Below are 57,256 nucleotides of genomic sequence, written 5' to 3'. Positions count from 1 at the left end.
CTGGCCGCCATTTTCCTGCTGGCTGTTCAGGGCTGTCAGCAAGCGGCTTTCGAACAGCGTGCGATTTGGCAGGCCGGTCAGTGGGTCGTGGTGAGCCTGGTAGTCGAGCCGGGCCTGGGCGTGTTTGAGGCTTGAGATGTCGGCGAATACCGCGACGAAATGGGTGATCTGTTCGTCCCGATTGCGCACCGCGCTGATGGTCAGCCAACTGGGGTACAGCTCGCCGTTCTTGCGCCGATTGGAGATCTCTCCCTGCCAATGCCCCTCTGCTGTCAGTTGGTGCCACATCGCGGCGTAAAACGCGCTGTCGTGAAGACCGGAAGCCAGCAATCGAGGCGTATGGCCCAAAGCTTCGGTTTCGCTGTAGCCGGTGATTTCAGTGAAGGCACGGTTCACGGCACTGATGTGCTGCTGCGTATCGGTGATCAGCACACCTTCGGCGGTGCTTTCGAACACGGTGGCGGCCTGTTGCAGTTTTTCCTGCATCAGATGGCGTTCAGTGATGTCCCGGGCGATGGTCAGCATGCAGTCTTCGTTGCCGATGGGCAGCGGCCGGCTGGACACTTCACAGAGCCGTATCTGCCCGTCGTTACGGCGGATATGGCAGCTGAAATCCCGGACAAATCCATCCCGTTTCAGCAGATCGAGCATCTGTTTGCGCTCGTTGAGATTGACCCATATGCCCAAGTCCAGGGTCGAGCGGTCTACCGACAGGGCACTGTTGAAACCCGTAATGCGACTGAAACCTTCGTTGACCTCAATCAGCAGGCCGTCGCTTTGCCGGGACAGCAGCAAACCGTCGGGCGAGGCGTGGAAAGCCTTGGCGAACTTCTCTTCGGACGTCTGCAATTGCTGCTGGGTTTCCTTGAGCTGGCTGATGTCGCGCACCACCACGACCAGGGCTGGCGTTGTGTCGAGGTCGAAAGGTTCGGCGGAGATCAGCCCGGTGAACACTTGGCCGTTGCTGCGGCGGAAGGGCATTTCCAGATTGCGAATGCTGCCGGCCTGCAAACGCTGCAGCAGGCTCGGACCAACGCCCTGGATGCCCCAGATGTTCAGTTCGGTTGCGCTGTGACCCACCACATCTGCAGCGCTCAGGCCGATTTGCTCTTCGAAGGCCTTGTTGACCTCCAGCAGGCAGCCGTCCATCAGGCGCGCGATCACCAGGATGTCCGGGCATTGGCGGAACACCGAGGCAAACTTCTGCTCCGAGAGGCGCAATGCCTCTTCGGTGCGCTTGGCTTCGCTGATGTCGATCATCAGCCCGCGCATCACCGGTTCGTGGCCGTGCTCGATCAGGCTGACGATGTCGCGTACCCAGAGGCAACGGCCATCGGCGGTGATCACGCGGTAATCGATGCAGTGGTCGCGGCCCGCCAGCACTTCATGATCGCAATAGGTCTGGGCGCGGATCAGGTCGGCGGGGTGGATGATGTTTCGCCAGAAGCCTGGGATCAACCAGTGGGAGAGGGGATAGCCCAACAGATCTTCCGCATGGGGCGAGACATAGCTGTAGGTGAAATCGCTGACTCGTGCTTCCCAGGCAATCGCCGACAGACTCTCCACCAGCCCGCGGTAATGGTATTCACTGCTGCGCAGTTCCTGTTCCAGCTCGACCCTGCGGGCGATCTCTGAGCTGAGCCGGCGGTTGATGCGGATGACCACGGCGAGTATGCCGGTAAAGAGCAGCAGCGCAGGCAGCCCGTAAAGCAGCAGGTCGGACCAGAGCTGGCGGTAATCGTGCACGTTGCCAACCCACTTTTGCTGGATCTCGCCGATTTCGGCAGGGTTCATGTCCGCCAGCACCTTGTCCAGGATGCTCACCAATATCTTGTTGTCTCGAGGAACGGCCATTGCCAGTTGATAGCGATAGGGTGTTTCTCCACTGACATAAAGCCCTTCGAGCTTGAGTTGGCGCAGGTTCCAGACACTGGACGCCAGGTCGCCCACCACCGCATCCACTTCATCGGTTGCCAGCGCTTGCAAGGCCGAACTGACGTTGGGCAAGGCCACCAGGTTCAAGTCGGGATGATGGTTGCGCAGCAGTTCGTGGGGGGCATAGTTCTCCACCACGGCGATTTTCAGTCCGTACAACTCTGTGAGATTGTGAGGCTGGGCGCCGCCACGATGGGCCAGGATGACGATCGGGAAGTCGAGGTAAGGTCGGGTAAATGCCAGGTAATTCTGGCGTTCGGGAGTGGACATGATGCCTGGCAACAGGTCGATCTTGCCCTGTGCGACCTGTTCCAGCACGGCGGTCCAACTGGCTGGCTCGATGGGAGTAAGCCTGACGGCCAACCGCTCACGGATGATGTCGACGTAATCGGCGGCCAGGCCTTGATAGCGGCCTTGGTCGTCGCGAAATTCAAACGGCGGCCATGAAGCATCGACACCCAGGCGCAGGTCGGGGTGGTCCTTGAGCCAACGGAGCTCTTCGTCGGTAAGCGTCAACGCGCCAGCTGTTGCGGTCCAGGTGATCAAGGACAGCAAAAGCGCGGCCGTCAGTCTGGGCATCAGTGTCTCGTCATGGCTTGGAAAGGATGTTTCGAGTGTAGACGGGCAATAGGGTGGGGGACACAGCTGGGGGGATTTATCTGCACATAACAAAACCCCCGGCAGGGCCGGGGGTTTGAAGGTCACTCGTCGAGGAAGGAGCGCAGATGCTCGCTTCGCGTCGGGTGGCGCAGTTTGCGCAACGCCTTGGCTTCGATCTGACGAATCCGCTCACGGGTGACATCGAACTGCTTACCAACCTCCTCGAGGGTGTGGTCGGTATTCATGTCGATACCAAAGCGCATGCGCAATACCTTGGCTTCACGTGCTGTGAGGCCGGAGAGTACTTCGCGAGTCGCTTCCTTGAGGCTCTCAACGGTGGCGACATCGATCGGAGACTGCATGGTGGAGTCTTCGATGAAGTCACCCAGATGGGAGTCTTCGTCATCACCGATCGGGGTTTCCATGGAGATCGGCTCTTTGGCGATCTTCAGTACCTTGCGGATCTTGTCCTCAGGCATTTCCATGCGTTCGCCCAGCTCTTCCGGAGTCGGTTCGCGACCCATTTCCTGCAACATCTGCCGGGAAATACGGTTGAGCTTGTTGATCGTCTCGATCATGTGCACCGGAATACGGATGGTGCGGGCCTGGTCGGCGATCGAGCGAGTGATCGCCTGACGGATCCACCAGGTGGCATAAGTCGAGAACTTGTAGCCGCGACGGTATTCGAACTTGTCCACCGCTTTCATCAGGCCGATGTTGCCTTCCTGGATCAGATCGAGGAATTGCAGGCCGCGGTTGGTGTACTTCTTGGCGATGGAGATCACCAGACGCAAGTTCGCTTCGACCATCTCTTTCTTCGCGCGGCGGGCCTTGGCCTCGCCGATCGACATGCGACGGTTGATGTCCTTGATCTCGGCGATGGTCAGGCCGGTTTCGGCCTCCAGCGCGCTCAGTTTCTGCTGGCAACGAATGATGTCCGGTTGCAGGCGACCAATGGCTTCAGCGTATTTGCTTTTGCCTTTGGCCAATGCGTCGGTCCAGCTTTCGTCGATTTCGTGGCCAGGGAACTGACGCAGGAAGTCGGCACGCGGCATGCGGGCATCACGCACGCAAAGTTGCATGATCGCGCGCTCTTGCTGACGCAGGCGATCCAGGGCACTGCGTACACGCTCCACCAGGCCTTCGAACTGCTTAGGCACCAGTTTGATCGGCATGAACAGCTCAGCCAGCGCCAACAGCTCGGCAATCGCCTGCTTGTTGTTGCGACCGTGCTTTTTCAGCGCCTTGCGGGTGATTTCCATCTGGTCGGCCACAGCGCCGAAACGCTGTGCAGCGATGACCGGATCCGGACCGCTTTCGGCCTCTTCCTCGTCGTCGCTGGCTTCGGCGTCGTCGTCATCGGTTTCGTCGTCGGCCTTGACGGCTTTCGCATCGATGGGCGGCGGCACTTCGGCGGCAGGCGGCGCAATGCCGTCGTCCGGGTCGATGTAACCACTCAGAACGTCGGACAGGCGGCCACCTTCGGTGGTGACGCGGGTGTACTCGGAGAGAATATGGTCAACCGTGCCAGGGAAGTGCGCGATTGCGCCCATCACTTCACGGATGCCTTCTTCAATACGCTTGGCGATTTCGATTTCGCCTTCACGTGTGAGGAGCTCTACCGTACCCATTTCACGCATGTACATGCGCACGGGGTCGGTGGTGCGACCAATGTCGGTCTCGACCGCTGCCAACGCTGCAGCCGCTTCTTCAGCGGCCGCCTCGTCGGTATCGGCGTCGGCCAGCATAAGGGCATCCTTATCTGGAGCAACCTCGAATACGTTGATCCCCATGTCGTTGATCATGCGGATGATGTCTTCCACCTGTTCCGGATCTGAAATATCCTCCGGCAGGTGGTCGTTGACCTCCGCGTAAGTCAGGTAGCCCTGCTCACGACCCAATAGGATCAACTCTTTGATACGAGACTGCTGTTGCGCTTTTCCGGACATAACACCCTATCCACTGAAGGTCTTGGCGGGCAAAAAACAAGCCGAGGATTATACCTGAGCTGTGACCTCACGCGCCAGTTGAGGTCGGGTTTGATGCGCAAACATTGCGGCTGAGTAAGTCGCGCAATTGGTTTTTCTCTTCGCTGGTCAACTCGCTCTGGCGAGCTTTTCGCAGAAGTTGTTCCAGATTTCGCTCGCGTTGGCGGGCGGACAAGCTAGTAATGGTGTCGAAAAACTGTTGTTCAAGGTTGTCTCCTTTAATCAGCCATTCCTTCTCGGCCAGGGCCTTTAACAGGCGTCCCTGCTCAGTGCCGTGCCACCGTGCAATCAACTGGAAAGAGTTTAGCTTGGGGTTCTTCTGCACGGCTTCAAGGAGTGCGATCAGCAATTGCGTATTGCTGTGGTCCTCGGCGGCGAAGTGTCCTGCGTCCTCGACTTTCTGAGCCAGTTGCGGGTGATGCAGCAAGGTGCGCAGAGCGGCCAGTGTCGGTGGTTCGACGGCGGCCGGCACGCGCGGGGCACGTGGCGCGTCGCGATCGCCGCGCTTGCCATTCTTGTCCCAGGGTTTTTTATCCCATTTCTTGCCACCGCTACCGGGTTTTTTCGGCGTCCATTCCTGCTGGGGGGCGTAATCCTGCTGGGGTTGATGATAGTCGGCGAAATCCGGCATCGCGTCGTAATCGATACCCGGGTCATACGCCGGCGGCGCTTCCTGGGGGGCGCTGTGCACCAGTTGATTGACCGCTTCGCTGTTGAGGCCGGTGATTTCGGTCAGGCGCTGGCGCATCAGTGTGCGCAGATTGGCGCCGGGCACCTTGTCGATCAGCGGTGCCGCGAGGGTGGCCATGTGGGCCTTGCCTTCGAGGGATCGCGGGTCGGATTCTTCGGTCAATTGCTGGAAAAAATAATCGGCCAAGGGTTGCGCATGCTGGTTGATCCGCGCCTTGAACGCGTCGGTGCCTTCGGAGCGCACCAGGGTATCCGGGTCTTCGCCCTCGGGCAGAAATAGAAAGCGTGCCCGGCGGCCGTCCTGCAGGCACGGCAAGGTGGCTTCCAGTGCGCGCCAGGCGGCGTTGCGACCGGCCTGGTCGCCGTCGAAGCAAAACAATACGTTGGGCACGACGCGAAACAGGCGCTTCATGTGCTCTTCGCTGGTGGCCGTGCCCAGGGTCGCGACAGCGTTGCGCAAGCCTTGCTGGGCCAGGGCGATCACGTCCATGTAGCCTTCGACGACAATGATCTCGTCGAGGTTGCGGTTGTTCTTGCGCGCTTCGTACAGGCCATAGAGCTCCTGGCCCTTATGGAATACCGGGGTTTCCGGGGAGTTCAGGTATTTGGGCTTGTCGTCGCCCAGTACCCGGCCACCGAACGCAATGATTCGCCCGCGCGAGTCACGGATCGGGAACATCACCCGGTCGCGGAAGCGGTCGTAGCGCTTGCCGGTTTCGGCATTCTCGATCAGCAGGCCGGCATCGATCATGGCGCGTTGCTGCAGCGTGTCGCTGCTCAGGTGCTTATAGAGATTGTCCCAGCCGGGCGGAGCGAAGCCGAGCCCGAAATCCCGGGCGATTTCGCCGGTCAGGCCGCGGCCCTTGAGATAATCGACCGCCGCCTTGCGTGACGGATGGCTTTTGAGGGCCTGGCGATAAAAGTCGGCGGCCGCGGCTAGCAGCGGATAGAGCGGCGAGTCGGTCGGTTGACGTGGTTTGTGCTGTCGACCGCTCTCCTCGCGGGGAATTTCCATGCCGGCGGCTTTGGCCAGTTCTTCGACGGCCTGGGGGAAGTCCAGGTTGTCGTGGTCCATGATGAAGCCGAGGGCGTTACCGCCAGCGCCGCAGCCGAAGCAGTAGTAGAACTGCTTGTCGGGGCTGACGCTGAAAGAGGGGGTTTTTTCTTTGTGGAACGGACAGCAGGCCGTGTAGTTCTTGCCCGCTTTCTTCATTTGCAGGCGAGAGCTGACCACGTCGACGATGTCGGTGCGGTTCAGGAGGTCGTCAATAAAGCTCTGGGGAATCAGCCCGGCCATGGCGTTCTCATCATCACTGCGCGAAATATGGACCCGAAATCAGCAGGCGTAACCGACGCTTGGTCTTGAGGCACGGTAATCGGTGGCTCGACCGGGTCGTCTGCATCATCGCTGTCGGGAAGTGTATCTGCCGATAATCCACTGACGTTAATAACTATCAGTATTCGACTGTTTGAATGTGTTGCGCTGAGTCCGGTAACGGCCGGTCAGGCCTCGGATAGCTCAATGAAGCGGGCACGCAAGCAGGTGCCTTGGGCTGATCGTCGTTAGAGGAATCAGGGGTGTGCTCGTCAGTAGCCTTGGTAGGCTCGTCAGAAGAGACGTGCACCGCTGGCAAAAAAGCCAGGTCTGACGTGGGTGAAGCAGGTTGTCGTGGTCGCGTCTGCGACTTTGACGGTGAAGCATCAAGCGTTATTCCGCAAATGCCATAAGCCCGGCTTGAGGGCCGGGCTTGGCAGAAGCTTGCTACGGACGTCTGTGTATTAGTACAGACGTACGGCGCGGCGCTGTTCGCGCTGAACTTTCTTGGCGTGACGCTTAACAGCGGCTGCTGCTTTACGCTTACGCTCAGAAGTCGGCTTCTCGTAGAATTCGCGGCTACGAACTTCAGCCAGAACACCGGCTTTTTCGCAGGAGCGCTTGAAACGACGCAGAGCTACGTCGAAGGGTTCGTTCTCTTTTACTTTGACGGCTGGCATCCAGAGCTACCTTCATTCATTACCGGGGTCAACATCCTCGCGGCAAAAGAGCACTTGAAGACGTCGGTTTTTAAGGGTTGCGGATGTTAACCCCTCATCGCTCGGAATGCAAAGCCTCTGATCGAAAACCGCTGGTCGGGGCACAACGCGGCGACTATTATGCGCGCCTTCGAATTCAGCCTCTACAAGGCGCAAACCCATGCTAGTACTGGGATTAGAAACCTCCTGCGACGAAACCGGCGTTGCACTCTACGACAGTGAGCGCGGCCTGCTGGCCGATGCGCTGTTCAGCCAGATCGACCTGCACCGCGCCTACGGTGGCGTGGTGCCCGAGCTCGCGTCCCGCGATCACGTCAAGCGCATGCTGCCCTTGATCCGCCAGGTACTGGCCGAGGCCGGCAGTGTGCCGACCGAGATCGATGCCATCGCCTACACCGCCGGGCCGGGCCTGGTGGGCGCGCTGCTGGTAGGTGCGTCTTGTGCCCAGGCGCTGGCGTTTGCCTGGGGCATCCCGGCCCTTGGCGTGCATCACATGGAAGGCCATCTGCTGGCACCGATGTTGGAGCCGCAGCCACCGCAATTTCCGTTCGTCGCTTTGTTGGTGTCGGGCGGTCATACGCAATTGGTTCGAGTCGATGGAATCGGCCAATACGCGCTATTGGGCGAAACCCTTGACGACGCCGCCGGCGAAGCTTTCGACAAAACCGCGAAAATGATGGGCCTCAATTACCCTGGCGGGCCGGAAATCGCGCGGCTTGCAGCTCAAGGCCTTGATGGACGTTTCGTGTTTCCGCGTCCGATGTGCGACCGGCCAGGCCTGGATTTCAGTTTCAGCGGCCTGAAAACCTTTGCCCTGAACACCTGGCAGCAATGCGTCAGGGCTGGGGACGACAGTGAGCAAGTCCGTTGCGACATCTCGCTGGCGTTCCAGCAGGCCGTGGTAGAGACTTTGACCATCAAGTGCAAGCGTGCCCTGAAGCAGGCCGGACTCAAGCGCCTGGTGATCGCCGGCGGCGTGAGTGCGAACAAGGCGTTGCGAGTATCGCTGGAGAAAATGCTCGGCGACATGAAGGGCGACGTTTACTACGCCAGGCCGGAGTTCTGCACCGATAACGGCGCGATGATTGCCTTTGCTGGCTGTCAGCGCCTGCAGGCCGGCCAGCATGAAAGCCTGGCAATCAGTGTCCAGGCTCGTTGGCCGATGGAGCAGTTGCCGCCGCTGTGAAGCGTCATTTAAAAATGCCGTTCGCGCCCGGCGAACAGGTCGCGTAGATTGCCCCGGTGGCGCCAGACGATCAGTGCAACGAGTGCGCTCATTGGCAACAACGCCGCCGGTTCCTGCCAGGCCAGTAGCGGCAGGGTCAGCGGTGTGGCGATCAGCGCGGCCAGTGAGCTGGTGCGGGTCAGGTAGAACGTCAGCAGCCAGGCGCAGATCGCCAGCAGGGCGGCGGGCGGATACAGGCCCAGCAGCATGCCGGCAGCGGTGGCGACACCCTTGCCGCCGCGAAAGCGAAAGTAAACTGGAAACAGATGACCGATGACTGCGCAGACGCCGATCCAGGCCTGTTGCTGCAACGAGAGCCCTGCAAGGCTGGCGATCAATACCGGGAAAAGGCCTTTGCAGAGGTCACCAAGCAGGGTCAGGACGGCGAGTTTGCGTCCGGCCAGGCGCAGCATGTTGGTGGCGCCGGCATTGCCTGAGCCACTCATTCGCGGATCCGGGCGACCGGTCAGGCGGCTGAGCAAAATGGCAAAGGACAGCGAGCCGAGCAGGTAGGCGAGAATCGCCAGTAACCAAAACATGCTAACTATTCCGGGCGAGGACGCCCTGATTCTAACGGCGCATTGCGCCCTTGTCGTGCTGCGGAGAAGAGTGCTTGGACAGAGTGTTTATCGAGGGCCTGGAAGTCGACACGGTAATCGGTGCCTACGACTGGGAACGAGGCATCCGACAGTGTCTGCGGCTTGATCTGAGTTTCGCTTGGGACAACCGTCCGGCCGCCGCAGGCGATGACCTGACCCTGGCGCTTGACTACGCCAGCGTATCGTCGCGCATCCAGTCGTTTGCCGAGCAGGCGCAGTTCCAGTTGGTCGAAACCTTCGCCGAGCGACTCGCCCAAGAGTTGATGGACGAGTTCGAGATCACCTGGCTGCGTCTGAAAGTGACCAAGCCCGGTGCTGTGCCGGCGGCCAGCGGTGTTGGCGTGGAGATCGAGCGCGGATGTCGCTGACTCAGGTTTTTCTCGGGCTCGGCAGCAATATCGAGCGCGAAACCCATTTGTGCGCCGGTCTTGAAGCCCTGGCTGGCTTCCTGGTGGACATGCGCTGTTCGGCCGTGTTCGAGAGCCAGCCAGTGGGGATCAAGAGCGGGCCGTTCTTCAACTTCGTCGTGTCGGCCTTCACGGATCTGCCGCTGATGGAGCTGGATCGTCGCCTCAAGTTCATCGAGGCGGACAATGGTCGTTATGCACCGGATCGCAAGGGGCTGCCGCTGGATATCGACGTGCTGTTGTATGGCGAGCGGGTCGGTAACTTCGACGGACTGATCCTGCCGCGCGCCGAGATCCTCAAGAACGCCTTTGTTCTGTGGCCTTTGTCGTTGATCGCGCCGGATCGGATTCATCCTGGCGTAGGCAAGAGCTTCGCTACCTTGTGGGATGAGTCGCAGATTGACCAGGTGCTGGCGCCGGTGGCGTTTGAGTGGCGAGGCCAGCCGCTCACGCCGTCCAGCCTGTTGTGAGGCGCCTGCCGTCATCGCGAGCAAGCTCGCTCCCACAGTGGACTTCAGTCGAACACAAGACGTGTGTCCACTGGGAATCAATGTGGGAGCGAGCTTGCTCGCGATGACGACGGCACATCCACTGCAAATGCCAAGCTGACGCGAAGCCCCCGTCAGCTCGCCGCTTCCTTGTAGGCCTTTAATGCCTTGAGCCGCTCGCGCTTGATCGCCTCGCCCAGTTCCGGACCTTTGAAGCCTTTTTCCAGTAAGGGCTGTACTGCCACCCCCCGAGCCGCTGCTGCCGCGCCGCGCAGATACTCGGCCTGTGGATAACTTCTGTCTTCAAGCCCCTTGCGGCCCCGCGCGTCCATCTCACAGGCTGCGATGAATTCCTCGAAGCGCTGAGGTCGGCGGTACACATCAAAACTCTGCAACAGCTCAAGCAAGGTAGAAGCCTTCAGCTCAAGCGCGCGATGACCATGGGTGTGGTATTGGCCGACCAGTAGTGCCAACTCCTGACAGTCGCGGGGCGCCTTGAAGCGCTCGTTGACCGCTTTGATCAGCTTCAAACCCGTGTGCTCATGGGCGATGTGTCGCGGCCATTTGTGTTCGGGTGTGAGGCCTTTCCCCAAGTCGTGTAACAGGCACGCCCAGCGAACTGTCAGGGGCTGCCGGTGCAGTGCTGCCTGTTCCAGCACGCTCAGGGTGTGCAGGCCAGTGTCGATTTCCGGGTGATGGGCTTCAGGCTGCGGCACGCCAAACAGTGCGTCGACCTCGGGCATCAAGACCTTGAGGGCGGCGCAGTCGCGCAGGACCTGAATAAAGACTTGCGGCTGGTTTTCCATGAGGGCGCGGGAAATTTCCTTCCAGCTGCGCTCGGCGGTCAACGCTTCCAGTTCGCCGGAATCACTGAGCTGACGCATCAGCTCAAGGGTTTCGTCAGCCACCTTGAAGCCCAGGGGAGCATAGCGTGCGGCGAAACGGGCAACCCGCAGGACTCGGAGGGGATCTTCGGCAAATGCGGGGGAAACATGGCGAAGAATACGGGCTTCGAGGTCGCACTGGCCGTGGTACGGATCAGTGAGATGGCCGTTGTCGTCTTCAGCCATGGCGTTGATCGTAAGGTCTCTGCGGATCAGGTCTTGTTCGAGGGTCACTTCAGGGTTGGCGTGGAAAACGAAGCCGCCATAGCCTCGGCCGCTTTTGCGTTCGGTGCGGGCGAGGGCGTATTCCTCACCGGTCTTGGGGTCGAGGAACACGGGGAAGTCAGCCCCCACGGGGCGAAATCCCTTGGCAAGCATTTCCTCGGCGGTGGCACCCACCACAACCCGATCAACGTCAGTGACGGGGATGCCCAGCAGGCGATCGCGAACGGCGCCGCCGACTTTATAGATCTGCATAAAAAACCTCCGTTGGTCCGACAGGATAACCTTTGCGCCGGACGTTCGGAGGTGAAAACGGGATCAAAGATGAATGACGGCCAGGTCCAGGCGGCCATAGTCTCCTTCGGTTTGCTCGGTTCGGGGCGGTACGTGATGAGTCTTCATCACTTGGTCGCCCTGCAGGGTCTCCAGATGGATGTCGAACCCCCAGAGACGGTGCAAGTGCTTGAGCACTTCATCGGTGGAGTCACCCAGCGGTTTGCGGTCGTGCGCCTGATGGCGCAGGGTCAGCGAGCGATCTCCCCGGCGATCGATACTGTAGATTTGCACGTTGGGTTCGCGATTGCCCAGGTTGTATTGCGCTGCCAGGGTTTCGCGGATGATGCGATAACCGCCTTCGTCATGGATGGCCGGTACCAACAGGTCATCTTTCTGGTCGTCATCCAGGATGCTGAACAGTTTCAGGTCGCGGATCACCTTGGGTGAGAGGTACTGCAGGATAAAGCTCTCGTCCTTGAAGCTGCTCATGGCGAATTTGATGGCGGAGAGCCAGTCCGAGCCCGCGATATCCGGGAACCAGCGGCGATCCTCTTCGGTGGGGTGTTCGCACATGCGGCGGATGTCGCGGTACATGGCAAAGCCCAGCGCGTAAGGGTTGATCCCGCTGTAGTACGGGCTGTCGAAGCCGGGCTGGAACACCACGCTGGTATGGGACGTCAGGAACTCCATCATGAAGCCGTCGGTGACCAGGCCCTCGTCGTACAGGTCGTTCATCAGCGTGTAATGCCAGAACGTGGCCCACCCCTCGTTCATGACCTGGGTCTGGCGCTGTGGATAGAAATACTGGGCGATCTTGCGCACGATGCGCACGATTTCCCGCTGCCATGGCTCCAGCAACGGCGCATGTTTTTCAATGAAATAGAGGATGTTTTCCTGCGGTTCGGCAGGGAAGCGCGCGTTGTCTTTTTCGCTGTACTTGTCAGCGCCTTTGGGAATGGTGCGCCACAAGTCGTTGATTTGCTTTTGCAGGTGTTCTTCACGATCTTTTTGGCGACGGCGCTCTTCTTCGGCTGAAATCGGATACGGTCGTTTGTAACGGTCCACGCCGTAGTTCATCAAGGCGTGGCAGGAATCCAGCAGATCCTCCACCGCGTCGATGCCATGGCGCTCCTCGCATTGCATGATGTACTGCTTGGCGAACACCAGGTAATCAATGATCGAGCTGGCATCGGTCCAGGTGCGGAACAGGTAGTTGCCCTTGAAGAAGCTGTTGTGGCCGTAGCAGGCATGCGCCACCACCAAGGCCTGCATGCAGATGGTGTTTTCTTCCATCAGGTAGGCAATGCACGGGTCGGAGTTGATCACGATCTCGTAGGCCAGCCCCATCTGGCCGCGGCTGTAGGATTTCTCAGTGCTGAGGAAGTGTTTGCCGTAGGACCAGTGGTGATAACCCAGCGGCATGCCGACCGACGCGTAGGCGTCCATCATTTGCTCGGCGGTGATCACCTCGATCTGGTTCGGGTACGTGTCCAGGGCATAACGGTCCGCGATACGGCTGATTTCGCGGTCGTAGGCCTGGATCAGCTCGAACGTCCATTCGGAGCCGGTGGAAATGGGCTGGCGCTTCTGCTCTTTTTTGGCGGTCATGTCACTAACCTGCGCTGGAAGAGTTCACGGAAGACCGGGTAGATATCCCCGGCCGAGACCAGTTGCTGCTGAGCAAATGTGTCGGAAAAAGCTTCGGCAATGCGTTCATATTCGTACCACAACGCCTGATGTTCCCGTGGAGTAATTTCCACGTAGGTGTAGTACTGGACGAACGGCATGATCTGGTTGATCAGGATGTCACGGCAAATCGGCGAGTCGTCGTTCCAGTTGTCACCGTCGGACGCCTGGGCTGCGTAGATGTTCCATTCATTGGCCGGATAGCGCTCGGCCATGATTTCCTGCATTAGTTTCAGGGCGCTGGAAACGATGGTGCCGCCGGTTTCCCTGGAGTAGAAAAACTCTTCCTCGTCCACCTCCCGGGCGCTGGTGTGGTGGCGGATGAACACCACGTCGATCTTGTCGTAGTTCCGCTTGAGGAACAGGTACAGCAGGATGAAAAAGCGCTTGGCGATGTCCTTGGTTGCCTGGGTCATGGAGCCGGACACGTCCATCAGGCAGAACATCACGGCCTTGGAGCTAGGATTGGGCTGCTTCACCAGCAAGTTGTACTTGAGGTCGAAAGTATCGAGGAACGGTACGCGATGGATGCGTGCGCTGAGTTTCTCGATTTCCGCTTCCAGGTCTTGAATATCGCCGAAATTGTCGGGTTCTTCGCGTTTTAGGCGAGCCAACTCTTCCTTGGCTTCCCGCAGCTTGGCCCGGCTGCTGCCGGACAGGGCAATACGCCGGGCATGGGCCGAGCGAAGTGTACGAATGATATTGATGCGTGAAGGGTTGCCTTCGTTGCTGATACCGGCGCGCACGGTCTTGAAGGTGTCGGTGCCGGTCAGGTTGCGCTTGACCAGGTTCGGCAGCTCCAGGTCCTCGAACATGAACTCCAGGAATTCCTCCTGGGTGATCTGGAACACGAACTCGTCCATGCCCTCGCCGGAGTTACCGGCCTTCCCGGGCCCCTTGCCGCCGCCACCACCCTGCGGACGAGGGATGTGCTCGCCGCTGGTGAATTCCTTGTTGCCGGGATGCACCACGGTCTGCTTGCCACCGCGGCCATGGTGAAGCACCGGCTCGTCGATGTCGCGGCCGGGAATGCTGATTTGTTCGCCATGTTCCATGTCGGTAATGGAACGCCGGCTGACCGCCTCTTCGACGGCCTTCTTGATATGGTCACGGTAACGCCGCAGAAAGCGCTGGCGGTTCACCGTGCTCTTGTTCTTGCCATTAAGGCGTCGGTCGATCACATAGCTCATAGGCCCCTCCGGGGGAGCTTCAAGTCGTAAGCCTCAGGCGGCAAGGGAATAGCGCCGAGCCATGGGCTCAACGCTGTTCCCTCGCAGCTTGTTGCTAGAAGCTTGCCGCTGCTTATTGCGATTTGCGGACCCGCAGGTACCACTCGGAGAGCAGCCGTACCTGTTTGTCGGTGTAGCCACGTTCGACCATGCGTGTGACGAAGTCGTTGTGTTTTTGCTGGTCCTCCTTGCTGGCCTTGGCGTTGAAGCTGATGACGGGCAGCAGGTCTTCGGTGTTGGAGAACATTTTCTTCTCGATCACCACCCGCAGCTTTTCATAGCTGAGCCAGGTTGGGTTCTTGCCGTTGTTGTTGGCCCGGGCGCGGAGCACGAAGTTGACGATTTCGTTGCGGAAATCCTTCGGATTGCTGATGCCAGCCGGTTTCTCGATTTTTTCCAGTTCCTCGTTCAGCGCCACGCGGTTGAGGATTTCGCCGGTTTCCGGGTCACGGTATTCCTGGTCCTGAATCCAGAAGTCCGCGTACAGCACGTAACGGTCGAAGATGTTCTGGCCGTACTCGCTGTAGGACTCCAGGTAGGCGGTCTGGATTTCCTTGCCGATGAATTCGATATAGCGCGGGGCCAGGTATTCCTTGAGGAATCGCAGATAGCGTTCGCGGGTTTCCGCCTGGAACTGTTCCTGCTCGATCTGTTGTTCCAGCACATACAACAGATGAACCGGGTTGGCCGCGATCTCATGGGGGTCGAAGTTGAAGACTTTGGAAAGAATCTTGAACGCGAAACGAGTGGACAGTCCGTTCATGCCTTCATCGACCCCCGCGTTGTCGCGGTATTCCTGGATCGACTTGGCCTTGGGATCGGTGTCCTTGAGGTTTTCACCGTCATACACGCGCATCTTCGAATAGATGTTGGAGTTTTCCGGCTCCTTGAGGCGCGATAGCACGGTGAACTGGGCGAGCATCTTCAGCGTGTCGGGCGCGCAGTGGGCCTTGGCCAGCGAGCTGTTGAACAAGAGCTTGTCGTAGATCTTCACCTCGTCGGTGACGCGCAGGCAGTACGGTACCTTGACGATATAGATCCGGTCGATGAACGCTTCGTTGTTCTTGTTGTTGCGGAAGGTGTGCCATTCCGATTCGTTGGAGTGGGCCAGCAGGATCCCGGTGAACGGAATCGCCCCAAGGCCCTCGGTGCTGTTGTAGTTACCCTCCTGGGTTGCCGTCAGCAACGGGTGCAACACTTTGATGGGGGCCTTGAACATCTCGACGAATTCCATCAGGCCCTGGTTGGCCCGGCACAGTGCACCTGAATAGCTATAGGCGTCGGCGTCGTTCTGGGGGAATTCTTCCAGTTTGCGGATATCGACTTTACCCACCAGGGCCGAAATGTCCTGGTTGTTTTCGTCGCCCGGTTCGGTCTTGGCCACGGCGATCTGGTTGAGGATCGATGGGTAGAGCTTGACCACCCGGAACTGACTGATGTCACCGCCGAACTCGGCCAGGCGCTTGGTGGCCCATGGCGACATGATGGTGTTGAGGTAGCGGCGCGGAATGCCGAAGTCCTCTTCGAGGATCGCGCCGTCCTCGGTGGCGTTGAACAGCCCCAGGGGCGATTCGAATACCGGCGAGCCCTTGATGGCATAGAAGGGCACTTTTTCGATCAGTTGCTTGAGTTTTTCGGCCAGGGACGATTTACCGCCACCTACGGGGCCGAGCAGATAGAGGATTTGTTTCTTCTCTTCCAGGCCTTGGGCGGCATGGCGGAAATAGGACACGATCTGTTCGATGCATTCCTCCATCCCATGGAAGTCTGCAAAGGCCGGATAGCGACGGATTACCTTGTTGGAGAAAATCCGCGAAAGCCTCGAGTTGGCCGAGGTATCCAGCAGCTCCGGTTCTCCGATTGCCAGCAACAGACGCTCCGCAGCCGATGCATAGGCACTGCGGTCCTGCTTGCAGAGTTCGAGGTATTCCTGCAGCGAGTATTCCTCCTGCCGCGTGGACTCGAAACGTTGCTGGAAGTGGCTAAAAATACTCATGACGTCACCTCGCTCGATACGTGGAGCCGGTGGCGGATCAATCAGTCGATGCTGGTCGGCCGCTGGGAACCCAGCTGCCGCTTACCCCCCCAGAATGCTTCCAGGAACACAGGCTCCTGAACGCTTACTCCCGATGACCCGTGCGCCGGTGTACCGGCTCTCCCCTGTTTTGGATGGCCTGTGGCTAAGGATAGTTCGGAATCGGAGAGGTAAAGGTGGAATGCGTAATTAGTTATGGCAGACCGTTCGTCTGCCAACGCCCAAGCCCACGGTTCACGCGGGCTCGGGCGGCGTAAAAAATTATTCCTGAGTGCCTTGCGCGGTTTCCTCCGGATAAGTCATGCGCCACAGCTCAAACCCGCCATCCAGGCTGTAGACGTCAGTGAAGCCCTGGCTGACCAGGTAGGCGGCTGCGCTCTGGCTGGAGTTGCCGTGATAGCAGACCACGACGGTCGGTGCGTCGAGGTCGGCGGCGCGGATGAAGTCGGCGATGGAATGGTTATCCAGGTGGGTGGAGCCGCTGATATGCAGGGCGGCAAATGTGGCTGGGTCGCGGACATCGACAATGACCGCGCCTTGCTCGCGCAGGGCCTGGGCCTTGTCCGGGGGGATACGTTTGAATTCGGTCATGTGGGACTCCTGTAGCTTGAAAGCGCAGTGCCGGTCAAACGGCGGTGCCGGCCGACAATGATGCGGTGCTCGGGTGGTGATGGGATTTGGCGTGCCCCTGTTCATCGCAATCGCAACGCAGTCGCTCGCCGGTGTCGACGTTCATCAGCGTCATCGCGCTGCCCCAGACACAGCCGGTATCGAGGGCGAAAACCCCGGGTTCGTCGCATTGACCTTCCAGCGCCGCCCAGTGACCGAAGATGATTTTCAGGTTACGGGTCTTGCGTTCCTTGTGCTTGAACCAGGGGGCATAGCCAGGCGGAGCCGTCTCGATGCCTTCCTTGCTCTTGAGATCAAGCTTGCCGTCGCGGGTACAGAAGCGCATGCGGGTGAAATAGTTGGTGATGACTCGAAGGCGCGCGGCGCCGGTGAGGTCATTGTCCCATTTGACCGGGTCGTTGCCGTACATACCGTCCAGATAGGGGCCGAACAAGTTATCGTCGCGTAATGCCTGTTCAACCTCGCCGGCACATTTGAGTGCCTTGTTCAGGGACCATTGGGGCGGGACACCAGCATGCACCAGCGCCAGGTTACGTTGCTCGTCATAGTGCATGAGTTTTTGCTGGCGCAGCCATTCCAGCAGTTCAACGCAATCAGGGGCGTTGAGGATTTCGCTCAGGGTATCGGATTTTTTCAGGCGCTCGATGTTCTGCCAGACGGCCAGCAGGTGCAGATCGTGGTTGCCGAGCACGCAGACCAGCGACTGGCGGATGCCATGGAGAAAACGCAAGGTCTCAAGCGATTGCGGGCCACGGTTGACCAGGTCACCCACCAGCCACAGTGTGTCTTTCTGCGGATCGAAGGCGACCCGTTCCAGCAGGCACTTGAGTGGATCGAGGCAGCCTTGCAGGTCGCCGACCGCATACGTGGCCATCAGTGCAAGGCTCCGGGCACCGCGAGGCGAAAGGGCTTGATGACGGCATCGAAGCGTTTGCCGTCCTCGGCCAGCATTTGATAGGTGCCCTGCATGGTGCCGACCTTGGTCGTCATCACGGTGCCGCTGCTATAGCTGTGGCTTTTACCGGCCTCGATCAAGGGTTGCTGACCGACGACCCCTTCACCGCGTACCTCTTCGACATGCCCATCGCCGTCGGTGATGACCCAGTGCCGTGACAGCAGCCTGGCTGGCAAAGAGCCGTTATTGCGCACGGTAATGTTGTAGGCGAAGGCAAAACGGTTATGTTCGGGTTGCGACTGTTCTGCCAGAAAGCGGGTGGTGACGCTGACGTCGACCTGATAACGAGGATCAGACATGCAAGAAGGCCTTAGAAGCGAAGCGGGACGCGGGCGTAGCTGACGCAGTCAGTCTAGGCCAAGTATCGGGTAGTAAACCAGAGTAGCGTCCTACCCGATAGGGACCATCGTCCGTCAGCTGGCGTCGGCTTGCGGCGCGGCCTGTTCGCTGAGCTTGTCGGCCAGGCGCACGAAAGCCGCCAGGTCCAACTGTTCGGGACGCAGGCTACCGTCGACGCCAGTGGCTTCGATTTCGGCGCTGCTGAGCAGTAACTTCAAGGTGTTGCGCAGGGTCTTTCGACGTTGGTTGAACGCCTCGCGTACCACGCGCTCCAGCAGCCGATGATCCTTGGCCGGGTGCGGGAGGACCGCATGGGGCACCAGGCGGACGATGGCTGAATCGACTTTCGGCGGTGGGTTGAACGCCCCGGGGCCGACGTTGAACAGGTGTTCGACCCGGCAATGGTACTGAACCATGATCGACAGGCGACCCCAGTCACCACCGCCAGGGCCGGCGGCAAGACGCTCTACCACTTCTTTCTGCAGCATGAAATGCATGTCGCGGATCAGCTCTGCGTTGCTCAGCAGGTGGAAGATCAGGGGCGTGGAGATGTTGTACGGCAGGTTCCCGACCACCCGCAGGCTGTTCGGCGCGGCGTCCAGGCTGTTGAAGTCGAACTTCAGTGCGTCGCCCTGGTGCAGGTTGAAATTGCTCTTGCCGGCGAATTGCTGGTTGAGGATCGGGACCAGATCCTTGTCCAGTTCCACTACGTCCAGTTGCGCGCCGCTGTCGAGCAGGCCCTCGGTCAGGGCGCCCTGGCCCGGGCCGATTTCCAGCAAGCGATCAGTGGGCTTGGCATTGATGGAGCGCAGGATGTGATCGATCACGCCAGGGTCATGCAGGAAGTTCTGGCCGAAGCGCTTGCGCGCGCGGTGTTGGTATTGTTCGGTCATAAATGGGTCTCGGCCATCTGGTAGGCGGTTTCCAGCGCGACTTGCAGGCTGCCGGTATCAATTTTCCCGCTGCCGGCCAGGTCCAGGGCGGTGCCATGGTCCACTGAGGTACGGATGATCGGCAGGCCCAACGTGATGTTGACGGCCGCACCGAAGCCTTTGTACTTCAGCACGGGCAGGCCCTGGTCGTGGTACATCGCCAGCACTGCGTCGCAGTGCTCCAGATATTTGGGGGTAAACAGAGTGTCGGCAGGCAGCGGGCCACGCAGGTCCATGCCCTCGCTGCGCAAGCGCTCCAATGTGGGTTCTATGATGTCGATTTCTTCGCGGCCCAGGTGACCGCTTTCACCGGCATGGGGATTGAGCCCGCACACGAGGATACGGGGCCGGGCGATGCCGAACTTTTCCTGCAGGTCGGCATGCAGGATCCGTGTGACCCGCTCCAGGCGTTCCGGGGTGATGGCGTCGGCGATGTCCCGCAAGGGCAGGTGAGTGGTCACCAGGGCCACGCGCAGGCCGCGAGTGGCGAGCATCATCACCACTTGCGCGGTGTGGGTCAGGTCTGCCAGGAACTCGGTATGTCCAGAGAAGGCAATCCCCGACTCATTGATCACGCCCTTGTGCACCGGTGCGGTAATCATCCCTGCGAAAGCCCCGTCCAGGCAGCCCTGGCCGGCCCGGGTCAGGGTCTCGAGGACGAACGCCGCGTTGGCCTTGTCCAATTGCCCGGTGACGACCGGGGCGCCCAAAGGCGTATCCCAGACATACAGGCTGTTGGCGGGCGCCGGGACGTCCGGCCAGGCGCTCGGCGACACAGGCAACAAGTCGACGACCACCCCCAGCTGCGCGGCCCGCTCAAGGAGCAGGTCGCGGCTGGTGATGGCAATCAGAGGATGTGGCTGGGGTTGCGAGGCGAGCAGCAGGCACAGGTCGGGACCAATGCCAGCGGGCTCGCCGGGGGTCAGCGCGAAACGCTTGGGTTTCACTGCGCTGCCTGGTCTGCACCAGGGAGTTTGATTTCTACGTAGGCTTCGTCGCGAATCTGACGCAGCCAGGTTTGCAGCTCTTCGTCGTATTTGCGGTTACGCAGTACCGTCATCGCCTGTTGTTCGCGAGCCTGGGTGGTGCTGTCGGTGGCACGACGGCCAAGGACTTCCAGTACGTGCCAGCCATAAGGGCTCTTGAACGGCTTGGACAGCTGGCCTTGCGGCGTGCTGGCCATGACCTGGCGGAACTCGGGTACCAGTGCGTTCGGATCAACCCAATTCAGGTCACCACCGTTGAGTGCCGAGCCCGGGTCTTCCGAGAAGCTCTTGGCCAGTTCGGCGAAATCTTCGCCCGCTTCGATGCGGTCGTAGAGTTTCTCGGCCAGGCGCTTGGTTTCAGCTTCGCTGCGGATTTCGCTGGGCTTGATCAGGATGTGGCGAACATGCACTTCATCGCGCACCTGGGTGCCGCCACCGCGTTTTTCCAGCACTTTCAGGATAATAAAGCCGCCTGGGGTGCGTGCTGGCTGGGTGATGTCGCCCACGGCCATGGCGCTCAGTTCACGGTCGAACGGAGGCGGCAGTTGAGCGGGCTTGCGCCAGCCCATGTCGCCGCCTTCCAGGGCGTTGTCGCTGCCCGACTTGGCAATGGCCATCTGGCCGAAATCAGCGCCTTGCTTGAGCTGCTGGTACACATCCATTGCCTGGCGATAAGCGCTCTGGATGGCTTCGGAGTTGGCGCTTTCCGGAGTAGGAATCAGGATGTTCGCCAGGTGCAGTTCTTCGGAAAGCTGCATCTTGCCCAGGTCGGAGGCGAGGAAGTTCTTCACTTCCTGCTCGGACACCTGGATGCGCTCGGCGACACGGCGCTGGCGCACACGGCTGATGACCATCTCACGGCGGATCTGGTCACGGGCGTCCTCGTAGGAGAGGCCGTCATGAGCCAGGGCGGCGCGGAACTGGTCGATGGTCATGTTGTTGCGCTGGGCAATGGTGCCGACGGCCTGGTTCAGTTCCTCATCGGTGATGCGAATGCCGGAGCGTTCGCCGATCTGCAATTGCAGGTTTTCGACGATCAGGCGTTCGAGCACTTGCTGGTCCAGTACACCCGGCGGCGGCAGGCCACCGCCGCGCTTGGCGATGGTTTGCTGCACCTCATGGACGCGCTGATCCAGCTGGCTCTGCATGACCACGTCGTTGTCGACAATGGCCACCACTTTATCGATGGACTGTACCGCGGCGTTGGCCGCAGTACCCAGGAACAGCGCGCCCAGCATCAGCGGGCGCAGACAATCAGAAAGCTTGATCTTCACGTTCACGATAACCTTGGATGCCTTTGTCGAGGAAGCTCTCTACCTTGGCGCCGGTGAGGCCGCCGAGTCCCTTCAGAACAATTTGGAGGAAGACGCCGTGGTCGCCTTTTTCGTTTTCCGGGGCGGCTTGACTGAACTCTTCATAGTCGACCCAGTAACGGTTGATCAGGCGCAGTTTCCAGCAGCAGTTGTCGTATTCGAAACCACCGAAGGCTTCCAGGGTACGGTTGCGGTTGTAGTCATACTGCCAGCGGCTGATCACGTTCCACTGCGGCACGATCGGCCAGATGACCGAGAAGTCGTGCTGTTTGATCTTGTAGTAGTCCTTCACGTAGCCAGGAGTACCCGGCGTGCCGTAATCGCCACCACCCACGGACCACTGGCCGGTGGTCTGGTCGTAGCGGACCTGGTCGTTGCGATAACGATACCCGGCGTTGATAACCTTGTTCGGGTTGTCCTCTGGCTGGTAGTGGAACATCGCACTGCCCGAGCGAGGGCTGTGGCTGTCCGGGTCCCAGTTGTAGTCGGCCGTGGTGCGCCAATCGCGGTTCCAGCGGTATTCGTATTCCAGCGCGTACGGCGAAACGTTCGACTGCGCGTCTTCGCGAGTCTTGAAGTCGATGCCTGGCAGTTGGACTTCGCGATCCTTGAAATACAGGGCCTGACCAACGCTGATGCGTTGGCGTTCGAAGCCGTTTTCTTCGATCCAACGGCTGGTCACGCCCAGCGACAGCTTGTTCTCATCGCCGACACGGTCGGAACCGGTGAAGCGGTTATCCCGGAAGAGCGAGGAATAGTTGAAGGTACTTTCACTGGTATCGAAGACTGGAATGTCGCTCTGGTCTTTCTCCGGTACATAGAGATAGTACAGGCGCGGCTCCAGCGTCTGGCGGTAGTTCTTGCCGAACCACTGGGTGTCTCGGTCGAAATACAGGCCGCTGTCGATGCTGGCGATTGGCACGCCACGGCTCTGATTTCGGCTGTAAGTGCCGTTCAGGCGGTCGCCTTCAGCGCCCTGGGTGGCGATGTCGGCCTTGCCCTGATTGTCAAGATCCAGGTCGTACTGGGTGTACTGGTATTTGAGCGACGGCTTGATAAAGCCATAGCTCGCACTCATCGGCAGGCTGACCACGGGCGCCAGGTTAATACGGTCACCGGTGGCGCGGGCTAGGCCGCGGACATTGGTGTCGAGGAAAGGCTCGGAGTTATTGTTTTCATCCGTGTAATTCCCGTTCCTCAAATCCCGATCAAACCGGACAAACTCGGTGTTATAGGCGAAATCCAAACCGCCCGGATGTTGCGGCAGCGCACCATTGAAGGTGATCTGTGGCAAGCGATCATAAGGCGTGATGTTCGAAATCGTGGCCATTTGATAGGCCTGGGCGTTCAGGCGTGCAACGTACGTGTCGCCACGATAACTGACCGCACCCTGCTGGTTCACATACTCCTTGGACTCGACACCGATCTGGTCGGTCTGCAGGTCCTGGAAGTAGTAGGGATCGCTGATCTTGGTGTAATCAACTTCCGTGAACACTCGCGAATCGAAGCCGCCCTTGTGCTGCCAGTTGTACATGTAGCGGGTCTTGCTGTAGTCGGTCTGACCACTGCGCTCATCGTCTTCATCATTGAGGTACGCGGCGCCGAACTGACCTTCGCTGGACTTGGTCAGGTAGCGGAACTCGCCTTCCATCAACATGCCGCGCTTGCTCATGTAGCGCGGGTACAACGTGGCGTCGTAGTTGGGCGCCAGGTTGAAGTAGTACGGGGTGACCAGCAAGAAGCCGGTGTCGCTGCCGCTGCCGATGGTCGGCGGCAGGAAGCCGGACTGGCGACGGTCGTCGATCGGGAAATAGATGTACGGTGTGTACAGGACTGGAATGTCCTTGACCCGCAGCGTCACGTTGGTCGCGGTACCGAAGCCGGTGGCCGGGTTCAGGGTGATGTTGTTGCCCTTGAGCGTCCAGGCGTTGCTGTTCGGTTCGCACGTGGTGTACGTACCGTCCTTGAGACGGATGATCGCGTTCTCGGCACGCTTGGCGTACAGCGCGTTACCGCGGATGCGCGACTTGTGCATCACGTATTCGGCGTTGTCGACCTTGGCTTCGCCAGTGTCCAGCTGTACATCGGCGTGGTCGCCGACGATCAGAGCACCGTTGTCGCGAACCCGCACGTTGCCGTTCAGCTCGCCACGGTTTTCGGCCTGGTACAGGCTGGCCTCGTCGGCCTCGACCTGCATGCTGCCTTGACGCATGACCACGTCACCGGCCAGGGTCGCCACCTGCTGCTCCTGCTCGTAGCGCGAAGCCTTGGCACCGAGGAAAGTCGGCGCGTCGCTTTTAGCCGTCTTGTCATTCATGCCAGGACGGGGCGGCTCGATATAGGCACCCGAGCAGTAAGGACCGGTTTCAGCCAATTGCGCAGGCGTGAGGTTCTCGCGTGGAACCCAGTCCAGGTGACTGTAGTCTGCACTGCGTGACTTCAGGCCGCGGCCCTTGGCTTCGGTGACCAGGATCGGCTTGGCGCCGACTTGTTCACCCGAACCGGCTTCGGCTGGAGCGTCGCCGCTGTCGGCGACCGCGCTACCGTCATGCACTGGACGCGGCGGCAATGCAGCGGCCGGCGACTTGGGTGAGCAGTCCCAGGCACCCGAAGCGGAGACGGAGCAGTCATACTGCTGCGCCGCGACGACGAATGAAGAGGCCAGGGGTTGCAGGGCCAGCAGACTGCCGGTGACCAGCAACGGAAATTTTTTACGAAACGCGGGGGATTTCAATGCCATCTTATTAGTCCGGGCTTCCTGCGTGCCATCTGCCCGCGGTGTGGGCCGCACGCCTCTCGATGGTCTGAAAAAGATGCTGGATAATAAAGCATGACCCGCTTGACGGCTAGCGCCGTCGGAGACCCTTGCAATGCCCGACCAAGATGTACGCTTGCAACACCTGAAAGTTTGGCTCGATGAACAGCTGCCGATCCTCTTTACTCAACAGGGCTGGGGCGCCGTACCCCCGGCCACGTTGACCGCGGCCAGCAGTGACGCGAGCTTCCGTCGCTATTTCCGCTGGGAAGGCGAGGGCCGGAGTTTCATCGTGATGGATGCGCCACCGCCCCAGGAAAACTGCAAACCTTTCGTGGATATCGCTTTTTTGCTGGCGAAATCCGGCATCAATGTGCCAAAAATTTACGCCGAGGACCTCGATCGGGGTTTCTTTTGCTCAATGACCTGGGCAACCAGACCTACTTGGATGTGATCAACGGCGAGAATGCCGACGTTTTATTCCGCGATGCCCTGCAAGCGTTGCTGGCTTTCCAGCAACTGCCCATGGTGGCGCCGCTGCCCAGTTACGACGTCGCGTTGCTACGTCGGGAGCTCGAGCTGTTCCCCGAGTGGTACGTCAAGCGTGAATTGGGGATCGAATTCGATTCGGCCCAGCAGCAACTCTGGCAACAGGCCAGCGACCTGCTGATCAACAGCGCCCTGGCCCAGCCAAAAGTGCTGGTGCATCGTGACTATATGCCGCGCAACCTGATGCTCAGCGAACCGAACCCCGGCGTGCTGGACTTCCAGGATGCGGTCTATGGTCCCGTCACCTACGACGTGACCTGCCTGTTCAAGGATGCCTTCCTCAGTTGGCCCGAGGAGCGTGTGCGCGGTTGGCTGGTGGATTACTGGCAGCAGGCTGGCGCCCTCGGCATCCCCGTCCAGCCGGATCTCGAGGATTTCCTGCGGGCCAGCGACTTGATGGGTGTACAGCGTCATCTCAAAGTCATCGGGATCTTCGCGCGCATTTGTCACCGTGATGGCAAGCCGCGTTACCTGGGGGATGTGCCGCGGTTCTTTGCTTATATAGAAGCGGTCATCGCTCGTCGTCCTGAACTGGCGCCGCTGGACGAACTGCTGGGCAGCCTGCGTCAAGCGGCCGGAGCGCCGGCATGAAGGCAATGATCCTGGCGGCGGGCAAGGGCGAGCGTATGCGCCCCTTGACCCTCACCACGCCCAAGCCGTTGGTTCGCGCCGGCGGCGTGCCCTTGATTGAATACCATCTGCGGGCTCTGGCCAGGGCCGGTTTTACCGATATCGTGGTCAATCATGCCTGGCTCGGTCAGCAGATCGAAGAGTATCTGGGGAACGGCTCGCGCTTTGGCGTGAGCATTCGATTCTCGCCGGAAGGTGAGCCGCTGGAAACCGGCGGCGGGATTTTCCGGGCCTTGCCGCTGCTGGGCGATGAAGCGTTCGTGGTGGTCAATGGCGACATCTGGACCGATTACGACTTCAGCGCCTTGCGCCATCCGCTCCAAGGGCTGGCTCATCTGGTGCTGGTGGATAATCCCGAGCACCACCCGGACGGCGATTTCAGCCTGGCCGACGGAAAGGTTCACGATGACGCGCCGGCTGCCGACAAACTGACTTATAGCGGCATCGCCGTCCTGCACCCGCAGCTGTTCGAGGGTTGCTCGGACGGTGCATTCAGGCTCGCACCGCTGCTGCGCAAGGCCATGGCCGAGGGGCGCGTCAGTGGAGAGCACCTGAAAGGGCACTGGGTCGATGTCGGCACTCATGAACGTTTGGCGCAGGTCGAAACCTTGATAAAAGCGAGTCGTTGATATGTGGTGGCCAGGGACTCTGATTGGAGCCGGGGCGGGCTTTGCCATTGCCAGCATCCCGGGGGCCTTGCTGGGCGCGTTGTTGGGACAGGCGTTGGATCGACGCCTGAACCTGCAGAGCTGGGCGCAGCTGCGTGAGCGCCTGGGTGGGCGCCCGGCGTTGCGCAACGATGAATTGTTATTTGTGTTGCTGGGGCGCTTGGCGAAAAGCGATGGGCGTGTGGTCGATGGTCACATCCAACAGGCTCGCCAGGAAATGCGTGCCCTGGACCTGAGCGAATCGGCGCAACGGCGGGCCATCGCTGCCTTCAACCGGGGCAAGTCCGGAGATGTCCGCTTGCGCGGTTATCTGCGCCGCCTCAGCACCCAGCCGCATGCCGCTGAAGGTGTGCTGCGGGCCTGCTGGCGAATGGTTTGGGCGGACGGCAAGGCGGGCGTAGGCGAGCGTGAGTTGATTGCCCGGTGGGGCAAGTGGCTGGGCTGGACACAGCAGCAGGTCCAGGCATTGGCCAGTGATTACGAACCGCACAAGCTGTCGCTGCCCAACAGCGGCGTGACGTATCAGGAGGCGTTGCGTTTGCTGGGGGTTTCCGCCACCAGTGAGCCGTCGCAGATCAAACGGGCCTACCGACGCCTGCTCAGCCGCCACCACCCGGACAAGATTGCCGGCAGCGGGGCGACCCCATTGCAGGTGCGTGAAGCCACTGACAGGACTCGGGAGTTGCACAACGCCTATCGCTTGATACGGGAGCGGCGGGATTTCCGGTAGAAGGGGATAACAGTAGAAAGTCGTTGTTTGGCTTGAGGTTTGTTTAAGCCTCACTCCCCCGGCTTCTGCGGGCTCAACCAGCCGCGAACCCGGCGAAACAGCTGCTCCTGCTCCGCCGACGGGTTCGGCAAGGCCTTGAGGGAAACCTGGCTGAAGGTCGAGCCTTTCAAGCGTTTGCTCGCTTGCAAACGCTCAAGCGCCGCATTGCGATCCAGTGGTTTGTCCATGTAGAAAATATCGGCGGTGGCCAATTTCAGGGTGGACGTCAGCTCGGCCAGGCCGGGTTGGGCGGCGACCGGGGTCTTGGCGGCGACCATCACGAAACGCTCGATCTGCGAGGGCTGTTTTTCATTCAGGTAACGCGCAGCCCAATAGGCCCCGGTACCGTGACCCAGCAGGACAATTTTGCGCGCGCTCTGTTGTTCGGCATAGGCCAGTGCCGCGTCGATACGGGCGAAGATGCGTTCGGCGTCAGCCTTGGCATGTTCATCGCTTGATTCGACGACGGCGGGGTCGGCCGCATCGGCTTCGCCCCCGGCAACCTGTTCGATCGGTGCGGCGGTAGCGGCATCTGGCGTCGCGGCCGCCGTGTCGGCGGGTTTGGCCTCGGGCGGCGTTTCCACCGCGCGCGGTGCGATGACGTCGCTTTGCAGGTCTGGCAGGGTGATACTCAGGCTGCTCCATTCGACATCAGGCAATTTTTTACGCAACGGGCCAATGACTTGAGGCCAGTCAGCGGTTTCGCCTGCGCCGGGGATTATGATGACCGCGCCTTTGGGGTCGCCGGTGTTGGCCGGTTTCCAGAGTGCCAGGAAAGTATCGCCGCCGGTCTGTAGCTGTTGTTGTTCCTGGCGCGGGACTTGTCGTTCCAGTGCCGCCGCTTCTTCCTGGCTACGCTCAAGCAAAGGCTGACGCTCGGCCGGTTTTTCCTCGGCAGATTGCTCCGCTGCGGCGGGCGCCGGTTCGCTGGCCTTCACAGAAAAGGCACTCGGCAGGATCAGCGACAGGCACAATGCTGGCAATGCCAGGCGATAAACAGAGGACATCGGATATTCCATGACCAGAAGTATTTCCGGCAGCCTAATGGGTTGGTCAGTATTTGTCAGTGCGTGAGACTTCGATGATGCGTTTTTGCTGCCTGTGGGTTATCGGCTGTTTATGGCTTCCCTTGATGGCGTGGGCTGCGCCCGCGCCATCGACGCATGGGGTGCAATTGAATGCAGGGCAGCGCGAGTGGCTGGCGCAGCATCCGCAATTGCGGGTCGGCCTGGTATTGCAGGCGCCCTATGCGCAATACGACCGGCGCTTGCAGCGGTTGTCGGGGACCAACGTCGAGTTGATGCAATGGCTGGGCAAGGCGTTGAATGTCGAGCTGACCTGGCGCAATTTCCAGGACCTGGCGCAGTTGGAAGCTGCGCTGCGCGACGGCGAAGTGGACGTTGCTCCGGGCCTGAGCCAAACGCCGGACGGGCTCAGGCTCTGGCAGTTTTCCGACCCCTACATGCGCGTGCCGCAGTTGATCGTCGGCGAGCAGAAGGGCGCCGAGGGCGTGGAGCTGGAAAAACTCGACGCCCAGAGCCGTGTTGCGGTGCGCATGCCCAGTGCAACGGCCGATTACCTGCGCAGCAATTACCCGATGCTGAATCTGCAAGGCGTGCCGATGGAGCGCCAGGCCCTGCAATTGCTGCTGAGCCAGCAGGCTCGCTACGCGGTGGTCGATGAAGCGCAGTTGGGGCGGTTGATGGTCGAGCCTGAATTTTCCGGGTTGGTGGTGGTGGGCGACATTGGTTTGCCGCAACTGCTCCGGGTCGCCACGCGCCGGGATTGGCCGCAGTTGGCCGAAATCATCGACGCCGGTTTGCAGGCGATCCCGGCCAAGGATCTGGAACAGCTGCACAGTCGCTGGCTCAAGCCCAAGTATCCGCGCCTGACCGAGACCCCGGGGTTCTGGCAAAACCTGACCCTGCTGATGTTGGCCTTGCTGTTGAGCAGCGTGGCCATCGTGTTCTGGCAGCGCCGCCAGCAACGAGGCCTGGAGCGTCGCCTGCGCGCCGCGCGGGAGGACATTGCCCTGCGTGCCGCCAGCGAAGAAGCCTTGCGCCTGACGCAGTTTTCCATCGATCAAAGCACCGTCGGCATCCTCTGGGTCAACTGGGACAGCCACGTGCGCTATGCCAACCATGCCGCCGAAATCATGCTCGGCTATGCATCGGGCGCCATTATCGACCGGCCTTTGATCGACTTCGAACCGGGCCTGCACATGGATCGCTGGCTGAACCTGTGGAAGCGCGCCCGGGCCAGTGATGAAGCGCCACAAAGTTTCGAAACCGAATGCGTACGGGCCGATGGCAGTATCTTGCCGGCGGATGTTTCCTTGAGTTTCCTACGCTTTCGCGACGCCGAGTACCTGGTGGTCTACCTCAATGACGTGACCGAGCGCCGTCGTGCGCTGGCGGCGTTGCGCGAGAGCGAAGCGCGCCTGCAAGGCATCGCCGCCAATGTGCCGGGCCTGGTCTTTCGCCTGGAACGGGCGCCGGTGACCGGCCAGATCGACTTTGCCTACATCAGCGAAGGCAGCGAAAGCCTGGTGGGGTATTCCCCCGCTACCCTGGCCCGTAGTGACACCGGCTTGCGCAGCCTGGTGCATCCGGACGACAAGGCCGGCTACCACCGCACCCAGGACCAGGCACTGGACAGCGACAGCGACTGGTCGTGGCAGGGCCGCATCCTGACCCGCGAAGGCCAGGAGCGCTGGGCCGAGATCAAGGCGATCACCCGCCGTCTCGAAGACGGCGCTTACGTCTGGGACGGTATCGTCTGGGACATCACCGAAAGCAAGCGCATCGAACTGGAGTTGGCCAGCTCTCGTGAGCAGTTGCGCGAGTTGTCGGCGCACCTGGAAAGCGTGCGGGAAGAGGAAAAGGCGCGCATTGCCCGGGAAGTCCACGACGAGCTGGGTCAGATGCTGACGGTGTTGAAGCTTGAAACCTCTATGTGCGAACTGGCCTACGCGCAGCTCGATCCGGGCCTGCAGGAGCGGCTCAACAGCATGAAGCGCCTGATTGCCCAGTTGTTCCAACTGGTGCGGGACGTGGCGACGGCGCTGCGCCCGCCAATCCTCGACGCGGGCATTGCCTCGGCCATTGAATGGCAGGCCCGGCGCTTCGAGGCCCGAACGCAGATTCCCTGCCTGGTGCAGGTGCCGGACAACCTGCCGCCCTTGAGCGACGCCAAGGCCATCGGCCTGTTCCGGATTCTCCAGGAAGCACTGACCAATGTGATGCGCCATGCCCAGGCGCATACTGTGGAACTGACGCTGGTGCAGGAAGCTGACGAATTGTGTCTGACGGTCAGCGATGACGGTGTAGGCTTTATTGCCCATACGGGGCGCCCGACGTCCTTTGGCCTGGTCGGCATGCGCGAACGGGTGCTGATCATGGGCGGGCAGTTGTCACTGGAAAGTGAGCCGGGGGAGGGCACCACCCTGTCGGTGCGGGTGCCGTTGAATGAGCCCTGATGGTTGGGATTGCCTGGGCTGACGCTATCGCGAGCAAGCTCGCTCCCACATTGATTGAGGTGTACACAAACCCTGTGGGAGCGAGCTTGCTCGCGATGAGATCCTGAATCTGGAGAAGCATGTGATCCGTGTACTGGTAGCCGAAGACCACACCATCGTCCGTGAGGGCATCAAGCAGTTGATTGGCCTGGCAAAGGACCTTTTAGTGGTAGGGGAGGCGAGCAATGGCGAACAGTTGCTCGAGACCCTGCGGCATGTACCCTGCGAAGTGGTGCTGCTGGATATTTCCATGCCGGGCGTCAATGGCCTGGAGGCGATCCCGCGGATCCGGGCGCTGAACAACCCGCCGGCCATTCTGGTGTTGTCGATGCATGATGAGGCACAAATGGCGGCCCGGGCGCTGAAGGTCGGTGCCGCCGGCTACGCGACCAAGGACAGCGACCCGGCCTTGTTGCTCATGGCGATTCGCAAGGTCGCGGCCGGCGGACGCTACATCGATCCGGACCTGGCCGACCGCATGGTCTTCGAAGTCGGCCTGACCGACACCCGCCCGCTGCATTCGCTGCTGTCCGAACGCGAATTCTCGGTTTTCGAGCGCCTGGCCCAGGGCGCCAACGTCAACGACATCGCCCAGCAACTGGCCCTGAGCAGCAAAACCATCAGCACCCACAAGGCGCGGTTGATGCAGAAACTCAACATCACCTCATTGGCGGAACTGGTGAAGTATGCGATGGAGCACAAGTTGCTCTAACCTTCACCGCAATTCCCTTGTGGGAGCGAGCTTGCTCGCGATGGCGTCGTACCATTCAGCGCTGTATTGGCTGATATGCCGCTATCGCGAGCAAGCTCGCTCCCACAGGGAGGTGCGTTGACATACCTATTTGCGACACACCCCAGCAGCGCTTTTGCCCCACGCTTGCAGCTTGCGGCTCATCACTGAGCGCTGCCCTTATCCAATCCCGCCATCCCTGTAGGGCAATCCCTACCCCGACTCTTCCATCCGGCTGAGGCGATTCTCTCCTGCGTCCCGATTTGCGCAGGCCCCAGGCTCCACTAGGCTTGACTCACAAGCAGTCATCAATACAAAAGGTGCGGGTATGAGCCAGGTTGATTCAAGCGCGGGGACCAGCGATGTGCTGGTCAGCTTTCGTGGTGTGCAAAAGAGCTACGATGGCGAGAACCTGATCGTCAAGGACCTCAACCTGGACATTCGCAAAGGCGAATTCCTGACCCTGCTCGGGCCGTCCGGCTCCGGCAAGACCACCAGCCTGATGATGCTCGCCGGGTTTGAAACCCCCACTGCCGGTGAAATCCAACTGGCCGGGCGTTCCATCAACAATGTGCCGCCGCACAAGCGTGACATCGGCATGGTGTTCCAGAATTACGCCTTGTTCCCGCACATGACCGTTGCCGAGAACCTCGCGTTCCCGCTGACCGTGCGTGGCCTGAACAAGAGCGACGTGAGTGATCGGGTCAAGCGCGTCTTGAGCATGGTCCAGCTGGACACGTTTGCCCAACGCTACCCGGCGCAATTGTCCGGCGGCCAGCAGCAACGGGTGGCCTTGGCCCGGGCCCTGGTGTTCGAGCCGCAACTGGTGCTGATGGACGAACCTCTCGGCGCACTGGACAAGCAACTGCGTGAACACATGCAGATGGAAATCAAACACCTGCATCAGCGCCTCGGCGTGACCGTGGTCTACGTGACCCACGACCAGGGCGAAGCCTTGACCATGTCCGACCGCGTGGCGGTGTTCCATCAGGGTGAGATCCAGCAGATCGCCCCACCGCGCACGCTTTATGAAGAGCCGAAAAACACCTTCGTCGCCAACTTCATCGGCGAGAACAACCGCCTCAATGGCCGCCTGCACAGCCACACCGGCGACCGCTGCCTGGTGGAGCTGGGACGCGGTGAAAAGGTTGAGGCACTGGCGGTGAATGTCGGCCAGCCCGGCGAGCCGGTGACCCTGTCGATCCGCCCGGAGCGGGTAAGCCTCAACGGCGCAAGCGAACAATGCGTCAACCGCTTCTCAGGGAGGGTGGCGGAATTCATCTATCTGGGCGACCACGTCCGGGTTCGCCTGGAAGTCTGCGGCAAGAACGACTTCTTCGTGAAACAACCGATTGCCGAGCTCGACCCCGGGCTGGCCGTCGGCGACGTGGTTCCGCTTGGCTGGCAAGTCGAGCATGTGCGTGCGCTCGATCCCCTTCTAGAGGCGAATTGATCGCCCCCTGCTGTACCAACACCAACCCTGCACGTGGAGAGAACAATAAATGTTGAGATCCCTGAAGTTCACAGCCCTGACACTGGGCATGATGGGTGCGGCAAGCGCGATGGCGGCGGGCCCGGACCTGACCGTGGTGTCTTTTGGCGGGGCGAACAAGGCGGCTCAGGTCAAAGCCTTTTACGCACCGTGGGAAGCGGCCGGCAATGGCAAGATCGTGGCTGGCGAGTACAACGGCGAAATGGCCAAGGTCAAGGCCATGGTCGACACCAAGAGCGTCTCCTGGGACCTGGTGGAAGTCGAGTCCCCGGAATTGTCCCGTGGTTGTGACGAAGACATGTTCGAGCAACTGGACCCGGCCTTGTTCGGCAAGGCTGAAGACTACGTCAAGGGCGCCATCCAGCCTTGCGGCGTAGGCTTCTTCGTCTGGTCGACCGTGCTGGCCTACAACGCCGACAAACTGAAAACCGCGCCGACCAGTTGGGCGGACTTCTGGGACACTAAACAATTCCCGGGCAAGCGTGGCCTGCGTAAAGGCGCCAAGTACACCCTGGAATTCGCCCTGATGGCCGACGGTGTCGCGCCGAAGGACGTCTACAAGGTACTGGCCGGCAAAGACGGCCAGGATCGCGCCTTCAAGAAGCTCGACGAACTCAAGCCAAACATCCAGTGGTGGGAAGCTGGCGCCCAGCCGCCGCAGTACCTGGCTTCCGGTGACGTGGTCATGAGCTCGGCCTACAACGGCCGGATCGCCGCGGTACAGAAGGAAAGCAACCTGAAAGTGGTGTGGAACGGTGGCATCTACGACTTCGACGCCTGGGCCATCCCGCGTGGCCTGGACAAGACCCGTGCCGAAGCTGCGAAGAAGTTCATCGCCTTCTCGGTAGCGCCGCAGCAGCAGAAGACCTACTCGGAAAACATCGCCTACGGCCCGGCCAATACCCAAGCCGTTCCGTTACTGGCCAAGGATGTCCTCAAAGACATGCCGACCACCCCGGAAAACATCGCCAACCAGGTGCAGATCGACGTCAGCTTCTGGGCTGACAACGGTGAACAACTGGAGCAGCGGTTCAACTCCTGGGCGGCCAAGTAACCCGACTGTCTGAAGCTGGATGAGATCCATGTGGGAGCGAGCTTGCTCGCGATAGCGGTTTGTCAGACACATCAATATTGAATGTGCCATAGCCATCGCGAGCAAGCTCGCTCCCACCGGTTCTTGCTCCAATCGGGTGTTTCAAAAGAACAGAGGCGGTCCGCCGCCCCTGTAACGATCAAGAAGATTGCGGAGTTCGCCATGGCCATCGCCGTTCCACTGAACGCGGGCACCAGCCCCACCCTGAAGCAGCGGCTCAAACATGCCGAGCGGGTCAACCGCTGGAAGGCACAGGCCTTGATCGCGCCGCTGGTGCTGTTTCTGTTGCTGGTGTTCCTGGTGCCGATCGTGGCGCTGCTGTTCAAAAGCGTCAGCAACCCGGAAGTAGTCGGCGCCATGCCGCGCACCGTGGCTGCGGTCGCCGTGTGGGATGGACGTGGATTGCCGGGTGAACCGGTGTACAAGGCGGCCAGTGAAGACCTGGCCGAAGCCCGCAAGAATCAGACCCTGGGCGACTTGTCCAAGCGCCTGAACATGGAACTGGCCGGCTATCGCAGCCTGCTGACCAAGACCGCCCGTGCGCTGCCATTTGCCACCGAGCCGGCCTCTTATAAAGAAGCGTTGGAAAGCCTCGACGAGCGCTGGGGCGATCCGGCGTACTGGCAGGTCATCCGCCGCAACACCAGCAACGTCACCCCGTATTACCTGCTGGCAGCTGTCGATCACCGTATCGACGACCTCGGTGAGCTGGCCCCGGCCACCCCCGACCAGGCGATTTACCTGGATATTTTCACCCGTACGTTCTGGATGGGCCTGGTGATCACCGCGATCTGCCTGGTGCTGGCCTATCCGCTGGCCTACCTGCTGGCGAACCTGCCGTCGCGCCAAAGTAACCTGTTGATGATCCTGGTGCTGCTGCCGTTCTGGACCTCGATCCTGGTGCGAGTGGCGGCGTGGATCGTGTTGCTGCAGTCGGGTGGCCTGATCAACAGTGGCCTGATGGCCATGGGTATCATCGATAAGCCCCTGGAGCTGGTGTTCAACCGCACCGGTGTGTACATCTCCATGGTCCATATCCTGCTGCCGTTCATGATCCTGCCGATCTACAGCGTCATGAAGGGCATCTCGCCCACCTACATGCGTGCGGCGATTTCCCTGGGCTGCCATCCGTTCGCGAGTTTCTGGCGGGTGTACTTCCCGCAGACCTATGCCGGTGTCGGCGCCGGTTGCCTGTTGGTGTTCATCCTCGCCATCGGCTACTACATCACCCCGGCGCTGCTGGGCAGCCCGAACGATCAGATGGTCAGTTACTTCGTTGCGTTCTACACCAACACCAGCATCAACTGGGGCATGGCCACGGCGCTTGGTGGGCTGCTGTTGCTGGCGACCATCGTGCTTTATCTGATTTACAGCTGGTTGGTGGGCGCCAGTCGCCTGCGCCTGAGCTAAGGGGAGATCGAAAATGGTGAGTCCTTACATGTCCCCCATCGAGCGGGTGTGGTTCTACAGTCTGCGCATACTCTGCGGGTTGATCCTGTTGTTCCTGATCCTGCCGGTGCTGGTGATCATTCCACTGTCGTTCAACTCCGGCAGCTTCCTGGTGTACCCGCTGCAAGGCTTTTCGCTGCAGTGGTACCACGACTTCTTTGCCTCGGCCGAATGGATGCGGGCGTTGAAGAACAGCATCGTCGTGGCGCCGGCGGCGACGTTGCTGGCGATGATCTTCGGCACCCTGGCGGCCATCGGCCTGACCCGTGGCGACTTCCCGGGCAAGGCGCTGGTGATGGCCCTGGTGATTTCGCCGATGGTGGTGCCGGTGGTGATCATCGGGGTCGCCAGCTACCTGTTTTTCGCGCCGTTGGGGATGGGCAACAGTTTCCTCTCGCTGATCGTGGTCCACGCCGTGTTGGGCGTGCCGTTCGTCATCATCACGGTGTCGGCGACCTTGCAGGGCTTTAATCACAACCTGGTCCGGGCGGCCGCCAGCCTTGGCGCTTCGCCGCTGACGGCGTTTCGTCGGGTGACCCTGCCACTGATCGCCCCGGGGGTGATCTCCGGCGCGCTGTTCGCCTTCGCGACGTCGTTCGATGAAGTGGTGGTGACCCTGTTCCTGGCCGGCCCCGAGCAGGCCACCCTGCCACGGCAGATGTTCAGCGGCATCCGCGAAAACCTCAGCCCGACCATCGCCGCCGCGGCGACGCTGCTGATTGCCTTCTCGGTGATCCTGCTGCTGACCCTGGAGTGGTTGCGTGGGCGTAGCGAGAAGTTGCGCACGGCCCAGGTCTGAAGGTCAGCGTTGTCCAAATGTGGGAGCGAGCTTGCTCGCGATAGCGCACTGACATTCAGCATCAATGTTGAATGTTCCACCGCTATCGCGAGCAAGCTCGCTCCCACAGGGACCTAAGGTGTATTCATAAGCTGAATAGCAGACAACCCCCAATACCGAGCTATTCTTGTGCCAGCCCACACTCGAACAAGAGGCCGCGCACATGAGTCTTTCCTCATTCAAGATCGCCCACAAACTGATCACCGGTGCCGCTGCCATCGAGCAACTGGCCGCGGAGCTGACGCGGCTGGACGTCGACAACCCGCTGATCGTCACCGACGCGGCGCTGGTCAGGTCCGGCACCGTGGAGCTGGCCCTGCAACACTTGGGCGGGCGTGACTACGAGATTTTCGACCGGGTGATGCCTGATCCGGAAATCGCCATCGTCAAGGACTGCATGCAGGCCTACCGTGACGGTGGCCATGATGGGTTGATCGGCCTGGGCGGCGGCAGCGCGATCGACATCGCCAAGTGCGTGGGGGCCTACGCCGGTTATCACGGCGAGCTGGAGGACCTGTTCGGCGTCGACCAGGTGCCGCGCAAAGGCCCGCCGTTGATTGCCATCCCGACCACGGCCGGTACGGGCTCGGAAGTCACCAACGTGGCGATCCTGTCCGACAAGGCCGCGCAGCTGAAAAAAGGCATTGTCAGCGATTATCTGTTGCCGGACGTGGCGCTGGTCAGCCCGCAAATGACCCTCACATGCCCTCGCGGGGTCACGGCGTCCAGTGGTGTCGACGCGCTGGTGCATGCCATCGAGGCCTACCTGTCACTCAATGCCTCGCCGATCACCGATGCCCTGGCCATCGGCGCAATCAAGCTGATCACCCCCGCACTGCCCAAGGCCTACGCCAACCCCGCCCACCTGCAGGCCCGTGAAGACATGGCCACCGCCAGCCTGATGGCCGGCATGGCGTTCGGCAACGCCGGGGTCGGGGCGGTGCATGCGCTGGCTTATCCGTTAGGCGGGCGTTTTCATGTCTCCCATGGCGTCGCCAACGCCTTGTTGCTGCCCTATGTCATGGCGTGGAACAAGTTGGCCTGTGTCGAGCGCATGCGCGATATCGCCGAAGCCATGGGGCTCAAGACCGCCCATTTGAGCGATCTTGAGGCCGCCGACGAAGCCGTGGAGGCCATGATCGCGCTGTGCGCCGCCGTGGAAATTCCCAAGGGCCTGAGCGGTCTGGGCGTGACCGAGGAGGTGATCCCCTCGATGGCGGTGGAGGCGGCGGGGATAGAGCGGTTGATGCGCAACAATCCACGCAAACTGACCGCCAGCGATATCGAGAAGATTTACCGCGCGGCGTATTGATCGACTGTCACGGTGGGCGCGCCAAATCTTGCGGTATACAATGCGCGCCATCGTGATTTCGCTCAAAACAGGTGCGTCATGCAGCCCTTCGCTATTGCTCCGTCGATTCTCTCCGCCGACTTCGCCCGCCTGGGCGAGGAAGTGGACAACGTTCTGGCCGCCGGGGCCGACATCGTGCACTTCGATGTCATGGACAATCACTACGTACCCAACCTGACCATCGGCCCGATGGTCTGCGCGGCGTTGCGCAAGTATGGCGTCACCGCGCCAATCGACGCACACCTGATGGTGAGCCCGGTGGACCGCATCGTCGGCGACTTCATCGAGGCCGGCGCCACCTACATCACTTTCCACCCTGAAGCCACGCTGCACATCGATCGCTCCCTGCAGTTGATCCGTGAAGGTGGTTGCAAGGCCGGCCTGGTGTTCAACCCGGCAACGCCCTTGGACGTGCTCAAGTACGTGATGGACAAGGTCGACATGATCCTGCTCATGAGCGTCAACCCAGGCTTCGGCGGACAGAAATTCATCCCCGGCACCCTCGACAAGCTGCGCGAAGCCCGCGCATTGATCGATGCCTCGGGGCGTGACATCCGCCTGGAAATCGATGGTGGCGTGAACGTGGGCAACATTCGCGAAATCGCCGCCGCTGGCGCCGATACCTTTGTCGCAGGCTCGGCGATCTTCAATGCACCGGACTACAAAGAGGTGATTGAAAAGATGCGCGCTGAACTGGCCCTGGCGCGCCCATGAGCGGCTTCGAGCAGCTGTTTCCCGGCAGCCTGCCGCGCCTGGTGATGTTCGACCTTGATGGCACATTGGTCGATTCGGTCCCAGACCTCGCGGCGGCCGTGGACCACATGCTGCTCAAGCTCGGACGCGCGCCTGCTGGTATCGATTCGGTGCGCCAGTGGGTCGGCAACGGCGCGCCCATGCTGGTGCGCCGGGCACTGGCCAATCACATCGATGCCCAGGGTGTCGATGAGGCCGAGGCCGAGCGGGCAATGGAACTGTTCAATGAGGCCTACGAAGGCAATCACGAATTGACGGTGGTCTACCCCGGTGTGCGCTCCACGCTCAAATGGTTGCAAAAGCAAGGCGTGGAAATGGCGCTGATCACCAACAAGCCGGAGCGCTTCGTCGCGCCCTTGCTGGATCAGATGAAAATCGGCCGTTATTTTCGCTGGATCATCGGCGGCGACACCTTGCCACAGAAAAAGCCTGACCCGGCCGCGCTGTTCTTTGTAATGAAAATGGCCAACATCCCGGCCTCCCAATCGTTGTTCGTCGGTGACTCGCGCAGCGATGTGCTGGCGGCGAAGGCGGCGGGGGTCAAGTGCGTGGCGTTGAGTTATGGCTACAACCATGGCCGCCCGATCGCCGAAGAGTTTCCCACCCTGGTAATCGACGATTTGCGCCTGCTAATTCCCGGTTGCCTGGACCCGGCCGCTGAGATAACGTTGCCCGACGCTGTTCAACCCTCTTCTGGAAACGCCATCGTGGTGGTCACTCGCAAACTCTGGATGAAAGTCATGAAGGCCCTGGCCCGCTGGCGTTGGCGCGCCTGACCTGATCCTGGCCGGTTATCCGGCGCGTTTGCATACCTGACTGTCAGCTCCTCTTGCCACGAGGCACCTCATGAATCGCGAAGAATTCCTGCGTCTAGCCGCTGCCGGCTACAACCGCATCCCGCTTGCCTGCGAAACCCTGGCCGACTTCGATACGCCGCTGTCGATCTATCTCAAGCTGGCCGACCAGCCCAACTCCTACCTGCTCGAATCGGTGCAGGGCGGGGAGAAGTGGGGCCGTTACTCCATTATCGGCCTGCCGTGCCGCACGGTACTGCGGGTCCATGACCATCGCATCAGCGTGACCCACGATGATGTCGAGATCGAAAGCCTCGAGGTCGAAGACCCGCTGGCCTTCGTCGAAACCTTCAAGGCCCGCTACAACGTGCCAACCATCCCTGGCCTGCCGCGTTTCAACGGTGGATTGGTGGGGTATTTCGGCTACGACTGCGTGCGCTACGTGGAAAAACGCCTGGGCACTTGCCCGAACCCCGATCCGTTGGGTGTTCCGGACATTTTGCTGATGGTTTCCGACGCGGTCGTGGTTTTCGATAACCTCGCTGGCAAGATGCACGCCATCGTCCTGGCCGACCCTTCCCAGGAAGATGCCTACGAGCAAGGGCAGAAAAGCCTGCAGGCTTTGCTGGAAAAGCTCCGCCAGCCGATCACCCCGCGTCCCGGCCTGGATTTCAGCAAACAGTCGGCGGCCGATCCGGTGTTCCGTTCCAGTTTTACCCAGGACGATTACGAACGCGCCGTCGATACCATCAAGGAGTACATCCTGGCGGGCGATTGCATGCAGGTGGTGCCGTCGCAACGGATGTCCATCGACTTCAAGGCCGCGCCCATCGACCTGTACCGGGCGCTGCGCTGCTTCAACCCGACGCCTTACATGTACTTCTTCAATTTCGGCGATTTCCATGTCGTGGGCAGTTCGCCGGAAGTGCTGGTGCGGGTCGAAGATAACCTGATCACCGTGCGGCCGATTGCCGGCACCCGCCCCCGTGGCGCTACGGAGGAGGCTGATCGGGCGCTGGAAGAGGACCTGCTGTCGGACGACAAGGAAATCGCCGAGCACCTGATGCTGATCGACCTGGGCCGCAACGACACCGGGCGGGTCTCGGAAGTCGGTTCGGTGAAGCTCACCGAGAAAATGGTCATCGAGCGTTATTCCAACGTGATGCACATTGTTTCCAACGTCACCGGCCAGTTGAAGGCCGGGCTGACGGCGATGGACGCTTTGCGGGCGATCCTGCCAGCAGGGACTTTGTCCGGCGCGCCGAAAATCCGTGCGATGGAAATCATCGACGAACTGGAGCCGGTCAAGCGTGGCGTGTACGGCGGGGCCGTGGGTTACTTTGCCTGGAACGGCAACATGGACACCGCCATTGCCATCCGCACAGCCGTGATCAAGAACGGTGAGCTGCACGTGCAGGCCGGCGGCGGTATCGTCGCCGACTCGGTACCTGCCTTGGAATGGGAAGAAACCTTGAACAAACGCCGGGCCATGTTCCGCGCCGTGGCGCTGGCGGAGCAGACTCCGAAGGACTGAAGCCTGCAGTCCTTCAGGTAGGCACGATCAACTGTGGGAGCGAGCTTGCTCGCGATGGCGGACTGTCAGTCGACCGATTGGTTGAACATGGCAACCCCATCGCGAGCAAGCTCGCTCCCACATGGTTCTGAACAATCAAAAGTCCAGGCTGACTCCCAGGCTCACCCCTTGCTGGGTGAAGTCATCATCCTTGCGCAACGTATAACCGCCCCGCAACGCCAGATCGTTAGTCAACTTGTGGCTGACCCCCAGGCTCAGGCGATTCAGGTGGCTCTGTGGCGTATAGCCTTCCAGCGTGAAGTCGTTGGCGGGCAGGCTGTTGAGGGCGATGTTGACCTTTTGCGTGTCGTCTTCGTACTCGCGCTCGTGGGTATATTCGCCAAACACCTGGGTCTGGCGGGTAAAGTTGTATTTGCCCTGCAAGCCAACGCCCAGGCGTTTCGAGTCACGGCTCTGATCATCGAAGGTCAGGGCGGTGGAGCGATTGCTCTTTTCCGAGTAGCCATCGACTTCCACCTTCGCATAGTCAGCGCTGATAAATGGCGACAGGTGCCATTCACTGCCCGGTTGGGCAATGTCGTAACCCAAGCGCGTGCTGAATGCCCAGAGATGGCCGTCGGTGTCGCCTTTCTCCTGCGCTTCGTTGACGCCCAGGTCGAACTTGCGCTCCAGGTTGTCGTAGTCGAGCTTGCCACCGGTCAGCGCCGCATCGGCCCACCAGCGGTTTTGCTGGAACTGGGCGAAAGCGGTCGCCAGGTAGCTGTTGAGCTTGTAGTCCGAGTCGTTATGACCGGCCTCCAGGTCCTGGCGGTAGACACCGGCGGCCACACCCACGCGCCAGGCCTCGTTCAGGCGATAACTGCCACCGATGTTCAGGCTGTAGCCGCTGCCGTCGGCGCTGGCGCTACTGCCCTGGCTGTCCATGTCCAGATGCTGGCCGCCGCCCGCGACGATCGCCCGCCATTGACCGACCGCCTGCCAGTTCTCCCAATCCGACTGCCATTGGCTGCGCAACTCATCCTGGTGGGCGCGCAGGGTCGAGTGGGCCATTTCCGGCAACAACGTCAGTTCCCACGGCGCCGCGAGCAGGGAGTAGGCGTAGTCGGCGATCAGTTTCTGACCGGCCTCAGTAGGGTGGACCGAGTCGTTGTAAATCAACTTGGTGGGGTTCGGCGTGGCGCTGTTGATGCCATACGTGGCGTTTTCCGTACAGCCGTTGCCACTGAAGCAGGTCGCGGTGAGGTTCTCGTTGGTGGCGAAGCCGAATCGTGCGGGATCGGCGAAGCTTTCCTTCAGCAACAGGGGAATATTCAGTGGAATGACTTCGGCGGCGATGCCTTGCAAGCGCGTGGTCAGTTGCTGGTTGAATTGATTGCTGAGTTGGGAGAATGCGCCTTGAAACGGGCCGCCATTGAGCGCCGGGGTCAGGCCCAGGTCGGGCAGCAACCAGACCATCACATAGCGAGCCCCGGCGGTTTGCAAGACCTGGACACTGTCAGCCAGACGGTCCGCGGCGGCCGTCGCCTGGGCGCCGGTCAACACCAACCCCTGGAGAAAGTCGTTACCGCCACCGGAGATGTAATACAGCGCATTCGGATCGGCGCGAAGACCATTGGCCGCCAGGTAACCGATACGACTGCGCTCGCCGGTATTGGAAACAGTGGTAATCGAGTTGAGGATCTGGTCGGTACGATAGCCTCCCACCGCCCAGTTGTTACCGTCCGCCAGGCCCTCGCTGGCGCGTACCGCCGAGGTGGAGGCTGCCGTCTCATCGTCGGAAAATCCCAGCCGTCCGCCGAGCAGTTGGGTGGAGTTGGCGGAATAGACTTCGCCACTGCCGTCCAGATAAACCGGACCGGTGCGGTTGGTAAAGCGTCGGGTGGCCCCGGATGGTCCGCCCGAGTCGGTCAACTGGCCGGCGTCGTTGAGGCTGTCACCGAATACGATGAAGCTCGAATAGGGGTTGGGTGCGGCATTGGCCTGGGCGCAAGCCATCGCCAACAGGCAGCCGGTGATTGGCGCGAATAACGTCTGTCTGATCATGAAAAATTCCATTTCAATTGAACACAATGAAAACACCAAAAAAACCGATGTTCTGCCCCCTCCATCAGCAAGCTTTGTGCTTGTTTCAAAGCGCTTCGGGGTCGGTCATATTGCGTGCTCCGTCCAGCTAAGCTACTGTGCCGGGACGTATGAACGAGACTTCCCCTGTGTCGATTGTCAGCAAACTCCTGGATCAAATGATCAAGGCACACGCCCGTTGGCGTTGGCGCGCCTGAACGTTCTCCGCCGGCCTTGCCGGACCTTTACCGATTTGCCTTCGTTACCCGCTTGAAAACCGCTTCGCTGGCGCATCAGACGCCGTGCCAAGCGCAGCACCGTGCGGGTCACTCTCCGAAGGCTGTATTTAAAGTCAGTGAATTCAATAGGTTGCTTACGCCATGTTGCTGATGATCGATAACTACGACTCTTTTACCTACAACGTTGTGCAATACCTCGGCGAGCTCGGCTCCGAGGTCAAGGTCGTGCGCAACGACGAACTGACCATCGCTGAGATCGAAGCCCTCAAGCCTGAGCGCATCGTGGTCTCGCCCGGTCCTTGCACGCCGACCGAGGCGGGCATTTCCATCGAAGCCATCAAGTATTTCGCCGGCAAACTGCCGATCCTGGGCGTTTGCCTGGGGCATCAGTCGATTGGCCAAGCGTTCGGCGGCGATGTGGTGCGTGCCCGTCAAGTGATGCACGGTAAGACTAGCCCGGTATTTCACGAGGACAAGGGCGTGTTCGAAGGGCTGAATCTTCCGTTGACCGTCACCCGCTACCATTCCCTGATCGTCAAGCGTGAAACCCTGCCCGATTGCCTGGAACTGACCGCCTGGACCCAGCTTGAAGACGGTTCGGTGGATGAAATCATGGGGCTGCGCCACAAGACGCTGAATATCGAAGGTGTGCAATTTCATCCCGAGTCTATTCTCACCGAGCAGGGCCACGAACTGTTCGCCAACTTCCTCAAACAAACCGGCGGCACGCGCTAAGGACTTTTCATGGATATCAAGACAGCCCTGAGCCGTATTGTCGGCCATCTCGACTTGAGCACTGACGAGATGCGCGACGTGATGCGCGAAATCATGACCGGCCAATGCACGGATGCGCAGATCGGCGCATTCATGATGGCCATGCGCATGAAGAGCGAGAGCATCGATGAAATCGTCGGCGCGGTCTCGGTGATGCGCGAATTGGCGGACAAGGTCGAACTCAAGACCCTGGACGGCGTGGTGGATGTGGTCGGTACCGGCGGTGACGGCGCCAATATTTTCAACGTTTCCACGGCGGCGGCGTTCGTGGTTGCGGCGGCGGGCTGCACCGTGGCCAAGCATGGCAACCGTGCCGTCTCCGGCAAGAGCGGCAGTGCCGATCTGCTGGAAGCGGCCGGCATCTACTTGAACCTGACTCCGGTCCAGGTGGCGCGCTGCATCGACAATGTCGGCATCGGCTTCATGTTCGCCCAGACCCACCACCGCGCCATGAAGCATGCCGCCGCGCCCCGCCGTGACCTGGGGCTGCGCACGCTGTTCAATATGCTCGGCCCGCTTACGAATCCGGCCGGCGTGAAACATCAGGTGGTCGGCGTGTTCAGCCAGGCATTGTGCCGGCCTTTGGCTGAAGTCCTGCAACGCATGGGCAGCAAGCACATCCTGGTGGTCCATTCGAAGGACGGCCTGGACGAGTTCAGCCTGGCGGCACCCACGTTTGTCGCCGAACTAAAAAATGATCAGATCAGCGAATATTGGGTCGAACCTGAAGACCTGGGCATGAAGAGCCAGAGCCTGCACGGGCTTGCGGTTGACAGTCCGGCCCAATCGCTGGAACTGATCCGCGATGCCCTGGGGCGTCGCAAGACCGAAAACGGCCAGAAAGCCGCTGAAATGATCGTGCTCAACGCCGGCGCTGCGCTGTATGCCGCCGACCACGCCAGCAGTCTCAAGCAAGGCGTGGAGCTGGCCCACGATGCATTGCACACTGGCCTGGCCAGGGAAAAACTCGAAGAACTCGGTGCATTTACCGCCGTATTCAAAGTGGAGAACGAAGGATGAGCGTGCCAACGGTTCTGGAAAAAATTCTGGTTCGCAAGGCCGAAGAAGTGGCTGAGCGCCGTTCGCGAGTCAGTCTGGCCGAGCTGGAAAACCTTGCGCGTTCAGCGGATGCGCCCCGCGGCTTTGCCAAGGCGCTGATCGATCAGGCCAAGAAAAAACAGCCTGCGGTGATTGCTGAAATCAAAAAGGCCTCTCCCAGCAAGGGCGTGATTCGCGAGAACTTCGTTCCGGCCGACATCGCCAGGAGCTACGAGAAGGGCGGTGCGACCTGCCTCTCGGTGCTGACCGATATCGACTTTTTCCAAGGCTCCGACGACTACCTCAAGCAGGCGCGGGCGGCGTGCAAGCTCCCGGTGATCCGCAAGGATTTCATGGTCGATCCGTATCAGATTGTCGAAGCGCGCGCGCTGGGCGCCGATTGCGTGTTGTTGATCGTTTCCGCCCTCGACGACGTGAAAATGGCCGAGCTGGCGGCGGTCGCCAAAGACATGAACCTGGATGTATTGGTCGAAGTCCATGACGGCGATGAGCTGGAGCGGGCACTGAAGACTCTCGATACCAAGTTGGTCGGGGTGAACAACCGCAACCTGCACACCTTCGAAGTCAACCTGGAAACCACCCTGGACCTGTTGCCGCGCATTCCGCGTGATCGCCTGGTCATCACCGAAAGCGGCATCCTCAACCGGGCCGATGTCGAGCTGATGGAAGTCAGCGATGTGTACGCGTTCCTGGTGGGCGAAGCGTTCATGCGGGCCGAGAGCCCGGGCACTGAATTGCAACGGTTGTTCTTTCCTGAACGGGGTCTCCCCATAAGCGGTTCGACATTGGACTGACTCGATGTCGCCCGTGATTTCCCTGACCGTCGAAGCCGGCCTGCAAGCCGAACAGGACTTGCTGGCCAGCATCTGTGCCGGCGATGCCGAGTTCGGCCTGTTGTTCTGGCAGCCCCATGACCGTGCGTTGGTCATGCCGCGTCGCTTGAGTCGCTTGCCGGGGTTTGACCACGCCTGTGAAGTCTCGGCCGCCAACGGCTGGCCCGTGCTGTTGCGGGAAACCGGTGGTGAACCGGTGCCTCAATCAGCCGCCACCGTCAATATCGCCCTGGTCTACGCGCCACCGCGCAGTGAAGGCGATCATGGTCGGATCGAAACCGCGTATCGCCGGTTGTGCGACCCCATCTGTCAGCTGCTGGATGAGTTGGGTGGGCTGGCTTCGCTGGGGGAGGTGGAGGGCGCGTTTTGCGACGGGCGATTCAACGTCAATCTCGACGGTCGAAAAATGGTCGGTACCGCTCAGCGCTGGCGCCAGAGCAAGGGCGGCCAGCGCCCGGTAGGCCTGGTACACGGTGCGCTGTTGCTGGACAACGAACGCGAGTCCATGGTCGCTGCGGTCAATCGCTTCAATGAGGCCTGCGGCCTGGCGCAGCGAGTGCGTGCCGAGAGCCACATTGCCTTGCATGAAAAATTCCCGGCCCCTCACGCGCTGGAGCGGCTCGAGGCGTTATACCGGCAATTGCCGGCCGCGCTCGCCGGGGCCTAACGCGTTCCGAACACCACCATAGTCTTGCCTTTGACGCTGACCAGGTTGCGCTCCTCCAAGTCCTTGAGTACCCGACCGACCATCTCCCGAGAGCAGCCGACAATCCGGCCGATTTCCTGGCGGGTTACTTTGATCTGCATGCCGTCCGGGTGGGTCATGGCATCCGGTTGTTTGCACAACTCCAGCAGGCAGCGGGCAACGCGACCGGTGACGTCGAAGAAGGCCAGGTCGCCCACCTTGCGGGTGGTGTTGCGCAGGCGCTGTGCGATTTGTCCGCTGAGAACGTAAAGAATGTCCGGGTCTTGCACCGACAGTTCTCGGAATTTGCTGTAGCTGATTTCCGCGACCTCACATTCGATCTTCGTTCGTACCCAGGCACTGCGCACCTGCTCCTTGCCTGCCTGTTCGAACAACCCCAGTTCGCCGAAAAAATCCCCCGAGTTGAGATAGGCGATGATCATTTCCCGACCGTCGTCATCCTCGATCAGGATAGTGACCGATCCCTTGATGATGAAAAACAGTGTCTCAGAGCGATCGCCCGCGCAAATGATGTTGTGCTTGGCTGGGTAACGGCGACGCTGACAGTGCATCAGGAGTTTGTCGAGGTTCTTGATCTTGAGCGTGGGAGTAATGGCAACCATGGTTGTATCCCGAAAGACCTGCGCAGTGTGGTGGTTTGGTTTTTTTATGGGCGCGATGGCAATCGCGATAGCTGGCCATACGCCAGCGAGTGAGGCCAGCTTAACAGAGGCATCCCCAGTTGATTTGAGAATTTACTTACAGCACGCCAGTCAGGCGTCCTACGGCAGGGGCTGTCATGACAGGGGCTGTGCTAAGCTGGCGCCCCTTTTTAACAGTGGAGTCTTGGCGATGAAGGCACGCATCCAATGGGCTGGCGAAGCCATGTTCCTCGGCGAATCAGGCAGCGGTCATGTGGTCGTCATGGACGGTCCGCCGGAGGCGGGTGGCCGTAACCTGGGGGTTCGGCCAATGGAAATGCTCCTGCTGGGCGTGGGCGGTTGCAGTAATTTCGACGTGGTCAGCATCCTCAAGAAATCCCGTCAGGCCGTCGAAAGTTGCGAAGCCTTCCTGGAAGCGGAGCGCGCTACCGAAGACCCTAAGGTGTTCACCAAGATTCACATGCACTTTGTGGTAAAGGGGCGAGCCCTGAAGGAAGCCCAGGTCAAGCGTGCCATCGAGCTGTCCGCCGAAAAATATTGCTCGGCTTCCATCATGCTCGGCGCTGCCGGCGTTGAAATCACCCACGATTATGAAATCATCGAATTGGGTTGAATCGACATCCAACCATCATAAAAGCAGTGCAAGCTCTGGCGATCAGCAGCCGACGTCTGCATAATGCGCCACTTTTTTCAGGGCAGTGATCGGTCCGCTCGACCGGTCGCTTGCCTGGACAGACAACCAAAATCGCCATCGCGAAGAGGTGTTAACCGTCCTACGCAGGTGCGTCGTTCGCATCTGACGGGCATGCTTGATCACGCGGCCGGGCCGCAATACACAGAGAGTTTTCAAACGGTGAAAAGCAAACTCAAGCTCCATGGGTTCAATAACCTGACAAAGACCTTGAGCTTCAACATCTATGACATCTGCTATGCGGAAACTCCGCAAGACCAGCAGGCCTACGTCGAGTACATCAATAAAGAGTACAACGCCAAGCGCCTCACGCAGATCCTCACGGAAGTTGTCGATATCATTGGTGCCAACATCCTGAACATCGCCAGTCAGGACTATGAACCCCAAGGTGCCAGCGTGACCATTCTGATCTCGGAAGAGCCGGTGACACCGACCGACAGCCAGATCGAAGAGTCCCCGGGCCCGTTGCCCGAAATCATCCTGGCCCACCTCGACAAGAGTCACATCACGGTACATACCTACCCGGAAATACATCCGGTGGACGGTATCGCAACGTTCCGTGTGGACATTGATGTGTCGACCTGTGGCGTCATTTCACCGCTCAAGGCGCTCAACTTCCTGATTCACCAGTTCGACTCGGACATCGTGACCGTGGATTACCGCGTGCGTGGGTTCACCCGCGACGTTGAAGGTCACAAGCACTTTATCGATCACGAGATCAATTCGATTCAGAACTACCTGTCCGAAGATACTCGCGACGCGTACCAGATGACCGACGTCAACGTGTACCAGGAAAACCTGTTCCACACCAAAATGCTGCTCAAGGACTTCGAACTGGATAACTACCTGTTCGGTGATGCCACCAGCAACCTGTCTACTGAACAGCGTGAGCAGGTGGAAGAGCGTGTAAAACACGAAATGCTGGAAATTTTCTACGCACGCAACATGCCGCGCTGAAGTTTCAGGTATAAAAAAGGCGACTACCGGTGGGTAGTCGCCTTTTTTGTGCAAGCTCGATGTTGTCTTGAGCCTGTCTCCCGTTCGCTATTAGATCCGATAAGTGCTCTTGGTCATGACCTTGGCCAACAGGCTCATGCCAAACTTCACCGGCGCCGGAAAACGAAAACCACCGGCCTCCAGGGCGCTTTCGGCATGGTGCTCCTCGTCCTCGCGCATCTGCTCCAGAATCGCCCGGGACTTTTCATCCTCGGCTGGCAATTGCTCCAAGTGCTCATTCAAGTGCTTGCACACCTGATGCTCGGTCGCCGCCACGAAACCGAGGCTGACTTTGTCACTGATCAGTCCGGCCACCGCCCCGATACCGAATGACATCCCATAGAACAATGGGTTCAGGACGCTGGTATGACTGCCCAACTGGCGAATGCGCTGCTCGCACCAGACCAGGTGGTCGACTTCTTCCTCGGCGGCATGCTCCATCGCCTCACGCACCTGCGGCAGCTTGGCTGTCAGCGCCTGCCCTTGATACAGCGCCTGGGCGCAGACTTCGCCGGTGTGGTTAATGCGCATCAGTCCAGCGACATGGCGGGTCTGTTCGTCACTCAGTTGCGCGTCCGGCTGCACGATAGCCGGTGATGGACGGTACGGCTGGCCACTGAAGGGCAGCAGCGTACGCATCGCGGTATCGGCTTGCAGCAGCAGGCGGTCAATCGGCGAGTAGTGACGTTGGGTAGTCATGCTTATCTCCGGAGGAAAAATCACAGCGGCCAGTTTAAACCAATCGGCCGCTGAAAATTTGCGTTGGGTCAGGGCTATCAGCCCGGCGGCCAGTGCATCTGGCGCTGCCCAAGCACGTGCATATGAATGTGATAGACGGTTTGCCCGCCGAGTTCATTGCAGTTCATCACCACACGGAAACCGTCTTCACACCCTTGCTCCTTGGCCAGGCGCTGGGCAGTGAACAGAATGTGCCCGGCCAGCCCTTTATCTTCCTCAGTCAGATCATTGAGTGTGCGGATCGGTTTCTTCGGAATGACCAGAAAGTGCACCGGGGCCTGTGGGGCGATGTCGTGGAAGGCCAGGACCTGGTCATCCTCGTAGATGATCTTGGCCGGAATCTCCCGGTTGATGATCTTGGTAAACAGGGTATCCACAGCTGTTCTCCGTTGGATTAGTCGAGCTCGAGTGTAATGAAAGGGCGGCTGACGAGCCTGGGTTTTAGCTTCAAAAGGTTATTCAACGCGGGCAGTAGGTCTTGTTGACCATGCCGGCGATCGTCCGTACCAGCCACCGCGACCCCAATCGCGGCAACGCGGCGAGCCAGCGATTGCGCCGCCCGGGAATGATGATGGCCCGGTTTCTGTCCAGCCCACGCACCGCATACAGCGCAACTTCCTCCGGGCTCATCAGGCGTTTGTTATCGATGAACTTCTGCTCATCAAGCTGGGCCCTGGCGAAAAAACCGGTGCGGATCGGGCCAGGGCAAAGCACCGATACCTTGATCGCGCATTTCTTGAGTTCGACCCGCAGGGCTTCGGAGAAGTGCAGTACATAGGCCTTGCTGGCGTGGTAGGTACTCATCCAGGGGCCGGGTTGGAAGGCGGCGATCGATGCGACATTGAGGATTTGTCCGCCACCCTGCAGCGCCATGCTATTGCCTATCGCGTGACAGAGGCGTGTCAGGGCAAGGATATTGAGTTCGATCAGGTCCTGTTCGGTCATCCAGTCCTGGCCCAGGAACGGGCCACTGGTGCCAATGCCGGCGCAGTTGACCAGCAAGTCGATCTGGCGTTCGCCTTCCTCCAGCTCCAGCAAGAAACCTGAAAGCCGCAGGGGCTCTCCCAGGTCACAAGCCCGGAACAACACCTCTACGCCAAACCGTTGCGTCAGTTCTGTTGCAATACTTTCCAGCCGATCACGTTGTCGAGCCACCAGTATCAGGTTGCGACCGCGCCGGGCCAGTGCCTCGGCCATGGCCAGGCCGAGGCCACCGGAGGCGCCAGTGATCAGTGCGTAACGGGTCATGCAGTTCTCCATCACAACAGCCCGCCGCCAGTGGACTGGGCTGTCACTGACACGAAGCGCGCTTATTGTTCCTCTTCTTCCTCATAGTCTACAGAAGGTGAGGCCGCCTCTGCTGCTTCGGCAGCAGGTTCGACATTGGTGTCGTCGCTGCTTTGATATTCGCTCGACTCGCTGTTTTCAAAGTTGCTCACAGAGTTGCTGTATTCGTCTCCGATATCGCTGAACGCCCCGCCCACTGCCGCGGCGATGATCAGGACGATCATGACGACCCACAGCGATGAAAGTACCTTGACCGCCGTGCTGTTGGGCGGCGGTGGCGCGCCATAGCGATTCGCGCCGGTATTGCCAGGCATGCACATGAGCACGAACGGGAAGAGGCTGCCTACGAACGGCACCAGGTTGAGCAGCCACAGCCACCCGGACCAGCCAAGGTCATGCAGCCGCTGGACGTTGAACTGGAGGCTCACAAAGGCAAAGGCGAGCGCGATGGCCACCCCTGCCAGCCCGCCGACAATCATTGCAGCCAGTGAGTTGGACGCGATGAGCCATGACAGGCTGAACCAGAATGCCACGCCGATCACCGGCAGCATCACCAGCGTCAAGACCATGGTCCAGGCCAGGAACCGCAGCCGCCCGATACGCCCCTCGAAACTGAAGGGCTTGAGTGTGCTGTATCCGGCCACTGCTTCACCGACTTGCGCCCGAGGCGGCGCGTATGGCGATGCGGGGTCGATGATGGCGTCCGGGTGGCGTCCGTCCGATGGGTGGAGCGATTCCTGTACCTCGCCGAGGTTCAGATGGAGAGCAGGCTCGGCTTCGATTCGTGCATCGATCCCGCTCTTGTTGAGCGCTTCGAGGTACTTCTGTGCTTCGCTCTGGGACAGGTTGCTTTTAAGGGCTACCTTACGACCGCTGAACAGTCGTTCAATAGCGCTGACATCGCTTTTGAACAGCTCGGCGAGGTTGAGTTTGGCGGTGGTGGTATCGACGCCTGGCATCAGGGCTCCGTCGAATACGATGTTGAAACGGGTTTCGCTCATGCCCGGCATCCTTGTCTCTAAGGTTAAGTGTTTGTTGTTATCAGGTCAGTTCAGGTCTGCTCAGCGGGGCCATTGCCCCCCAAGCTGTGCCGCCCGGGCCTGCGCCTGACGGTATTCTTCATCCAGGCGTGCCACCAATTGGTCGACGCTTGGCAAATCGTGGATTTCACCCACGCCTTGGCCTGCGGACCATACGGTTTTCCAGGCCTTGGCTTCGTCGTTCAACGGCTTGAGTTTCGAACCGGCATCCACCTCGCCTTTGCCCTGCAGGGCGGCCAGGTCGAAGCCGGCGTTTTCCAGGCTCTGGCGCATGAAACTGGCCGGTACCCCAGACACTGCAGGAGTATGCACGATGTCTGCGGCTCGGGATGTGAGCAACATCTCTTTATAAGCGTCAGGCGCATGGCTTTCGGTGGTGCCGATAAAGCGTGTACCGAAGTAGGCCAAATCCGCACCGAGCAGCTGTGCGGCCAGAATCTGATGACCGTGGTTCAGGCATCCCGCAAGTAGAACGGTTTTGTCGAAGAACTGCCGGATCTCGGCGACCAGCGAGAATGGGCTCCAGGTTCCGGCGTGCCCACCTGCGCCGGCGGCAACGGCGATCAGACCATCGACACCGGCCTCGGCGGCTTTTTCCCCATGACGCCGTGTGGTGACGTCGTGGAACACCAGGCCGCCGTAGCTGTGAACGGCGTCCACCAGTTCTTTCACTGCGCCAAGGCTAGTGATGACAATCGGCACCTTATGTTCGATGCAGATGGCCAGGTCGGCCTGAAGCCGCGGGTTACTGTGGTGGACGATCAGGTTGACGGCGTAGGGCGCCGGGTTTTCCAGTGCCGCCAGCCCGGCCTCGATTTCTTCCAGCCAGGCCTTGAAGCCACTGCTCTCGCGCTGGTTCAACGCGGGGAAGCTGCCGACAATGCCGTTGCGACAGCAAGCCAGCACCAGCTGTGGGTTGGAAATCAGGAACATCGGCGCCGCCACGACGGGCAGGCGCAAACGTTGTTCGAGCAGAGCGGGCAGCGACATTGGAAGTACCCCGGGTTAAGTAGTGCCGATTGGAAGTTAGAACGGCCGAACCACGACCAGAATTACGATAGCCAGCAATATCAGGACCGGCACTTCATTGAACCAGCGATAAAAGACGTGGCTGCGGGTATTTTCGCCACGGGCGAAGCGCTTTACTTGGGCGCCGCACATATGGTGATAACCGATCAACAGTACGACCAGGGTCAGCTTGGCGTGCATCCAGCCGCCTTGGGTGAAGTAGGCGCTGGCGTTGAGGCTGAGCAGCCAGATGCCGAACACCAGGGTGGCGACCATCGCCGGGCCCATGATGCCGCGATACAACTTGCGCTCCATGATGCTGAAACGTTCTTTGCTGACGCTGTCTTCGCTTTGGGCGTGATAGACAAACAGGCGAGGCAGATAGAACAGGCCGGCGAACCAGCAGACCATGCTGACGATGTGAAGTGCTTTGAGCCACAGATAGAGCATTTTTAGTTATTCCCAGATTCACGGTGACTCGATAGTAGAGGTTAGAGCGCCCACACGTCACCTTGGCGGTTGTCGCCGCGTCCCGCGGCCCCTATCATCGACGGCTTTCCAGTGGGTTCGTTGAGGGCAGGTTTATGGTCAAGGTCGGTATCGTCGGCGGCACGGGTTACACCGGTGTCGAATTGCTGCGTCTGTTGGCACAGCATCCGCAAGCTGAGGTGGTGGTCATTACCTCCCGATCCGAGGCCGGCCTGGCCGTTGCCGACATGTATCCGAACCTGCGAGGGCACTACGACGGCCTGGCGTTCAGCGTTCCGGACGTTAAGACCCTCGGTGCTTGCGACGTGGTGTTTTTCGCCACGCCCCATGGTGTCGCCCACGCGCTGGCTGGTGAGCTGCTGGCCGCCGGGACCAAGGTCATCGACCTGTCGGCAGACTTCCGCCTGCAGGACGCCGACGAATGGGCGAAATGGTATGGCCAGCCCCATGGGGCGCCGGAGCTGCTCGACGAGGCTGTATACGGATTGCCGGAAGTCAATCGGGAGAAAATCAAGCAGGCCCGGCTGATCGCGGTACCGGGTTGCTATCCGACTGCAACGCAGCTGGGCTTCTTGCCTCTGCTCGAGGCCGGTCTTGCCGATACTTCGCGTTTGATCGCTGACTGCAAATCCGGTGTCAGCGGCGCTGGACGCGGTGCCAGTGTCGGTTCGCTGTACTCCGAGACGTCGGAAAGCATGAAGGCGTACGCGGTCAAGGGGCACCGTCACCTGCCGGAAATCCGCCAGGGACTGCGTCGGGCCGCGGGCAGGGAAGTCGGCCTGACTTTCGTGCCGCACCTGACCCCGATGATCCGTGGCATTCACTCGACGCTTTACGCAACCGTCGTCGATCGCTCGGTGGACCTGCAGGCACTGTTCGAAAAGCGTTACGCCAACGAACCGTTCGTCGACGTAATGCCAGCCGGCAGCCATCCGGAAACCCGTAGCGTGCGCGGTGCGAACGTCTGCCGGATCGCCGTGCATCGCCCGCAAGACGGGGATCTGGTGGTGGTGTTGTCGGTCATCGACAACCTGGTCAAGGGCGCCTCGGGCCAGGCGGTGCAGAACCTGAACATACTGTTCGGCCTGGATGAGCGGTTGGGCCTGTCCCATGCGGGGATGTTGCCTTAACGGCAGTTAAAAGCTGCAAGCTTTAAGCTACAAGCTTGCAGCTTTTAACTTGTAGCTTGCCGCTGCTCCTCAAATAGTTGACCGATTTTCTAGGAGAAGCGGATAATGCCGCCATCACGCATTATGGCGGCGTAAGCGCCGGGAGATATTCAGCATGAGCGTCGAAACCTTCACCCCCATGGCTTTGCAATTCACCCACGGTGCCGCGCACAAGGTGAAGAGCCTGGTCGATGAAGAGGGCAATGATCGTTTGAAGCTGCGCGTATTTGTAACGGGCGGCGGTTGTTCTGGTTTTCAGTACGGTTTTACTTTCGATGAGGAAGTGGCCGACGATGACACCATCGTCGAGCGCGAAGGCGTCAGCCTGGTGGTCGATCCGATGAGCTTCCAGTACCTGGCGGGTGCCGAGGTGGATTACCAGGAAGGTTTGGAAGGGTCGCGTTTCGTGATCAAGAACCCGAATGCCACCACCACTTGCGGTTGCGGTTCTTCATTCTCGATCTGATCGCTTCAGTCTTCAAACAAAACGCCGCAGTGCCTGACAGCGCTGCGGCGTTTTGTTGTCCAGGATTCTGGTCAGGCGGGATAAATGGCGCCGAGTACGCGTAAGCCGCGGGCACCCGTGACACTTGGGCGATTGGCTGGAATACCTGCCAGACAGCAATGGGCCAGCCAGGCGAAGGCCATGGCTTCGACCCAATCCGGATCCACGCCGTAGGCGGCCGTGCTGCTGACTTTGGCGTCCGGCAGTAATTCGGCCAGGCGCTTCATGAGCGTCTGGTTGTGCGCGCCACCACCGCAGACCAGCAACTCCTGGGTCTGTGCCTGGGCGTTTTGCAGTGATTCGACGATAGTCAGGGCTGTCAGCTCGAGCAGCGTTGCCTGCACGTTTTCAGCCGGGAAGGCTGGCAGGCGTGACAGGTGCTGGGTCAGCCAAGACAAGTTGAATACTTCTCGTCCGGTGCTCTTCGGTCCTTTGGTGACAAAGAAGGGGTCGCTGAGCAGCTCCTTGAGCAGAGCCGGTTCGACTGTCCCGCTGGCGGCCCATTGGCCGTCGCGATCGAAATGCTCGCCCCGTTGCTGGTATATCCAGGCGTCGAGCAATACGTTGCCGGGGCCACAATCGAAACCGGCTACCGGCTTTGCGGGCTCAATCAGGCTGAGATTGCTGAAACCGCCGACATTCAGTACCGCACGATTGCCGACTCGTTCTTCGAACAGTGCTTCGTGAAAGGCCGGAACGAGAGGGGCGCCTTGCCCGCCTGCCGCGACGTCACGGCTGCGGAAGTCGCTGACAATGGTGATGCCGGTCAACTCACTCAGCAGCGCTGGATTGCCTATCTGCACGGTAAAGCCGCGAGCCGGCTCATGGCGAATGGTCTGGCCATGGCTGCCAATCGCCGTGACGTCTTCAGGCTTGAGTTTCTGTTCATTGAGCAGGGTATGGATGCCCTGGGCCGCCAGCTCTACCCAGTTTTGCTGGGCAATGGCGGAACGGGCGATCTCATCGGGCCCGCTGCTGCACAAGCCGAGCAATTCGGTGCGCAGGGAGGTGGGCATAGGGATGTAGTGTGTGGCGATCAGCTTGATGGCCGGGGTCAGTTCGATCAGTGCGATATCCAGGCCATCCAGGCTGGTCCCGGACATCACACCGATATAGAACGCCATGGCTCAGCGCTTGCTCGAAGCCAGCAGGGTGGCTTTCTCTTGATCCATGCGAGCCATCAAGGGTTGGCTTTGGGCCAGGAAACGCGCGCGTTCGGACTTGGCGATCGGGTCGGCCATCGGCAGTTTCTGGCCCAGCGGGTCGACGTGGACACCGTTGACCTGGAATTCATAGTGCAAGTGCGGGCCGGTGGACAGGCCGGTGGTGCCGATATATCCGATGACCTGGCCTTGCTTGACACTGCCGCCAGTCTTCACGCCTTTGGCGAAGCCCTGCATATGGCCGTACAGCGTGCGGTAGGTGTTGCCGTGCTGGATAATCACGGTGTTGCCATAACCGCCGCGGCGCCCGGCCAGCAATACTTTGCCGTCGCCGGCAGCCTTGATTGGCGTGCCACGGGGCGCTGCGTAGTCGACGCCTTTATGGGCGCGGATTTTGTTCAGGATCGGGTGCTTGCGGCCTGCGGAGAACTTCGAGCTGATGCGGGCGAAATCAACCGGCGTACGGATGAAAGCCTTGCGCATGCTGTTGCCATCGGCAGTGTAGTAGCTGCTGTTGCCTTGTTTGTTGGTGTAGCGAACTGCGGTGTAGGTCTTGCCACGGTTGGTGAAGCGCGCGGAAAGGATGGGACCGTTGCCGATGCTCTTTCCGTTGACCACTTTCTGTTCGTAGATGATATCGAACTCGTCGCCCTGGCGAATATCCTGGGCGAAGTCGATGTCGTAGCCAAACACGCTGGCCATGTCCATGGTCAGGCTATGGGAAAGGCCGGCGCGGGCGGCTGACTGCGACAGTGAGCTGTTGATCACGCCATGGACGTACGCCGAACGCACGGTGGGTTTGGCGGTCACTCGATTGAATACATAACCCTGGGCATTCTTAGTCAGGGTGATGCTTTCCAGGTCACTCAACTTGGTGTGCAGGTTGGTCAGCTGTCCGTCGGGATTGAGTTCGAATTCGAGTTTCTGGCCGCGCTGCAGTTGGGTAAATTGTTTGGCTTGCTTGTCGCTGGCCAGGATTTCGTGAACCGAAGTCGAGGGCAGCCCCACCTTTTCGAAGAGGGTGGAGAGCGTATCGCCTTTGGCGACAATGACCTCGCGGTGGTCCGGTCCTTTCTTTTCTTCTACAGCCGGAGGTTCTGCCTGGGCGGCCTCGGTGGTGTCTTCAGGGCTGTTTTCAATCTGCGCGAAAGGGGAGGCGGCCGGTTCGTTTGTGGCTTGAACGGCTTCGGCAGCGTCTTGATCTTGTGTCAGTTGTTCAGCAGGGCTTTCCAGTTCAAGACTCAGAGTCGTCTTTTTGGCTTCGACATCGCTGGAGGGGAACACCAGGAGCGCCAGGCTAAGAAGGGCTGCGATGCCACTGGCGGCAAGCAGGTGGGTCTTTGGGTAAAGCGGCGGCGCTTTAGACGGTTCTGTGGTCATAGGTAATTTTGACTTTTGAAAAGATGAATTGGAAAAGATGAATGACATGATGAAGATGAAATAACTGTATAAAATATAACCAAATCCCCTCCGAAGCAAGCC

The 57,256-nt window shown here is 60.1% G+C and carries 50 protein-coding genes and 1 pseudogene (1 of these 51 running past the window's edge); 24 read left to right on the top strand and 27 right to left on the bottom strand.

What is annotated here, in order from left to right; translation table 11 throughout:
* From LOY70_RS27140 to rpsU, 4 genes are all read right to left on the bottom strand, one after another.
* Positions 1-2,514: the 5' portion of a bifunctional diguanylate cyclase/phosphodiesterase gene (locus LOY70_RS27140; protein WP_265031520.1), read on the bottom strand. The gene continues 1,230 nt to the left of window position 1, outside the view; 2,514 of the gene's 3,744 nt are visible here — the first part of the coding sequence; the start codon lies at positions 2,512-2,514; its stop codon lies beyond the left edge, outside the window.
* 122 nt (positions 2,515-2,636) lie between these two features.
* Complete coding sequence (gene rpoD, locus LOY70_RS27135) at positions 2,637-4,484, bottom strand: RNA polymerase sigma factor RpoD (protein WP_123343821.1); 1,848 nt, start codon at positions 4,482-4,484, stop codon at positions 2,637-2,639.
* A 67-nt stretch (positions 4,485-4,551) separates the two neighbouring features.
* Positions 4,552-6,510 carry a DNA primase gene (dnaG, locus tag LOY70_RS27130; protein WP_123343822.1) on the bottom strand — a complete coding sequence of 653 codons (1,959 nt, stop codon included), beginning with the start codon at positions 6,508-6,510 and terminating at the stop codon, positions 4,552-4,554.
* 482 nt (positions 6,511-6,992) lie between these two features.
* Positions 6,993-7,208: a 30S ribosomal protein S21 gene (rpsU, locus tag LOY70_RS27125; RefSeq protein WP_002551877.1), complete on the bottom strand. Its 216-nt coding sequence runs from the start codon at positions 7,206-7,208 to the stop codon at positions 6,993-6,995.
* Between the two features lie 199 nt (positions 7,209-7,407).
* On the opposite strand from rpsU, the gene tsaD reads away from it, so the two are divergent.
* On the top strand, positions 7,408-8,433 hold the full coding sequence (gene tsaD, locus LOY70_RS27120) for a tRNA (adenosine(37)-N6)-threonylcarbamoyltransferase complex transferase subunit TsaD (RefSeq protein WP_265031516.1): 1,026 nt from the start codon (positions 7,408-7,410) through the stop codon (positions 8,431-8,433).
* 8 nt (positions 8,434-8,441) lie between these two features.
* Here the strand turns inward: tsaD and plsY are convergent, their stop codons facing one another.
* On the bottom strand, positions 8,442-9,011 hold the full coding sequence (plsY, locus tag LOY70_RS27115) for a glycerol-3-phosphate 1-O-acyltransferase PlsY (RefSeq protein WP_265031514.1): 570 nt from the start codon (positions 9,009-9,011) through the stop codon (positions 8,442-8,444).
* Positions 9,012-9,085: 74 nt separating this feature from the next.
* Here plsY and folB point away from each other — a divergent pair, with 74 nt between their 5' ends.
* Together folB and folK are read left to right on the top strand one after the other, a co-directional pair.
* On the top strand, positions 9,086-9,439 hold the full coding sequence (gene folB / locus LOY70_RS27110) for a dihydroneopterin aldolase (protein ID WP_123343823.1): 354 nt from the start codon (positions 9,086-9,088) through the stop codon (positions 9,437-9,439).
* Positions 9,430-9,948 (top strand): 2-amino-4-hydroxy-6-hydroxymethyldihydropteridine diphosphokinase, encoded by a 519-nt coding sequence (gene folK / locus LOY70_RS27105; protein WP_123343824.1) that lies wholly within the window; start codon positions 9,430-9,432, stop codon positions 9,946-9,948. Before folB ends, folK begins: the two co-directional genes overlap by 10 nt.
* Before the next feature lie 152 nt (positions 9,949-10,100).
* Here the strand turns inward: folK and LOY70_RS27100 are convergent, their stop codons facing one another.
* The 11 genes from LOY70_RS27100 to LOY70_RS27050 all read right to left on the bottom strand — a co-directional run bounded on the left by LOY70_RS27100 (position 10,101) and on the right by LOY70_RS27050 (position 24,193).
* Positions 10,101-11,327 carry a multifunctional CCA addition/repair protein gene (locus tag LOY70_RS27100; protein WP_265031512.1) on the bottom strand — a complete coding sequence of 409 codons (1,227 nt, stop codon included), beginning with the start codon at positions 11,325-11,327 and terminating at the stop codon, positions 10,101-10,103.
* 63 nt (positions 11,328-11,390) lie between these two features.
* Complete coding sequence (locus LOY70_RS27095; protein WP_025215800.1) at positions 11,391-12,956, bottom strand: SpoVR family protein; 1,566 nt, start codon at positions 12,954-12,956, stop codon at positions 11,391-11,393.
* Positions 12,953-14,224: a YeaH/YhbH family protein gene (locus LOY70_RS27090; RefSeq protein WP_003206179.1), complete on the bottom strand. Its 1,272-nt coding sequence runs from the start codon at positions 14,222-14,224 to the stop codon at positions 12,953-12,955. Before LOY70_RS27090 ends, LOY70_RS27095 begins: the two co-directional genes overlap by 4 nt.
* Before the next feature lie 112 nt (positions 14,225-14,336).
* Positions 14,337-16,259: a PrkA family serine protein kinase gene (locus LOY70_RS27085; protein ID WP_123343826.1), complete on the bottom strand. Its 1,923-nt coding sequence runs from the start codon at positions 16,257-16,259 to the stop codon at positions 14,337-14,339.
* Positions 16,260-16,559: 300 nt separating this feature from the next.
* Positions 16,560-16,889, bottom strand: coding sequence for a thiosulfate sulfurtransferase GlpE (glpE, locus tag LOY70_RS27080; protein WP_265031508.1), 330 nt, complete (start codon positions 16,887-16,889; stop codon positions 16,560-16,562).
* Between the two features lie 34 nt (positions 16,890-16,923).
* Entirely contained in the window at positions 16,924-17,802 is an 879-nt protein-coding gene (locus LOY70_RS27075) for a symmetrical bis(5'-nucleosyl)-tetraphosphatase (protein WP_265031506.1), read from the bottom strand.
* Positions 17,802-18,182, bottom strand: a complete 381-nt coding sequence (apaG, locus tag LOY70_RS27070) for a Co2+/Mg2+ efflux protein ApaG (protein ID WP_123343829.1) — start codon at positions 18,180-18,182, stop codon at positions 17,802-17,804. Before apaG ends, LOY70_RS27075 begins: the two co-directional genes overlap by 1 nt.
* A 114-nt stretch (positions 18,183-18,296) precedes the next feature.
* Positions 18,297-19,115, bottom strand: coding sequence for a 16S rRNA (adenine(1518)-N(6)/adenine(1519)-N(6))-dimethyltransferase RsmA (gene rsmA, locus LOY70_RS27065; protein ID WP_265031503.1), 819 nt, complete (start codon positions 19,113-19,115; stop codon positions 18,297-18,299).
* A complete protein-coding gene (gene pdxA / locus LOY70_RS27060; RefSeq protein WP_265031502.1) occupies positions 19,112-20,101 on the bottom strand; it encodes a 4-hydroxythreonine-4-phosphate dehydrogenase PdxA in 990 nt (329 codons plus the stop codon). Before pdxA ends, rsmA begins: the two co-directional genes overlap by 4 nt.
* Positions 20,098-21,414 (bottom strand): peptidylprolyl isomerase SurA, encoded by a 1,317-nt coding sequence (surA, locus tag LOY70_RS27055; protein ID WP_148051256.1) that lies wholly within the window; start codon positions 21,412-21,414, stop codon positions 20,098-20,100. The genes pdxA and surA overlap by 4 nt, the downstream gene beginning before the upstream one ends.
* Positions 21,395-24,193, bottom strand: coding sequence for an LPS-assembly protein LptD (locus LOY70_RS27050; protein ID WP_265031497.1), 2,799 nt, complete (start codon positions 24,191-24,193; stop codon positions 21,395-21,397). Before LOY70_RS27050 ends, surA begins: the two co-directional genes overlap by 20 nt.
* A 130-nt stretch (positions 24,194-24,323) precedes the next feature.
* On the opposite strand from LOY70_RS27050, the pseudogene LOY70_RS27045 reads away from it, so the two are divergent.
* The 3 genes and pseudogenes from LOY70_RS27045 (at position 24,324) to LOY70_RS27035 (ending at position 26,785) form a co-directional block, all read left to right on the top strand.
* Positions 24,324-25,348 (top strand): annotated as a pseudogene (locus LOY70_RS27045) (aminoglycoside phosphotransferase family protein).
* Positions 25,345-26,016, top strand: coding sequence for an N-acetylmuramate alpha-1-phosphate uridylyltransferase MurU (gene murU / locus LOY70_RS27040; protein WP_265031496.1), 672 nt, complete (start codon positions 25,345-25,347; stop codon positions 26,014-26,016). The pseudogene LOY70_RS27045 and the gene murU overlap by 4 nt, the downstream one beginning before the upstream one ends.
* A 1-nt stretch (position 26,017) precedes the next feature.
* The gene (locus LOY70_RS27035) at positions 26,018-26,785 is read left to right on the top strand and encodes a TerB family tellurite resistance protein (protein WP_123343835.1); all 768 of its coding nucleotides are present in this window, start codon (positions 26,018-26,020) and stop codon (positions 26,783-26,785) included.
* A 50-nt stretch (positions 26,786-26,835) separates the two neighbouring features.
* Here the strand turns inward: LOY70_RS27035 and LOY70_RS27030 are convergent, their stop codons facing one another.
* Positions 26,836-27,831, bottom strand: a complete 996-nt coding sequence (locus tag LOY70_RS27030; RefSeq protein WP_265031494.1) for an alpha/beta hydrolase family protein — start codon at positions 27,829-27,831, stop codon at positions 26,836-26,838.
* A gap of 74 nt (positions 27,832-27,905) precedes the next feature.
* On the opposite strand from LOY70_RS27030, the gene LOY70_RS27025 reads away from it, so the two are divergent.
* From LOY70_RS27025 to trpE, 10 genes are all read left to right on the top strand, one after another.
* A complete protein-coding gene (locus LOY70_RS27025; RefSeq protein WP_265031493.1) occupies positions 27,906-30,302 on the top strand; it encodes a PAS domain S-box protein in 2,397 nt (798 codons plus the stop codon).
* 121 nt (positions 30,303-30,423) lie between these two features.
* Positions 30,424-31,053: a response regulator transcription factor gene (locus LOY70_RS27020; protein WP_003177702.1), complete on the top strand. Its 630-nt coding sequence runs from the start codon at positions 30,424-30,426 to the stop codon at positions 31,051-31,053.
* A gap of 346 nt (positions 31,054-31,399) precedes the next feature.
* Positions 31,400-32,524: an ABC transporter ATP-binding protein gene (locus LOY70_RS27015; protein ID WP_025215785.1), complete on the top strand. Its 1,125-nt coding sequence runs from the start codon at positions 31,400-31,402 to the stop codon at positions 32,522-32,524.
* A gap of 49 nt (positions 32,525-32,573) precedes the next feature.
* Complete coding sequence (locus LOY70_RS27010) at positions 32,574-33,617, top strand: ABC transporter substrate-binding protein (protein ID WP_003206153.1); 1,044 nt, start codon at positions 32,574-32,576, stop codon at positions 33,615-33,617.
* A gap of 201 nt (positions 33,618-33,818) precedes the next feature.
* Entirely contained in the window at positions 33,819-35,066 is a 1,248-nt protein-coding gene (locus tag LOY70_RS27005) for an ABC transporter permease (RefSeq protein WP_265031471.1), read from the top strand.
* Positions 35,067-35,079: 13 nt separating this feature from the next.
* Entirely contained in the window at positions 35,080-35,904 is an 825-nt protein-coding gene (locus LOY70_RS27000) for an ABC transporter permease (RefSeq protein ID WP_265031470.1), read from the top strand.
* Positions 35,905-36,106: 202 nt separating this feature from the next.
* Positions 36,107-37,255 carry an iron-containing alcohol dehydrogenase gene (locus tag LOY70_RS26995; RefSeq protein ID WP_265031468.1) on the top strand — a complete coding sequence of 383 codons (1,149 nt, stop codon included), beginning with the start codon at positions 36,107-36,109 and terminating at the stop codon, positions 37,253-37,255.
* Between the two features lie 78 nt (positions 37,256-37,333).
* A complete protein-coding gene (rpe, locus tag LOY70_RS26990) occupies positions 37,334-38,008 on the top strand; it encodes a ribulose-phosphate 3-epimerase (protein WP_025215781.1) in 675 nt (224 codons plus the stop codon).
* Positions 38,005-38,823: a phosphoglycolate phosphatase gene (locus tag LOY70_RS26985; protein ID WP_265031465.1), complete on the top strand. Its 819-nt coding sequence runs from the start codon at positions 38,005-38,007 to the stop codon at positions 38,821-38,823. The genes rpe and LOY70_RS26985 overlap by 4 nt, the downstream gene beginning before the upstream one ends.
* Before the next feature lie 70 nt (positions 38,824-38,893).
* The gene (gene trpE / locus LOY70_RS26980) at positions 38,894-40,375 is read left to right on the top strand and encodes an anthranilate synthase component I (RefSeq protein WP_265031463.1); all 1,482 of its coding nucleotides are present in this window, start codon (positions 38,894-38,896) and stop codon (positions 40,373-40,375) included.
* A gap of 135 nt (positions 40,376-40,510) precedes the next feature.
* Here trpE and estP read toward each other — a convergent pair whose 3' ends face one another.
* The gene (gene estP, locus LOY70_RS26975; RefSeq protein WP_320110193.1) at positions 40,511-42,418 is read right to left on the bottom strand and encodes an esterase EstP; all 1,908 of its coding nucleotides are present in this window, start codon (positions 42,416-42,418) and stop codon (positions 40,511-40,513) included.
* A 398-nt stretch (positions 42,419-42,816) separates the two neighbouring features.
* On the opposite strand from estP, the gene LOY70_RS26970 reads away from it, so the two are divergent.
* The 4 genes from LOY70_RS26970 to LOY70_RS26955 are packed head-to-tail and all read left to right on the top strand — an operon-like array spanning position 42,817 to position 46,008.
* Positions 42,817-43,410: an aminodeoxychorismate/anthranilate synthase component II gene (locus LOY70_RS26970; RefSeq protein ID WP_123343844.1), complete on the top strand. Its 594-nt coding sequence runs from the start codon at positions 42,817-42,819 to the stop codon at positions 43,408-43,410.
* Positions 43,411-43,419: 9 nt separating this feature from the next.
* Complete coding sequence (gene trpD, locus LOY70_RS26965) at positions 43,420-44,469, top strand: anthranilate phosphoribosyltransferase (protein WP_265031461.1); 1,050 nt, start codon at positions 43,420-43,422, stop codon at positions 44,467-44,469.
* On the top strand, positions 44,466-45,302 hold the full coding sequence (gene trpC / locus LOY70_RS26960) for an indole-3-glycerol phosphate synthase TrpC (protein WP_265031459.1): 837 nt from the start codon (positions 44,466-44,468) through the stop codon (positions 45,300-45,302). Before trpD ends, trpC begins: the two co-directional genes overlap by 4 nt.
* A 4-nt stretch (positions 45,303-45,306) precedes the next feature.
* Complete coding sequence (locus tag LOY70_RS26955; RefSeq protein ID WP_265031457.1) at positions 45,307-46,008, top strand: biotin/lipoate A/B protein ligase family protein; 702 nt, start codon at positions 45,307-45,309, stop codon at positions 46,006-46,008.
* On the opposite strand, the gene crp is transcribed toward LOY70_RS26955, so the two are convergent.
* Entirely contained in the window at positions 46,005-46,649 is a 645-nt protein-coding gene (gene crp, locus LOY70_RS26950; RefSeq protein WP_265031455.1) for a cAMP-activated global transcriptional regulator CRP, read from the bottom strand. The two genes, LOY70_RS26955 and crp, sit on opposite strands and share 4 nt — an antisense overlap.
* A gap of 229 nt (positions 46,650-46,878) precedes the next feature.
* On the opposite strand from crp, the gene LOY70_RS26945 reads away from it, so the two are divergent.
* Positions 46,879-47,301: an OsmC family protein gene (locus tag LOY70_RS26945; RefSeq protein WP_003206127.1), complete on the top strand. Its 423-nt coding sequence runs from the start codon at positions 46,879-46,881 to the stop codon at positions 47,299-47,301.
* A 240-nt stretch (positions 47,302-47,541) separates the two neighbouring features.
* Complete coding sequence (gene speD, locus LOY70_RS26940; protein WP_265031453.1) at positions 47,542-48,336, top strand: adenosylmethionine decarboxylase; 795 nt, start codon at positions 47,542-47,544, stop codon at positions 48,334-48,336.
* Positions 48,337-48,426: 90 nt separating this feature from the next.
* Here speD and coq7 read toward each other — a convergent pair whose 3' ends face one another.
* The 6 genes from coq7 to hemJ form a co-directional block, all read right to left on the bottom strand.
* Positions 48,427-49,074, bottom strand: a complete 648-nt coding sequence (coq7, locus tag LOY70_RS26935; RefSeq protein WP_123343849.1) for a 2-polyprenyl-3-methyl-6-methoxy-1,4-benzoquinone monooxygenase — start codon at positions 49,072-49,074, stop codon at positions 48,427-48,429.
* Positions 49,075-49,151: 77 nt separating this feature from the next.
* Entirely contained in the window at positions 49,152-49,490 is a 339-nt protein-coding gene (locus LOY70_RS26930) for a histidine triad nucleotide-binding protein (RefSeq protein ID WP_123343850.1), read from the bottom strand.
* A gap of 82 nt (positions 49,491-49,572) precedes the next feature.
* Complete coding sequence (locus LOY70_RS26925; RefSeq protein ID WP_265031450.1) at positions 49,573-50,361, bottom strand: SDR family NAD(P)-dependent oxidoreductase; 789 nt, start codon at positions 50,359-50,361, stop codon at positions 49,573-49,575.
* 62 nt (positions 50,362-50,423) lie between these two features.
* Positions 50,424-51,401, bottom strand: coding sequence for a DUF805 domain-containing protein (locus tag LOY70_RS26920; RefSeq protein WP_265031448.1), 978 nt, complete (start codon positions 51,399-51,401; stop codon positions 50,424-50,426).
* Between the two features lie 60 nt (positions 51,402-51,461).
* Entirely contained in the window at positions 51,462-52,430 is a 969-nt protein-coding gene (locus tag LOY70_RS26915; protein WP_265031446.1) for an NAD(P)H-dependent flavin oxidoreductase, read from the bottom strand.
* A 36-nt stretch (positions 52,431-52,466) separates the two neighbouring features.
* A complete protein-coding gene (gene hemJ, locus LOY70_RS26910; protein ID WP_265031445.1) occupies positions 52,467-52,898 on the bottom strand; it encodes a protoporphyrinogen oxidase HemJ in 432 nt (143 codons plus the stop codon).
* A gap of 134 nt (positions 52,899-53,032) precedes the next feature.
* On the opposite strand from hemJ, the gene argC reads away from it, so the two are divergent.
* Together argC and erpA are read left to right on the top strand one after the other, a co-directional pair.
* A complete protein-coding gene (argC, locus tag LOY70_RS26905; protein ID WP_265031443.1) occupies positions 53,033-54,067 on the top strand; it encodes an N-acetyl-gamma-glutamyl-phosphate reductase in 1,035 nt (344 codons plus the stop codon).
* Positions 54,068-54,221: 154 nt separating this feature from the next.
* Entirely contained in the window at positions 54,222-54,572 is a 351-nt protein-coding gene (erpA, locus tag LOY70_RS26900; protein WP_123343855.1) for an iron-sulfur cluster insertion protein ErpA, read from the top strand.
* A gap of 71 nt (positions 54,573-54,643) precedes the next feature.
* Here erpA and LOY70_RS26895 read toward each other — a convergent pair whose 3' ends face one another.
* Positions 54,644-55,735, bottom strand: coding sequence for an anhydro-N-acetylmuramic acid kinase (locus LOY70_RS26895; RefSeq protein WP_265031440.1), 1,092 nt, complete (start codon positions 55,733-55,735; stop codon positions 54,644-54,646).
* A gap of 3 nt (positions 55,736-55,738) precedes the next feature.
* The gene (locus tag LOY70_RS26890) at positions 55,739-57,154 is read right to left on the bottom strand and encodes a peptidoglycan DD-metalloendopeptidase family protein (protein ID WP_265031438.1); all 1,416 of its coding nucleotides are present in this window, start codon (positions 57,152-57,154) and stop codon (positions 55,739-55,741) included.
* Between the last annotated feature and the right edge of the window lie 102 nt (positions 57,155-57,256).

Origin of the sequence: Pseudomonas sp. B21-054 (genome assembly GCF_026016345.1) — a bacterium.
In the GTDB taxonomy this organism is placed as follows: domain Bacteria; phylum Pseudomonadota; class Gammaproteobacteria; order Pseudomonadales; family Pseudomonadaceae; genus Aquipseudomonas.
This window is presented reverse-complemented; position numbering and strand designations above follow the sequence as displayed.

Excerpts from the sequence above, each read along its gene's own strand:
- LOY70_RS26915 (WP_265031446.1), bottom strand. The coding sequence starts at position 52,430 with ATGTCGCTGCCCGCTCTGCTCGAACAACGTTTGCGCCTGCCCGTCGTG.
- LOY70_RS26995 (WP_265031468.1), top strand. The coding sequence starts at position 36,107 with ATGAGTCTTTCCTCATTCAAGATCGCCCACAAACTGATCACCGGTGCC.
- murU (WP_265031496.1), top strand. The coding sequence starts at position 25,345 with ATGAAGGCAATGATCCTGGCGGCGGGCAAGGGCGAGCGTATGCGCCCC.
- tsaD (WP_265031516.1), top strand. The coding sequence starts at position 7,408 with ATGCTAGTACTGGGATTAGAAACCTCCTGCGACGAAACCGGCGTTGCA.
- LOY70_RS27090 (WP_003206179.1), bottom strand. The coding sequence starts at position 14,224 with ATGAGCTATGTGATCGACCGACGCCTTAATGGCAAGAACAAGAGCACG.
- LOY70_RS27035 (WP_123343835.1), top strand. The coding sequence starts at position 26,018 with ATGTGGTGGCCAGGGACTCTGATTGGAGCCGGGGCGGGCTTTGCCATT.
- LOY70_RS27075 (WP_265031506.1), bottom strand. The coding sequence starts at position 17,802 with ATGGCCACGTATGCGGTCGGCGACCTGCAAGGCTGCCTCGATCCACTC.
- coq7 (WP_123343849.1), bottom strand. The coding sequence starts at position 49,074 with ATGACTACCCAACGTCACTACTCGCCGATTGACCGCCTGCTGCTGCAA.
- glpE (WP_265031508.1), bottom strand. The coding sequence starts at position 16,889 with ATGACCGAATTCAAACGTATCCCCCCGGACAAGGCCCAGGCCCTGCGC.
- LOY70_RS27085 (WP_123343826.1), bottom strand. The coding sequence starts at position 16,259 with ATGAGTATTTTTAGCCACTTCCAGCAACGTTTCGAGTCCACGCGGCAG.
- LOY70_RS27095 (WP_025215800.1), bottom strand. The coding sequence starts at position 12,956 with ATGACCGCCAAAAAAGAGCAGAAGCGCCAGCCCATTTCCACCGGCTCC.
- LOY70_RS26970 (WP_123343844.1), top strand. The coding sequence starts at position 42,817 with ATGTTGCTGATGATCGATAACTACGACTCTTTTACCTACAACGTTGTG.
- LOY70_RS26925 (WP_265031450.1), bottom strand. The coding sequence starts at position 50,361 with ATGACCCGTTACGCACTGATCACTGGCGCCTCCGGTGGCCTCGGCCTG.
- dnaG (WP_123343822.1), bottom strand. The coding sequence starts at position 6,510 with ATGGCCGGGCTGATTCCCCAGAGCTTTATTGACGACCTCCTGAACCGC.
- LOY70_RS27025 (WP_265031493.1), top strand. The coding sequence starts at position 27,906 with ATGATGCGTTTTTGCTGCCTGTGGGTTATCGGCTGTTTATGGCTTCCC.
- rsmA (WP_265031503.1), bottom strand. The coding sequence starts at position 19,115 with ATGACCGAACAATACCAACACCGCGCGCGCAAGCGCTTCGGCCAGAAC.
- apaG (WP_123343829.1), bottom strand. The coding sequence starts at position 18,182 with ATGTCTGATCCTCGTTATCAGGTCGACGTCAGCGTCACCACCCGCTTT.
- trpD (WP_265031461.1), top strand. The coding sequence starts at position 43,420 with ATGGATATCAAGACAGCCCTGAGCCGTATTGTCGGCCATCTCGACTTG.
- estP (WP_320110193.1), bottom strand. The coding sequence starts at position 42,418 with ATGATCAGACAGACGTTATTCGCGCCAATCACCGGCTGCCTGTTGGCG.
- LOY70_RS26955 (WP_265031457.1), top strand. The coding sequence starts at position 45,307 with ATGTCGCCCGTGATTTCCCTGACCGTCGAAGCCGGCCTGCAAGCCGAA.
- LOY70_RS27005 (WP_265031471.1), top strand. The coding sequence starts at position 33,819 with ATGGCCATCGCCGTTCCACTGAACGCGGGCACCAGCCCCACCCTGAAG.
- LOY70_RS26945 (WP_003206127.1), top strand. The coding sequence starts at position 46,879 with ATGAAGGCACGCATCCAATGGGCTGGCGAAGCCATGTTCCTCGGCGAA.
- plsY (WP_265031514.1), bottom strand. The coding sequence starts at position 9,011 with ATGTTTTGGTTACTGGCGATTCTCGCCTACCTGCTCGGCTCGCTGTCC.
- rpoD (WP_123343821.1), bottom strand. The coding sequence starts at position 4,484 with ATGTCCGGAAAAGCGCAACAGCAGTCTCGTATCAAAGAGTTGATCCTA.
- LOY70_RS27050 (WP_265031497.1), bottom strand. The coding sequence starts at position 24,193 with ATGGCATTGAAATCCCCCGCGTTTCGTAAAAAATTTCCGTTGCTGGTC.
- LOY70_RS26895 (WP_265031440.1), bottom strand. The coding sequence starts at position 55,735 with ATGGCGTTCTATATCGGTGTGATGTCCGGGACCAGCCTGGATGGCCTG.
- LOY70_RS27010 (WP_003206153.1), top strand. The coding sequence starts at position 32,574 with ATGTTGAGATCCCTGAAGTTCACAGCCCTGACACTGGGCATGATGGGT.
- crp (WP_265031455.1), bottom strand. The coding sequence starts at position 46,649 with ATGGTTGCCATTACTCCCACGCTCAAGATCAAGAACCTCGACAAACTC.
- LOY70_RS26920 (WP_265031448.1), bottom strand. The coding sequence starts at position 51,401 with ATGAGCGAAACCCGTTTCAACATCGTATTCGACGGAGCCCTGATGCCA.
- LOY70_RS27100 (WP_265031512.1), bottom strand. The coding sequence starts at position 11,327 with ATGCAGATCTATAAAGTCGGCGGCGCCGTTCGCGATCGCCTGCTGGGC.
- LOY70_RS26985 (WP_265031465.1), top strand. The coding sequence starts at position 38,005 with ATGAGCGGCTTCGAGCAGCTGTTTCCCGGCAGCCTGCCGCGCCTGGTG.
- LOY70_RS27030 (WP_265031494.1), bottom strand. The coding sequence starts at position 27,831 with ATGTCCTCTGTTTATCGCCTGGCATTGCCAGCATTGTGCCTGTCGCTG.
- folK (WP_123343824.1), top strand. The coding sequence starts at position 9,430 with ATGTCGCTGACTCAGGTTTTTCTCGGGCTCGGCAGCAATATCGAGCGC.
- hemJ (WP_265031445.1), bottom strand. The coding sequence starts at position 52,898 with ATGCTCTATCTGTGGCTCAAAGCACTTCACATCGTCAGCATGGTCTGC.
- LOY70_RS27015 (WP_025215785.1), top strand. The coding sequence starts at position 31,400 with ATGAGCCAGGTTGATTCAAGCGCGGGGACCAGCGATGTGCTGGTCAGC.
- trpE (WP_265031463.1), top strand. The coding sequence starts at position 38,894 with ATGAATCGCGAAGAATTCCTGCGTCTAGCCGCTGCCGGCTACAACCGC.
- LOY70_RS26890 (WP_265031438.1), bottom strand. The coding sequence starts at position 57,154 with ATGACCACAGAACCGTCTAAAGCGCCGCCGCTTTACCCAAAGACCCAC.
- erpA (WP_123343855.1), top strand. The coding sequence starts at position 54,222 with ATGAGCGTCGAAACCTTCACCCCCATGGCTTTGCAATTCACCCACGGT.
- argC (WP_265031443.1), top strand. The coding sequence starts at position 53,033 with ATGGTCAAGGTCGGTATCGTCGGCGGCACGGGTTACACCGGTGTCGAA.
- trpC (WP_265031459.1), top strand. The coding sequence starts at position 44,466 with ATGAGCGTGCCAACGGTTCTGGAAAAAATTCTGGTTCGCAAGGCCGAA.
- rpe (WP_025215781.1), top strand. The coding sequence starts at position 37,334 with ATGCAGCCCTTCGCTATTGCTCCGTCGATTCTCTCCGCCGACTTCGCC.
- rpsU (WP_002551877.1), bottom strand. The coding sequence starts at position 7,208 with ATGCCAGCCGTCAAAGTAAAAGAGAACGAACCCTTCGACGTAGCTCTG.
- LOY70_RS27000 (WP_265031470.1), top strand. The coding sequence starts at position 35,080 with ATGGTGAGTCCTTACATGTCCCCCATCGAGCGGGTGTGGTTCTACAGT.